This window comes from Microbacterium oleivorans NBRC 103075, from assembly GCF_001552475.1.
Taxonomy (GTDB): domain Bacteria; phylum Actinomycetota; class Actinomycetes; order Actinomycetales; family Microbacteriaceae; genus Microbacterium; species Microbacterium oleivorans.
The window spans coordinates 113730-161690 of sequence record NZ_BCRG01000008.1; the positions used below are offsets into that span (position 1 = coordinate 113730).

Here is a 47961-nt window from a genome sequence, read left to right on the forward strand (position 1 = left end):
TGGGGCGTCGTCCTCTGCTCGAACGCCGCCCCACACCACCCGATGTGGCAGCTGCGCGACTGGCAGCAGCGCGTGAACGCGCTCGTGCGCTCGCGCTGACGGAGCTCCGGCAACGGAGGAGGGGCGGATGCCACCGGCATCCGCCCCTCCTCACGTCACCACTCAGCGCAGCGGGACCTTCGCGAACGACATGTCGGACGCGAGGTAGAAGTCCGTGTACGCGGGCTGGTTGTAGGTCGTCTGCTGACGCGCGATCTCGGCCCGGTACTGCGGGTCGTGCATCAGTGTGTAGAGCTTGTGCTCCGTCGGCTCGGTCGAAACGTAGATGCGCAGCGCCGACGAGTCCGCCGTCCGCACGAGCAGTTCCTCACGCCAGTCACCGAAGACATCCGCCACCAGCGACGGGTTGCCCTTCGTGCCGTTGTTCGTGAGGGTTCCGGATGCCGTGAGCATCGTCCCGCGCGCCCAGTCGTCGATCGTGGGGGTCACGGTCTGCGCCCCGTTCACGATCTGCGTCGTGAGGTCACCGGCCCAGCGGATCGACATGTTCGTGCCGGGGTTCGTGGACTGCAGGACGTCGCCGTCCGCGGAGAGAAGACCCGAGGCATCCGTTCCCGCGGGCATGCTCGACCAGACCTCGACGCCGGGAACGTCCGGGCGGACGTCGCCGACCATGCCGCGGCCGGTGTCCTTGCCGGAGTAGGCGCCGAAGAGCACCTCGCCCGTTGCGGCATCCCGCATCGCCGTGCCGTAGGGGGCGTACGCGCCGCCCTCGTGGACGGTGAAGATCTCCTTGCCGGGGCGGTTCGGATCGAAGTCGCCGACGTGCATCGCGTCGCCGTGTCCGAGACGAACGTTCTCACCGGGCGTCGCGCTGCCCTCGGGCATCGTGTCGAACGACGAGTAGAGCAGGCTGCCGTCGTCGTCGAGGGTCGCGGAGCCGTAGACGATCTCCTGCTTTCCGTCGCCGTCGACGTCCGCCGCACTCAGACTGTGGAAGCCCTGCGTCGTGAGCGTGCCGTACTCGGGGTCGGTACCGTCGCGCCCGTGCGGGCCGTCGTTGAACGGATTCGTCATCGGCACGTGACCGCTGTCGACGAGCCAGCGCTTGGTCAGGTGCTTGCCGTTCCAGTCGTACGTCGCGACCGTCGAGCGCGTGTAGTAGCCGCGAGCGAACACCGCCGACGGATGCGTCCCGTCGAGGTACGCGACTCCGGAAAGGAAGCGGTCGACACGGTTACCCGGCTCGATCCGCGACATCGCGTAGTCGCCCCAGAGCAGGCCGTCGTCACCGCGACCCGGCTCGTAGCGGACCGTCTCGAGCTCCTTGCCGGTCTTGCCCTCGAACACCGTGAGGTACTCGGGACCGTCGACGATGAAGCCCTCGAAGTTTCGCAGGACGTTCCTCCCTGAGCGCGACGGCGCGTAGACGTCGATGAAGTAGTCGACGAGCTCCTCGGCGTCGGCGCGGGAGAGCGGGTAGTCGTGGGTCGGCTCGGTGCCGAGCGCCTCCTCGATGGTGGCGGGCCACTGACCCGAGACGACCTCCTTACGCTCCGACCAGCCCTGGAAGACATCGGCGAGGTGGGCGGCGTAGTCGTCGGCGCTCATCCGGTAGTCGTCGGAGTGGGAGTAGCCGGCCTTACGGTCGGCCTTCGGCATAGTGACGTACTCGGCCTTCTTGGCCTTGCCCTTCTTGAACTCCGTGCTCTTCGTGCCCGGGGCCGTCTTCATCATGATCTCGGCCTTGCCGTTGCCGTCGAAGTCGTAGACGAGGAACTGCGTATAGTGCGCACCCGCGCGGATGTTCACGCCCAGGTCGATACGGTTCAGCAGCGTGCCGTCGAGCTCGTACGTGTCGATGTAGACCGGGCCGGTGTAGCCGACCTGGGAGACGTCCTTCGAATTCGACGGGTCCCACTTGACGACGTACTCGTAGGCGCCGTCGCCGTCCACGTCGCCGACCGACACGTCGTTCGCGGAATAGGTGTACGCCTCGCCGGCCGGCGTGACGCCGTCGGCGGGCTTCGTGAGCGGGATGTCGAGGAACGGCGACCCCTGCACCGTCACCTTCTCGGATGCCTTGCCCTCGCGCTTGCCCTGCAGCGGAGAGACAGTGTACTTTGAGCGGTCGGTGCCGTCCGGGTCGACGTAGGTCGTCGAGTCGGTGACGGTCGCGATGCGCTTATCATCGCGCCTGACGACGAAGTCGGTGCCGGTGAGTCCGGTCGCCGACGCGCCGGTCGCTTCACTCTTGAAGAGGCGCCAGGTGAGGTGGATGCCGTCCTCGCCCGGCAGGGCGACGAGGCCGCGGTCGAGCTTCTCGAGCTGTGGCGAGGCGCCGGGCTTCGGCTTCCCCGGGCCGTGGCCGGGGTGCGCGATCGCGGCCTGAGCCGGAACGAGGAGGGCCGCTGCGGCGAGCGCGGCGACGACGGATGTGCGGACGGGTCTTCTCATGCTGTTCACCCTTGAACTCGTGATGGAATGCGGTTTCCCCAGTCGTTCGCCGAGCCTAGGTCGCGCATTGAATCGTGTCAATGGATGCCGCACGGTCACCGCCCGCTCGCCGAGACGGCATGACTCGCGCGTGCAACCCGGGTCGCGGCATCTGTCGAGGATGTGCCGAGTGCAGGTCATCCGCTCACCGGCCCGCTCGATTCCGGCCGCATGCTGGCGCTGACCCTGCACTGGGCGTGCGGCGTGCGGGTGACGCGGGCGCACCGAGCCCACCCAGCGCGACGCCGCCAATCGAACGCGACACGCGGGCTCGAACTCCGCCACAATGAGCACGAACTCCGGAACCGACAACGGGAAGCGCCATGCCCAGACCGAGCACCCTCTCCGACTACCTGGACGGCCTCAGCGCGGCGAGGCGCGACCTGTTCGCGCGCCTCAGCGAGGAGGTTGCGGCGATCGAAACTCCTGAGGAGATCACCCGCCTCGTGTTCCGCGCCGGACAGACCGACCACCCCGAGTACGACGACGCGGAAGTGGTCTTCTGGAAGGCGGTCGATCAGCTGTACCTGCAGGCAGCCGTCTCCGACGGCGACCTGCCGATCCTGTTCTGGGGCTTCCACACCATCGACCTGCTCGGTCGCCGCCATTCCAAGGGCGTGCTCGTCACTGACCGCACCGTCTATGTCGAGGGAGTCGACGAGCTCGATCCGAGACCGTTCAGCCTCGCCTCGCTGGGGACGTCCGAGGTCCGAATCGACGGCGCCGCGCTCCGCGTCGGCGACGCGGCGGTCGACCTCGCTCCGACCGAGCGGGTTCTGGCGGTCGACGAACGGCCTGCCGTCGCGCGCTACGTGTCCGCCGTCATTGACACCGTCCGCGGGACGGTCGCCGTGGCCGACCAGCGCGTCGAGGCTCCCGCGACGGTGGAGGAGCTCGTCCTGGCGAGCAGGCTGTCGTCCGACTTCCTCCTGCCGTCACGCCCGAAGAACGCGAAGGGGATCGCGAAGCTCGCCGCGAAGTGGAAGCTCCCCGCATCCGAGCGCGTGCTCGTGTCGCTCTCCAGCGCGACCTTCGTCGGCGTCTACGGCATCGCGATCACCGACGCGGCGCTCTACTCGCGAGACCTCATGGAGGACCTCGACCGCACTCCCCTCGACGAGATCGGGGCGATCACGTGGGATGCCGAGGCGAAGGGTTTCCGCGTCACGCCGAACCATCTCGCCCCGACGCTTCCCGGCATCAACGACGACAATCGCGACTACGTGGCGGCGCTCCTGACCTCACTGGTGCGGTCAGCCGCGCACACCGGCTGACACCCGGCATCCATCACCGCCCGGCATCCATCACCATCGGGCATCCACCCCACCCCCGACGCGCGACCAGAGGGTGGGCTCGGCGAGGCGCCGGGTCACCCCCCGGTCGAGGCGCGGACGACCAGCTCGGGGCGGAAGCGGATGCGCTGCGGCGCGGCATCCGGGTCCTCGAGCAGGGAGAACAGCGCATCGACGGCGGCGGCTCCGATCTCCCGCGCGGGCTGCCGAATTGAGCTGAGCGGCACGACCGTCGCCTGCGCGAAGTCGATGTCGTCGTAGCCGATGAGGGCGAGGTCCTCCGGCACGCGCAGCGACCCGAGGATGCCGGCGCCCTGCAGCACACCGACCGCCAGCAGGTCGTTGGCGCAGAAGACGCCGTCGGGTCTGCCGGCAGCATCTCGTTTCGCGAGCTCCTCGCCGACGAGCCGGCCGGCGAGCACGGTGAGCTCTTCCGTCGACGCGACCTCCAGGCTCGCCTCGGGCACCTCGGCGAGCGCGCGTCGAGCGCCCTCGAGTCGGTCCGCGACCTGACGGACGGATGCCGGGCCCCCGGCGAAGAGGATGCGTCGGCGCCCCTGCGCCAACAGGTGCTGCACCGCGAGGTATCCGCCTTCGACGTCGTCGACGGCGACCGAGGGCAGCTCGCCGTCGGCTTCGGCGTCGACGAGGACGATCGGGACGCCGGCGGTCTCGAGCTTCTCGGTCCGGGCGTCGTCGAGGGCGAGCGGCGTCAGCAGCACACCGTTGACGCGCTGCTCGCGGAACAGGTCGAGATAGGCGTTCTCGCGGGCGGCATCCTGTCCGCTGCTGCCGAGGAGGACCGTGACGCCGTGCTCGGCGGCGCGTTCCTCGGCGCCACGGGCGACCTCCGCGAAGAACGGGTTAGCCGAGTCGAGGACGACGAGACCGACCGTCCGACTTCGTCCGGCGCGCAGCTGTCGGGCGGCGTCGTTGCGCACGAAACCGAGCTCGGCGATCGCCGCGTGCACGCGCTCGACGGTCGCCGGCGAGACCTTCTCCGGCCGGTTGAGGACGTTCGACACGGTCCCCACCGACACTCCCGCCGCGCGAGCGACGTCCTTCACACTGACTGCCACATGACCTGCCTTGACGAATGCTTCGCCCCCACGTTACTGTTCTCGAGGTTGAATCGTTTCACGGTGCCTGCCGTGACGAATCGCCCTCGAACACCCGCCGGCCCTCACGAAGGAGTGACATGACCCGCGTCGCCTTCCAGCTGCAGATCGACCCTTCGCTCGTCGACGAGTACGTCGCCCGACACGCGCCCGTCTGGCCCGAGATGCTCGCCGAGATCGCGGCATCCGGTCGTCGCAACTACTCGCTGTTCCTCGGTGACGGTGGCCGTCTCTTCGGCTACTACGAAGTCGACGACGACACCGCCGCGCAGGCGTACCTGGCCGCCTCCCCCGTCGCCGCGCACTGGGAGGCCGAGATGGGCCGCTTCTTCGTCGGCCTCGACGGCCGCCCCGACCAGGCGGCAACCCCCCTGGCCGAAGTCTTCAACCTGCACGACCAGTTGGCGGACTCCGCCGACGTTCCAGAAAGCGATCCCTCATGACGACGCTGTCCGCCGCCATCCTCAGTCAGCTCGAAGGCCAGTCGATCGAACTGCCCAGCTGGGCGTTCGGCAACTCCGGCACACGGTTCCGTGTCTTCGCGACGGCCGGAACCCCTCGCGACGCGTTCGAGAAGATCGCGGATGCCGCCGAGGTCCACCGCTACACGGCCCTCGCCCCGAGCGTCGCCCTGCACATCCCGTGGGACAAGGTGAATGACTACGCCGCGCTCCGTCGCCACGCGGAAGACCATGGGGTGCAGCTCGGCACCGTCAACTCGAACACGTTCCAGGACGAGGACTACAAGTTCGGGGCCCTGACCCACCACGACGAGAGCATTCGCCGGAAGGCGATCGACCACCACCTCGAGTGCATCGACATCATGCACGAGACCGGGTCGCGCGACCTCAAGATCTGGCTCGCCGAGGGATCGAACTACCCCGGTCAGAACGACATGCGCGGACGCCAGGACCGCCTGCAGGACTCGCTGCAGCAGATCTACGCCCGCCTCGGCGACGCACAGCGCCTCGTCCTCGAGTACAAGTTCTTCGAGCCGTCGTTCTACCACACCGACGTTCCCGACTGGGGCACGTCCTACGCCCAGGTCGCCGCCCTCGGCGACAAGGCGATGGTCTGCCTCGACACCGGCCACCACGCCCCCGGCACCAACATCGAGTTCATCGTCATGCAGCTTCTGCGTCTCGGAAAGCTCGGGTCCTTCGACTTCAACTCGCGCTTCTACGCCGACGACGACCTCATCGTGGGCTCCGCCGATCCGTTCCAGCTGTTCCGCATCCTCACCGAGGTCGTCCGCGGCGGCGGACTCAACAACCCCGACGTCGCCTTCATGCTCGACCAGTGCCACAACATCGAGGACAAGATCCCCGGCCAGATCCGCTCCGTGCTCAACGTGCAGGAGATGACGGCGCGCGCGCTCCTCATCGACCGGGACGCCCTGGATGCCGCGCAGCGGGCCAACGACGTGCTCGGAGCCAACGGCATCCTCATGGACGCCTTCTACACCGACGTCCGCCCCGCCCTCGCAGAGTGGCGCGAGTCGCGCGGGCTTCCCGCCGACCCGATGGCCGCGTTCGCGGCATCCGGTCACCTGCAGCGCATCGCCGACGAGCGCGTCGGCGGCACGCAGGCCGGCTGGGGTGCATGATCGTCCGATGAGCGAGAACCCCACCCCCTACGGCGCGGCCGGCGGCGTCGTCCGCGTCTACCCCGCGCGCGTCCTCGACCGCCCCACTCCGGGACTCGTCTGGCTGCACGGCGGCGGGTTCGCGGCCGGCGACATCGACATGCCCGAGGCTGATTACGTCGCCCGGACGTTGGCGGATGCCGGGACCACGGTCCTCTCCGTCGACTACCGCCTGGCGCCCTTACCTGACGGGTGGGAGGCTCCCGTGACCGAGCCCGGCCGCGAGCGCGCCGGGTACCCCGCGGCATCCGACGACACTCTCACCGCGTGGGAGTGGGTGCTCGCCGAGGCCGCGACGCTCGGCGTCGATCCGGCACGGCTCGCGATCGGTGGGGCGAGCGCGGGCGCGAACATCGCGGCCGGTGCGGTGCTCCGCCTGATCGAGACCGATCGGCAGCTGCCGGCGCTCGTCCTGCTCGCCTATCCGACGCTCCTCGCCGAGCAGCCCGAACCCGAGGGCGACCTCCGCGCCGCGCTCGATGCGCGCCCCGAGGCGGACCGCTTCGGACCGGATGCCGTCCGCGGCATGTACGAGAACTACCTCGGCGGGTCCGTCGTGAATGCACCCCTCGGAGCCATCCCCGGACTCGCCTCGACGGCGGATCTGGCCGAGTTCCCGCCGACGCTCATCGTCGCGGGCGACGTCGACGAACTGCGCGTCTCGAGCGAGCACTTCGCCCGCACGCTCGCCGCCGCCGGCCGCGAGGTCGAGCACGTGATCGAGCCGGGTACCGACCACGGTCACCTGAACCGCCCCGACGAAGGGGATGCCGCATCCCTCACCCTGGCCCGCTTCGCCGCGCGGCTGACGGCGCTCACCCCGTGAGCTCCGCGCGGGGCGCCGTCGCTGCCGTCGATCTGGGGGCCACGAGCGGTCGAGTGATCGTCGGGCACGTCGCCGCGGACGTCCTCGAAACGACGACGGTCGCACGCTTCGCGAACGAGCCCGTTCGTGTCGCGGACGGGCTGCACTGGAACCTGCTGGGACTCTACGGGTCGGTCCTCGAGGGTCTCCGCGCAGCCCTCCGGACGGACGCCGACATCGCGAGCATCGGCGTCGATTCGTGGGCCGTCGACTACGGCCTGATCTCACGCTCGCGAATGCTCGGCGAGCCGTTCCACTACCGCGACGAGCGCACGGCGCGGGGCGTCGAGGCCGTGCACGCGTCGCATCCGCACGACGCCCTCTTCGCTCGGAACGGTCTGCAGTTCCTCCCCTTCAACACGCTGTACCAGCTGGCCGCAGAGGACCGTTCGGTACTGCAGCTCGCCGACCACGCCCTCCTCATCCCCGACCTGATCGGGTTCTGGCTGACCGGGCAGGCGCGCACCGAGCGCACCAACGCATCGACGACGGGGCTGCTTCGCGCCGACACCGGCGAGTGGGATGCCGATTTGGCCGCCGCGCTCGGACTGCCGCAGCACCTCCTCACCCCACTCATCTCGCCGGGCGAGAGGCTGGGCACGCTCACCGCCGACGTCGCCACGAGCCTCGGCGCGCCCCGGACCGCGGTGACCGCTGTCGGGTCGCACGACACCGCATCCGCTGTCGTCGCCGTGCCGATGACGTCGGGCGACGCGGCATACATCTCCTGCGGCACGTGGGGTCTCGTGGGGGTCGAGGTCGACCGCCCCGTTCTCACGGACTCCGCTCGGGAGGCGAAGTTCACGAACGAGGGCGGAGTCGACGGACGCGTCCGGCTGCTCCGCAACGTGATGGGACTCTGGATCCTCAGCGAGACGGTCCGCGGCTGGCAGCGCGAGGGTCACGACGTCGAGCTCGGCGAACTACTCGCGGCGGCAGCCGCAGTCACCGCTCCTGCCACCGTCTTCGACGTCGACGACAGTCGCTTCCTTCCCCCCGGCGACATGCCCGCCCGCATCGTGGCGTGGTGCGAGGAGCACGGGGCACCGGCGCCGCAGAGCCGGGCCGAGATCGCCCGCAGCATCATCGAGTCGCTCGCGCAGGCGTTCGCCGATGCCGCACACGAGGCCGGACGGATCGGCGGAATCGACGTGCGCGTCATCCACATCGTCGGCGGCGGTTCGCTCAACGAGCTGCTCTGCCAGCGGACGGCCGACCGGGCGGGCGTCCCCGTGCTCGCGGGTCCGGTCGAGGCGACCGCACTCGGGAACATCCTCGTACAGGCCCGCGCCGCCGGCATCCTGCCCGGCTCGCTCGAGTCGCTGCGCGACCTCGTCGCCCGCACGCACACCCCCCGTCGGCACGAGCCACACGCCGGGTGAGCCCGCGACCGAGCCCGACCGTCCGTCACCCCTAGGCTGAAAATCATGCCTGCGCCGACCCTGAACCGCGAGATCCTGCGCCTCGCCGTGCCTGCGCTCGGCGCGCTGGTCGCCGAGCCGATGTTCCTCATCGTGGATGCCGCCCTGATCGGACACCTCGGCGTCGTGCCTCTCGCGGGCCTCGGCATCGCCAGCGCAGTGCTCCAGACGATCGTCGGACTGATGGTGTTCCTGGCGTACTCGACGACTCCGGCGGTCGCCCGGAAGTTCGGTGCCGGCGACAGCAAGAACGCGGTCAGCGTCGGCATCGACGGACTCTGGCTCGCGCTGGGTCTCGGCGCCCTGCTCGCTCTGTTCGGATCGCTCGCGACGCCGTGGCTCGTCGACCTCTTCGGGCCGAGCCGCGAGGTCGCCGAGCAGGCAGTGACTTATCTTGCGCTGTCGATGTGGGGCCTGCCCGCGATGCTCATCGTGTTCGCCGCCACCGGACTGCTGCGCGGCATGCAGGACACCGTGACACCGCTCTGGATCGCGGGCCTCGGCTTCGGCGCCAACGCGCTGCTCAACTGGCTGTTCATCTACGGGTTCGGGTGGGGCATCGCCGGGTCCGCCGCGGGCACCGTCGCCGCGCAGTGGGGCATGGTCGCGGCCTACGTCGTCGTCATCGGACGCCTCGCGCGGCGCCACTCGGCATCCGTCCTGCCCCAGCGCGACGGCGTGCGCGGGTCGGCGAAGTCGGGCGGCTGGCTGTTCCTGCGGACGGTGTCGCTGCGCATCGCGCTGCTCGCGACGGTGGCCGTCGCGACGGGTCTCGGCACGGATGAGCTCGCCGGGTGGCAGGTCGCATTCACGATCTTCTCGACGGCGGCGTTCGCCCTCGATGCGCTGGCGATCGCCGCGCAGGCGCTCATCGGGCGCGGGCTCGGCGCCGGCGACGAACCGTTCGTGCGCCACGTACTCGGTCGGACAGTCGCGTGGGGCGCGTGGTTCGGCGTCATCGTCGGGGTGGCCATCGCCGCCTTGTCAGGCGTCATCGGCATCGCCTTCACGGGGAGCTCGGAGCTCGCCGGGCTGATCCAGCCGGCCCTCCTCGTGCTCGCCCTCGCGCAGCCGGTCTGCGGCGTCGTGTTCGTCCTCGACGGCGTGCTGATGGGAGCGGGCGACGCGAAGTACCTGGCGATCGCCGGCGGCCTCAACCTCGTGCCGTACCTGCCGGCGCTCGCGATCGTCATCGCCCTGCACCCCGGCGGTGCGGGCGGACTCGCCTGGCTCGCGGCCTGCTTCTTCGGCGTCTACATGCTGGCCCGTCTCGGCACGCTCGGCTGGCGCGTGCGCCGTTCGGAGTGGCTTCGCGTCGCCGTGTGACCGGATCCGCGGCATCCGTGCCGCCCCCGCAGTGTCACCCGGCTCCCCTAGAGTGCGGTCATGGATCCCCGTGACGACGACTTCCTGAACGACCTGCACCGGCTGGTGCAGCGACTGAACCGGATGCCGGAGGCCGAGGAGGCTCCGCTGACGCCGCTCGGCGAGCGCGTCCGGGACCATCTCGGCGCCGACCCGACGGGACTGCCCATGGTGTCCGAAGCGGTCCCGCCGCACCGCCTCGTCGATCTCGACCTCGCCCTCGACGCCCTGGCCGGCGACGACGCCGAGGTCATCGGACTGCGCGGAGGCAGGCATCTGCGGCACGAGGAGTTCTCGGGCCTGCTCGCGTCGCCCTACGCCCGCATCCAGCCCGGTCCGGTCGAGTACGTGTCGGTCCCCACCGGGCCCGAGACGACGCGGCAGACGAAGTCGACCGCCCTACGGATGTTCCGCGTCGACGGGATGCCGGTGGCCGCCCTGCAGCGCGCCGCCGACCCGCAGTCGGGTCGCGAGACGGCGTCTCTCGACGTCGTCGCCGCGTCGCCCGAGGTCGCCTCGGAGCTCCTCGCCGAGACGCGACGCCTGATGAACGATCTCAGTGTCGTGCGTGGCAACGTCGTGAGCTTCGCGCGCGGAGAGTACGGGGCGAGCGGCATCGGACGGATGACGTTCCTCGAGCGGCCGACGGTGACCGCCGACCAGGTGATCCTGCCGGAAGGGCTGCTCGACCGTATCCGCGCACATGTCGTCGAGATCGGCGGTCGCGCCGACGAACTGCGCTCCCGCGGGCAGCACCTCAAGCGCGGCGTCCTCCTGTACGGCCCTCCCGGAACGGGCAAGACGCTGACCATCCGTCACCTCATCCACGAGACACCGGGGACGACGGTCGTGCTCCTGCAGGGGGCCGCACTCGGACTGATCGGTGAGGCCGCCTCGCTCGCCCGTGCGATGAGCCCTGCCCTGGTGGTCCTCGAGGACGTCGACCTGGTGGCCGCGGACCGCGGTGACTTCGGATTGCAGCCGCTGCTGTTCGAGGTGCTCGACGCGCTGGACGGCCTCGACGGGGACGCCGACGTGGCCTTCGTCCTGACGACGAACCGGGCCGAGATCCTCGAGCCCGCTCTGGCCGCGCGGCCCGGCCGCGTCGACCTCGCCCTCGAGATCCCGCTGCCCGATCTGCCGGCCCGGCAGCGCCTGTTCCAGGTGTACGGCGGCGAGCTGCCGTTCTCGGCCGACGCGCTGGGTCAGTCCGCTGAGCGCGCCGAGGGGGTCACGGCATCCTTCGTGAAGGAGGTCGTGCGACGTGCGGTGCTGCGCGCCGTGACCGACGGTCGCGACGTGACCGACGACGACCTCGCGGTCGCTCTCGACGCGATGCTCGACGACACCCGCGGGATCTCGCGCGTGCTGTTCGGCGGGGATGCGGCCGCCGACGCCGCCGCGACGGGCGACGAGGGCGGCCGGAGTTTCGGCGTGTTCGCCTGACTTCGCAGCGGGCTCAGGCCATCAGCGGGATGGACCCGACGAGGACACCCACAGCGAGCATCACGAGCGACACGATGACCGCCCGCCAGAGCACCTTCTTGTGGTGGTCGCCGAGGTTCACACCGGCGAGCGAGACGAGCAGCAGGATCGCGGGGACGAGCGGGCTCTGCAGGTGCACCGGCTGACCGGTGATCGAGGCACGGGCCATCTCGACCGGCTCGATCCCGTACGTCGAGGCGCTCTCGGCGAGGATCGGCAGGATGCCGAAGTAGAACGCGTCGTTCGACATGAAGAACGTGAACGGGATCGACAGGATGCCGGTGATCACGGCCATGAACGGTCCGAGTGACGGCGGAATCACCTGGGTGACCCAGCTCGCCATCGCGTCGACCATGCCGGTGCCGTTGAGCACGCCGACGAGCACACCCGCGGCGAGCACCATCGACACGACGCCGACGATGCTGGGGGCGTGGGCGACGATCTCGTCGGCCTGGTTCTTCAGCCGCGGGAAGTTGACGATGAGCGCGACGGCCGCGCCGACCATGAAGACGTAGGCCAGCGGGTAGATGTCGAGCACGAGCATCACCATGACGGCGAGGGTCAGGACGAGGTTGAACCAGATGAGCTTGGGGCGGAGCGTGGCCCGGTTCGGGTCGAGCAGCGTGTCGGCCATCGCGGTGTCGGCCGTGTCGACCAGCTTGGCGGCGTCGACGGCGGAGCGGGCGCCCCGGACCGTGACGATGTTGCCGGTGCGCAGGTGCGCGCGGGCACCCGGCTTGCTCTCCGCGCCGCGGAACAGTCGCGGCGCGCCGAGACGACCGTCGCCGGCGCCCTCGAGGCGCGAGGTGTCGACCGATCCGGCGAGGCGACGGCGCTCCGAGAGGCCGAGGAACCAGGCGAACAGCAGCGAGATGACGAGGCCCGTGGCGAGCGAGGGCAGCATCGGAACGAAGATGTCGGTCGGCTGCAGCCCGAGCGCCGACGCGGCGCGCACCGTGGGACCGCCCCACGGGACGATGTTGAGCGTGCCGTTCATGAGACCGGCGACACAGGTCAGGACAACGGGGCTCATGCCGAGGCGGAGGTAGATCGGCAGCATCGCAGAGGTGGTGATGATGAAGGTGGTGGACCCGTCCCCATCGAGCGAGACCGCTCCGGCGAGGATCGCGGTGCCGAGCACCACCTTGGCGGGGTCGTCCCCCAGCAGGCGGGTGATGACGCGGATGAGCGGGTCGAAGAGCCCGACATCGATCATGATGCCGAAGTACATGATCGCGAACATCAGCAGCGCTGCCGTGGGCGCGAGATCGCCGATCGCGTCGATGACCATGTCGCCGAGGCCGAGGCCCGCACCGGCGAACAGGCCGAAGATCGTCGGCACCGTGATGAGCGCGACCATCGGGGTCAGTCGCCGGGTCATGATCAGCGCCATGAAGGTCAGCACCATCACGAACCCGAGGATGACGAGGATCGTGTCCGGTGGGGTGAACGCCACGGGGTACTCGACTGCCTCGGTATGCACGATGCTCATCGCGACTCCTTCGTCGTGAAGCGGCGCCGGGGGGAAATGGCACCTGGTCCCGCGAGCGTAGGGACGGGGCGCCCCTTCGCGCGCGCTAACGCTCATTCCCCGACGTTGTGCGCGTAACCTGGCTTTCGCTCATTGTGCGCAAGGAGGTGACGCGATGCGATTCGGTAGCAGGATGCTGGTGCTCCAGCTCGTGACGCAGGTGTGCGTCGTCGCGGCTTGTGCCGCGGTATTCCTCTTCTTGGGCGTGCAGCAGTTGCGCGCCGAGGCCGAGTCTTCGGCGCTGAACATCGCGCGGAGCGTCGCCGCCGCGCCCGATGTCCGCGAGCTCGTCGCAGAGTACTCTGCGGATCCTGGCACGCCCGACGCCCCGTCCCTCCGCACCGGCCCGCTCCAGGCATACGCCGCCGGCGTGACGAGCCGCACCGACGTCCTCTTCGTCGTCATCACCGATGATCACGGCATCCGCCTCGCACACCCCGACCCCGACCGGCTCGGGCAGGTGGTGAGCACGAGTTTCGCCGACGCCCTGGCCGGCCGCGAGGTCGTGACGTGGGAGTCGGGCACGCTCGGTGAATCCGCCCGCGCCAAGGTCCCGGTGTACGGTCCCACGAGCGGTGACCGCCCCGTCGGCGAGGTGAGCGTCGGCTTCGAGCGCGCCAGCGTCTTCGACGATCTGCCGACCCTGATCACCGGGATCGCAGCGGCCATCCTCGTCGCCCTCGCGCTCGGCGTCATCGCCGCGCTCTTGCTGCGTCGCCGACTCGAGCGGGTCACCCTCGGCCTCCAGCCCGAAGAGCTCGCCGCGCTCGTGCAGACCCAGACCGCCGTCCTCGAGAGCTCGGACGACGGCCTTGTCGCCGTCGACGCGGACGGCGTCGTCCGCGTGTGGAGCGACGCGACGACGCGGATGCTGGGAACCGGCGTCGAGCCGGGGACCCGCCTCCGCGACGCACCCGTCCCTGACGCCGTGCGTGACGCGCTCGCCCGCGGGGCCGCGTCGGGACTCCCTGTCGGCGACCGCATCATCTACGTCGACGTGCGCCCGGTGCGCCGAGGCCAGCGAGCACTCGGGACCGCGGCAGTCCTCCGCGACCGCACCGACCTGCTCGCCCTCACCGAACGCCTCGACGGCGTCCGCACCCTGACCGACGCCCTTCGCGCCCAGCGCCACGAGTTCGCCAATCGCCTGCACGCGGCCTCCGGCCTGATCGACGCCGGCCGCGCCGACGAGGCGCGGGACTTCCTCCGCGACGTGTCCGGACGCGGCGCCGTCGACCTCCGCGTCACAGGGCTGGATGCCGTGAGCGACCCAGTCCTGCAATCGTTCCTCGGGGCGATGGCCGAGACCGCCCGCGAGCGCGGGGTCGAGTTGCGCGTCGGCGAGGACACCCTGCTGCGTAGCTCCCTCCTCGACGTGGAGGACGCGCTCGCCGTCCTCGGCAACCTCGTGGGCAACGCGGTGACCGCCGCGCAGGCGGCAGCCGCGGCATCCGTCGGTGATCCGTGGGTCGAGGTGACGCTCCTCGACCAACTCGACGGATCGGGTACCGGTGAGCTGGTCATGACCGTGGCCGATTCCGGCGGCGGAGTGGCGGACCCGAGCGCCGTGTTCGCGGCGAGGACGAGCTCCGACACCGACGCGTCGGTCCACGGGCACGGAATCGGATTGCCGCTGTCCCGCGAGATCGCACGCCGACGTGGCGGCGAGGTGTGGATCATCGACGCCGGCGGCGCCGGCTCGGGTGCCGTGTTCGGGGCACGCCTGCCCGGCGCGATGGGCGGCCCGTCAGGAAACGAGGAGACGGACGATGAGTGACATCCGGGTACTGATCATCGACGACGACTTCCGCGTCGCGGGCGTGCACCGAGACATCGTGGCCGGCATCCGAGGTTTCGTCTCGCTCGATCCGGTTCGCACGGCGGCCGAGGCGCTGAGCGCCACCCGCGCCGACTCCCCCGACCTGGTCCTGGCCGACGTGTACCTCCCCGACGGCGACGGCATCGAGGTGGTTCGCTCGTGCGGCGTCGACGCCTTCGTGCTGAGCGCCGCGACGGATGCCCGCACGGTCCGCCGCGCATTCCGCGCAGGAGCACTCGCCTATCTCGTGAAGCCGTTCGAGGCGCGGACCCTCGCCGACCGGCTCGAGCGCTACGCGCGCTACCGCAACCTTCTCTCCGACTCCGCTCCGCTCACGCAGGATCAGATCGACCGTGCCGCAACGGCCCTCCGCGGCGCACCCGAGCAGGCGTCGCTGTCACGTTCGGCGACGGAGCGGACGATCCTCACTGCGCTCACCGACGGCGAGGCGTCGGCGAGTGAAGTGGCGGAGCGGGGCGGCATCTCCCGGGCCACCGCGCAACGTCACCTGACCGCGCTCGCCTCGCGCGGGCTGGTGGAGATCAGCCTCCGCTACGGCACCACCGGCCGCCCCGAGCACCGCTTCCGCCTGGCGGCGAGCGGCGCAGACTGAACGTCACGCGAACCGGCGGCACCATTCGTACATGACCACGGCGGCGGCAGCCGACGCGTTGATCGACCGCGTCGACCCGTACTGGGTGATCTCGATGACGCCGGATGCCGCGGCCAGGGCCTCGGGCGACAGCCCGGGGCCCTCCTGCCCGAACAACAGGACGCACCGCTCCGGTAGGTCCGCCCGGTCGACGGGCACCGACCCGTCGACGTTGTCGATCGCGAGGACCGGGAGACCCGCGGCATCCGCCCACGCCGTGAAGGCCGCGACATCCTCGTGATGGCGGACGTGCTGGTAGCGATCGGTGACCATCGCGCCCCGCCGGTTCCAGCGGCGCTTGCCGATGATGTGCACTTCGGACGCGCCGAACGCGTTGGCGCTGCGCACGATCGAGCCGATGTTCATGTCGTGCTGCCAGTTCTCGATCGCGACGTGGAACGGATGCCGCTTCTGGTCGAGATCCGCCACGATCGCCGCCATGGTCCAGTAGCGGTACTGATCGACGACGTTCCGTCGATCACCGGTCTCCAGCAGCTCGCGGTCGTAGCGCGGATCGTCCGGCCAGGCATCCGGACCGCCGGGCCACGGACCGACGCCGACGGGGAGCTGCGGCTCGGCGTCGCCGGCGGCGGGATCGATCGGGTCTGGCACCGGTCCAGGTTAGTCGGGTGACCCCGGCAGGAAGACGGTGAAGCGGGAGCCGGCACCCACCTCGCTCGTGACCTCGACCGATCCGCCGAGCGCCTGGCTGAGCCCTTGCACGATCGACAGCCCGAGTCCGGAGCTCTCGCCCGACCGCGTGCGCGCGGGGTCTCCCCGCCACAGCCGGTCGAACACGAACGGCACGTCGTCGGCGGCGATGCCCTCGCCGTCGTCGATCACCTCGAAGCGGACGGTTCCGCCCGTCGCACCCGTGCCGACCCGCACTGACCCGCCCGCGGCGGTGTGGCGGAGAGCATTGCCCACCAGGTTGCTCAGGATCTGCCCGAGACGCGAGGCATCGGTGCGCATCAGCAGAGGGCCATCGACCTCCGCGACGAGCGCGACATCGGCGGCCGCAGCCCGAGCGAGGTGGGCCGCAACGACCCTCCGGACGACCTCGGCGGCATCCACCGGCGCGAAGTCGACGGCGAGGTCACCCGTCTCGGCGAGCGCGAGAAGCTGCAGGTCGCGCGTGATGGTCTCCATGCGTCCCGCTTCGGTGAGCACGAGGCGCCGCAGCTCGGCATCGCTCATGCCGAGACCGTCGTCGGCGGCCTCGACCCATCCGCGGATGTTCGTCAGGGGGCTCCGCAGTTCGTGTGCCACGTCACCGAGGAGGCGACGCCGGGCGGTCTCGTGACCGGCGATCTCCGCCGACATCCGGTCGAACGCCGCGCCGACGTGCGCGAGGTCCTCCTTGGCGCCGACTCCGCTCCGGCCTGCGCGCTCCCCCGCGGCGAACCGATCGGCGGCGGCTTCGAGCTTGCGCGCGCTGCGGAGGGTCGGCGCGAGGATGATGGCGGCTGCGGCGGCGAGGAGCGCGAGGAGAACGACCACGACGATCGCGAGCCGGGCGATCGTCCCTGGGCTGGCGTCGAACGGGCCGCGGAGGTTTCCCCGGAGGTCCGTGAGGACGATCTGGACGGTCGGCGCCGTGAACGCGGAGGCCTGGTCCGCCTGCGCGCGGAGGAGGCATTCGGCGGTGGCATCCGTCGCTGCGGGGTCGGTGCGAAACGCGAGCTCCGTTCTCGCCGACGTGGAGGAGAGGTCGAGGGCGATCCGATCGATCGCGGGTGCGCCGGCATCGAGGAGGCACCGGTTCGTGAGGTCGCGCAGGTCGTCGAGGGCGCTCTGCTCGGACGGCAGCGGGGTGTCGAGCCGGGTCCGCCCGCAGTCGGGCGCATCGTCCGCGGCCCACACGACCGGGCGTCCCGTCGCCCAGACGGTCGAGCCGATGACTGACTCGCCCAGGCAGGCGCGGACGTCGGCGGCGCGGGCGGTCAGCGCTGCCTGCTGCGCGTCACTGAGGCCGAACGGCCCGACGATCCCCCGGTGCAGGCGCAGCTGGAGGGTGCCGGGCTCGGCGTACTCCTCGAGCGGATCGAAGGTGGAGGTGGACTCCTCGGGCCGCGGCAGAGTCGGCGCACTGTCGGCGATCAGCTTTCCGTCACCCCCGACGAGCGCGATCCGCCGGCCGGTGTCGTGCGCGAGTTCGAGGAGCTCCGGTCCGACTCCGTCCCAGGTCGGATGCCGGCCCGCCCAGAGAGTCAGTTCGTCGAGGATCTGCTCGTTCCGGGCGAGGGCGGCATCCGATGACTGCTGGTCGAAGCGGTACTCCGCCGTCTGCGCGAGCCACAGCGTGCTGCCGACCGAGGCGATGACCAGGAGGAGGCCGGCGGCGAGGTACCGCAGCAGCAGACGAGGCGGCCGTCGCCGCGTCGCCTGCTCGTCCGATCGCACGCTCATCCCGTCGGCAATGCTCTCACCCGCCGCCCCCGCATCCGCTGCGCCACTCATCCCGCGGCGAGCGCCGCGGTCGGCGACTGCCGCGCCGCATGGATGGACGGTGCGAGTCCGGCGAGCGCCCCCGTGACGAGGGATGCCGTCACGCCGAGGACGATCGTCGCCACGGGGATGACCACCGGCCACCCCTGCGTGGCACTCCACAGCACCGTGCCGAGCAGCCCGAGCGATACCCCCAGGAGCCCGCCCATCGAGCAGAGGACCACTGCTTCGACGAGGAACTGCGACCGGATCTGCCCCCGATGCGCACCGAGCGCCCGGCGCAGCCCGATCTCACTCCGGCGCTCGAGCACCGAGACGAACATCGTGTTCGCGATACCGATCCCGCCGATGAGGAGGGCGATCCCGGCCAGGGTGAGGAACAGTCCGTCGAAGTTCGCCTGGGCGGCATCCTTCGCGGCGAGCACGGCCGACGGGCGACTGACCTGCACCATGCCGGCGGCCCCCGGCGAGAGCGTCGCGGCGACGACGGGCCGGAGCGCCTCGATCTGCGACTCGGCGCCGGTGAGATAGGCGACGGTGGGGGCACCGTCGAAGCCGAGCCAGTGCCGGGCGGCCGCGTCGCTGACGAGCACGGCCGACTGCAGGTCGGGCGCGAGAGGGGTGTCCTTCAGAATGCCGACGACCTGGAAGGGGATGCCGCCGAGGTCGATCGACACGGCGCGGTCGGGGAGCCGTGAGAGTCCGAGCCGGTCTGCGGCATCCGAACCGAGCACGACGACCGGCATCGGGTCGTCGCCGAGCCACCGCCCCTCTGCCAGCTCGCCGCGGAGCACGCCGAGGAGGTCGCCCGTCACGGCGAGGGTCGTGATACCGCTCTCGACGTAGTCGCGGAGTGCGTTGCTCCGTACTCCCGCATGCGCGTTTCCGACCGTGGCGGCGTCCGAGACCGGACCGATCCGCTGCAGCATGCCGCGCGACTCGGGAGGGAGCGGGATCGGCTCACCGTCGACGCCCACCCTCGGATCGGCGCGCAGCAGGTTCGCGCCGAGCTTCGTGAGTTCCTGATCGAGCGCGGCCTGCGACGACGCGGGCAGAGCGGTGACCGTCACCAGGGTGGCGATCCCGATGGCGACTCCGAGCGAGGCCAGTACGGCGCGCAGCGGGCGGGTGAACAGCCCCACGGTGCCGAGGGCGAGAAGGTCCCGGATGCCGAGGCGAGGCCGGCGGTCAGACATGAGCGACCTCCTCGTCGGCGGGGGCGGCCGTGTCCGCCACGATCCCGCCGTCGCGGAGTTCGATGCGACGCGGCATCCGTTCGGCCAAGCCGGCGTCGTGGGTGATGACCACGACGGTGGTGCCCTCCCGGTTGAGCCGCTCGAGGAGGTCGACGATGCGTTCGCCGTTGGCGCTGTCGAGCGCGCCGGTCGGCTCGTCGGCCAGGACCACGAGCGGCTCGGTGACGATCGCGCGGGCGATGGCGACGCGCTGGCGCTCCCCGCCGGAGAGGTCGCGAGCGCGGTGCGAGAGGCGGTGAGCCAACCCGACCCGCTCGAGCGCCGCTCGGGCGCGATCGCGTCGGAGTCGCCGCGGCACGCCGCTGTAGAGGAGCGCCGTCGCGACGTTGTCTTCGGCGCTCACGCCGTCGGTCAGGTGGAAGCTCTGGAAGACGAAGCCGATCGTCCGTCCCCGCAGGGTGGAGAGCGCTCGATCGTCGAGGTCGTCCGTATCTATCCCACCGACCCGGACGGTTCCGCTCGTGGGCCGGTCGAGGGTACCGAGGACGTTCAGGAGCGTCGACTTGCCGGCGCCGGACCTTCCGACGATCGCGACGATCTCGCCCGCGTCGATCCGGAGCGACACGTCCCGCAGTGCTGCGACGCCGCCCGGATGGACGCGGCCCACGCGATCGAGCTCGAGGGCGGGGGTGGTCATCGTGCGGTCACCACCGTCATGTCGGCGGTGATGCCGTCGCCGGCCACTTCGACGCGGCCGTCTGCGATGAGCCCGATCGTGACGGCGTGCAGCCGCCCGGACTCGTCCTGCAGCGCGTACCCGCCCTCGGCGAGCGCGATGAGTGCAGGCACGGGGGCGATGAGCACGTCGGTGACGGTCTTCGTCACGACGCGGACGACGACGGCCCCGGCATCCACCTCGGCGACAGCCTTCTGGTCGGCGATGTCGACCGTGGCGCGCACCTGGGACTGCGCGCCCTCCCCCGCCGTGCCGACGTCGCGGATCGTGCCCTTCAGCACCCGGCCGTCGGGCAGCTCGACCTCCGCCGCAGCCCCGGCACCCACGAGTCCCGCGTCGCCGGCAGGCACGGCCGCCTCGACGATCCTCGTGGTCGTCGACGCGGTGAACGGCGTCCCGGCCGCGGCGTCGCCGAGCCGGGCCGTCACCTTCGCGACGCGGCTGTCGGCGGCGAGGACGACGACGTCCGTCGGAGCGATGTCTCCCGTCCGCTCGAGGCCGAGCGAGGTCTGCCAGGCACGGACAGCGGTGCGGAACGCACTGTTCGTCCGCGCGTCCTTCGGGTCGGCCCGCTGCAGGTAGCCGAGCTCCATGAGGTTCTCCGCGACCATGCTGACGTCGGCACCGGTCATGCCCCACGAGGTCAGGGGGCGGTAGAGCGCCGTCTTCCCGATGAGCACCGGGATGGGGAGGTCGTCAACGCGGAGCGCCGTCGCCCCTCGACCGAGGTCGGCGCCGGGCGCCGGCAACCAGGTGATCGTGCCCTTGGCCTTGACCGACACGGGCTCGGCGCCGCCGAACCCGATCGATCCGTCCAGGGTCGCGGTCACCGACAGGTCGCCCCGCTCGATCACGGCTGTCGCTCGCTCCGTCTGCGGCGACGGCGCGGCCTTCGGGGACTGCTCGCTCGCGCTCGTCACAGCGGCCACCCCGCCCGCGCCGAGGAGAAGAGTCGCCCCGACAGCGGCTGCCGCGACGGCGAAGGTGCGACGGCGCCGATCGCGGCTCATCGGGCGCCGCCCGAAACGTCGGCGACGCACCCGTCGACCTTCGCCATGCCGAGCGAGATCGACGTCGAGTCGTTCTGCTCACCGCCGAAAGCGAAGGTGATCTGTCCGAACTCGTCGGCGGGGGTGATCTCGACGTAACGGACGCCAGCGGCGTGCAGGCAGTCGACCACCTTCTGCGCGAACCGCAGCGCGTCGGGGTTCTGCGCGTCGAGCTCGTGCGGCGGCAACGGGGCGAATTTCATGCAGAACGCCTCCGCCTCCGCGGCGGCGACGGGGTCGTCGTTCGTCGCGACGCCCACACCACTGTCCTGGCCGCCCGTGATCGTCGCCTTCGGCATCCGATCGGCGAGGCATCGCTCGCGAGGCTGCCACGCCGCCTCGCTCTCCTCATCGGTCATGTCGAGGCGCAGCCGTACCGGCTCGCCGTACTCGGCGATCAGCGGGTCCTCCGTCGCCGTCTTCTCGGGCGCCGCCGTCTCGAGGCTCGCGATCTGATCGTCCGGAACGGGGGCGGCATCCTGGCCCTGCGGCGCAGCGCCGGCTACACAGCCGGTCGCGAACAGCACGGTCAGCGCGATACCGACGAGGGCACCCAGGGGGCGGGTCGAATGGCGGAACATGGTTCTCCGATCTCTGTCGTCGCCTCCACAGTGATCGCCGGTTGTGAGGGGATTGTGAGGATGCGGTGCCGAGACCGTCGGCGTTCCGGTCGCCCGCCTACAGTCGATGACGTGGCCCGCATCGTGATCGTCGAGGACGACGAACTGCAGTCCGAGCTCATCCGCCGCTACCTGGAGCGCGAACGTCACGATGTGCATGTCATCGGCGACGGAGCGGCTGCGCTGGCCGCGATCCGTGCGTCCTCACCCGACCTGCTGATCGTGGATGTGATGTTGCCGGGACTCGATGGACTCACCCTCTGCCGCACGCTCCGCGAGGAGATGTACGACCTACCGATCCTGATCCTCACGGCGCGATCGACCGAGAACGATCTGCTCCTCGGCCTCGAGCTCGGCGCCGACGACTACGTCACGAAGCCCTACAGCCCGCGCGAGCTCGTCGGCCGCGTCCGCGCGCTGCTGCGGCGGGCGCTGCCGACCACGACGACCCGACCCGACGTGGTTGTGGGGGACCTCGTCGTGGACCCCGAACGCCGGACGGTGACCGTCGACGCCCGGCCCGTGGAACTGACGCGTGCCGAATTCGATCTGCTGCTCGTGTTCGCCACCCAGGCGGGGATCGTCCTCAGCCGGTCGCAACTCCTCGACCACCTGCATGGCTCCGACCGGTGGATCGGGCCGCGCACCATCGACACCCACGTGAAGAACCTGCGGCTGAAGATCGAGAACGACCCGCAGCGGCCCGCGAGGATCGTCACCGTGCACGGCGTGGGGTACAAGCTCGAGTCCGCCTCGGCCTGAGCGTCGCCGCGAGCGCAGACGTTGCTTCCCGGCATCCTTCGGTCCTGTTAGATTTTTCGGTATGCCGAAAAATGTGCTCGTGGAGTCGCCCCGGGTGCGCGGTCCCCGCGCGGCCTGGCTGCTCGGACCGGCGCTCGTCGCGGGAGTGGCGTACCTCGATCCGGGCAACGTCGCGAGCAACATGACCGCCGGCGCCCGATACGGCTACCTCCTCGTCTGGGTTGTCGTACTCGGCAACGTCATGGCCTGGCTGATCCAGTACCTGTCGGCGAAGCTCGGCATCGTGACGGGGCGGAGCCTGCCCGAACTCCTCGGCGCCCGCCTCCGCAGTCACACTGCCCGCCGCGCGTACTGGCTGCAGGCCGAACTCGTGGCGATGGCCACCGACGTCGCCGAGATCATCGGCGGTGCGGTCGCCCTGTGGCTGCTGTTCGGGGTGCCGCTCGTCTGGGGCGGGCTCATCACGGGCGCCGTGTCGATCGTCCTGCTGCTCGTCCAGTCCCGCGGCGGTGCGCGTCCGTTCGAGTTCGTCATCATCGGGCTGATGGCGATCATCGTCCTCGGCTTCACCTACGGCGTCTTCGTCGGCCCGCCCGAGGCCGCCGGCGTCGTCGAGGGTCTCCTCCCCCGCTTCGACGGCGCCGACTCGGTGCTGCTGGCGGCCTCCATCCTCGGCGCGACGATCATGCCGCACGCGATCTACGCGCACAGCTCGCTCGCCCGCGACCGGTTCCGGCCCGTCGACGGACGGACGAGGACGGATGCCGCGGCCGCCGACGCCGCCATCGACACCCGCCGCGTGCTCCGCGCCACCCGCTGGGACGTGACGATCGCCCTCGCGATCGCGGGGACCGTGAACCTCTGCATCCTGCTGCTCGCCGCGGCGAACCTCGACGGGGTGCCCGGCACCGACAGCCTCGAGGGCGCGTACGCCGCGCTGCAGTCCGGGATCGGGCCGGTCGTCGCCACCCTCTTCGCGATCGGCCTGTTCGCGAGCGGCCTGGCGAGCAGCGCTGTCGGCGCCTACGCGGGAGCGGAGATCATGCAGGGGCTGTTGCGCGTCCGCATCCCGCTCCTCGTTCGCCGCCTCGTGACGCTCCTGCCGGCGCTCGTGATCCTCGCGGTCGGTGTCGACCCCACGTTCGCGCTGATCCTCAGCCAGGTGGTCTTGAGCTTCGGCATCCCGTTCGCGCTCATTCCCCTCGTCGCGCTGACAGCGAAGGCCGACCTGCTGGGCGGGTACCGCAACCGCGCGTGGACGACGGCCGCCGGCATCCTCGCGTCGGTCTTCCTGGTCGCGCTCAACGGGCTGCTGCTCTGGCTCACCCTGTTCGGCGGATAATCTGGGGTCCGTGCCCGCGTCCACGGTCGACGACTACCTGAAGACGATCTACCACTACACCGAGTGGCAGAGCGATCCCGTCACCCCGTCGGTGCTGGCCGGCGAACTCGGACTCGCGCCCTCGTCGGTGACCGAGATGGTCAAGAAGCTCGCGGCCCAGGGCCTCGTGTCGCACCGTCCGTACGGTCCGATCTCGCTGACGGATGCCGGGACCCGCCGCGCGACCGCGGTCATCCGCCGGCATCGCCTCATCGAGACGTGGCTCGTCCGCGAGTTCGACTACGCATGGGACGAGGTGCACGACGAGGCCGAGGTGCTCGAGCACACGATCAGCGACCGCCTCCTCGCGGGGATCGACGCGCGCCTCGATCACCCCCGGTTCGACCCTCACGGCGACGCGATCCCCGGCCCCGACGGATCCGTCGAGCGGGAGCCGTTCGTCCTCCTCGCCGAGGCGACGATCGGCCACACCGGTCGGGTGTTGCGGGTCTCGGACCGCGACCCCGCGCTCCTCCGCACGCTCGAAGAGCGCGGTCTCGACGTCGGCCACACCGTCACCGCAACGGGCCGCGACGCCGTTCAGGTCGATGGCGGCCCGACGATCGATCTGCCGCCCGCTGCCGCGCAGGCAGTCTGGCTCACCGCCTGAGATTCAGGCCGCGCTCTTGCCGGGTCGGCGAAGCGCCGCCTGCACCCAGAACTGCAGCCGCGAGTGCTCGGGATCGAGGGTGACCCGCAACCAGCTGAGCCCCATCGACCGTTCGCCCATGTGCGAGCGCTCCGCGTCGGGCTCGGCGAGCAGGGCAGCATCCTCGTCGTTCCGCACTCGCACCAGCAGGGATTCGCCCCGGAAGACGGCGACTGCCATCGAGTCGTCGACCATGAGCGCGACGGCTCCGAACATCGAGATCTCCCGGACCGCCCGATCGCCGATGATCGCCCGGGCCTCGTCCAGGATCTCGCGCACCTCAGGCATCACTGCCACCCGATCCGCCATGTCGCCTCCTGCGTCCATCCGTAGTGGGTCAGATGCCCCGGGGCAAGGGCCGCCCCGCCTCACGGCGAACTGTTCGCACGGCCGACCCGCGGCATCCCGCCCCTCCCGCCCCACCGGGACACTCGAGTACCACCGATCGTGCATCCGTCACACGCAGGCAACCACAAGAGCGCGTCAGCGCACGCAGGCGCCCCTCGAGCGTCAGCGCAAGCGCAGGCGGCGTCCTTTGAGGTAGGGCCACTCGGCGCGGGTCGCGTGCTCGGCGTAGTGCCACATGCGGGCGCCGACGTCGGGGTCGATCGTGACGCGCGGCGCCCGGACGAGCACCGGCGACCCTGTGTACGTGTGCGCGGGGCCCCAATACTGCCCGCCCTCGGCCTCGGGGTCGACGAGCGCACGCACCGGCGCCCACGCGCCGCGCTCCTTCGACTGCGAGACCGCGGCCTGCAGGCCGCCGACGAAGCGCTTGCGTCGCGTCGGCGCGCTCACGCCCGCGATGCGCCGGGTGCGGCCACCGAGCGAGTATCCGGGGTGCGCGACGAGGCTCGCCACGGGCACGGATGCCGCCCGCAGCCGCCGGTCGGCTTCGAACCCGATCGCCGACGTCGCGACCTTCGACTGCACGTATGCACGCCACGGCGTGTAGTTCTCGACGAGATCGGGGTCGACCGGGTCCCAGGGGAACAGCTTCGTCGCGACGGAGCCGAGCCACACCATGCGCCCACGCGCCGCGGCGAGAGCGGGCAGGAGCGCCCCGGCGAGCGCGTAATGGCCGAGCGCGTTCGTGGCGATGACGAGCTCATGACCGTCCCGGGTGACCTCGCGCGTCTTCGGCGGGTGCACCATGCCGGCGTTGAACATGACGCCGTGCAGGCCCACTCGTCCCCGGACGGTCGCCGCGGCGGCGCGCACGGAGCCGAGGTTGCTCGTGTCGAGCGCGAGGGTCTCGAGATCGGCATCCGGCACCTGCGCCAGGATCGCGGCCCGCGCGCGGGACAGCTTCGAGGGATTCCGCGCCGTCATGATGACGTGCGCGCCGGCACCGGCGAGCTGCAGGCAGGAAAAGAATCCGAGTCCGGTGTTCGACCCGGTGACGAGGTATCGACGGCCGCTCAGATCGGGCAGATCGTCGGGGTCCCAGTCATCTCGCGCCACACCCTCGACCCTACGCTCGGGCGCCACCTCGCGGCATCCCTTCGTGGGAGAGTTGAGGCATGAACGGACTCGAGCAGAACCTGCTGTTCGCCGTCGTCGGGCTCTCACTGGTCACGTCGCTGGTGCTCGTCGTGGTGCAGATGGTGCGCCGTCGCGGCAACGACGATGACGACCGCAAGCCGTGGGACGACCTCGAGCCGAAGTAGGGATTACTGGGGCTTCAGGCCCAGGTCGTCGAGGTCGATCGCGGCGAGCCACGTGAGGCCCTCGGCCTCGACGGCGGCCTGCGCACCGGTCTTGCGGTCGACGATGACGGCGACGGCCACGGGCTCGGCACCCTCGCGGCGGAGAGCCTCGACAGCTTTCAGCGCGGACTGACCGGTGGTCGAGGTGTCTTCGACCACGATGACGCGCTTGCCGACGACATCCGCTCCCTCGACCTGACGGCCGCGGCCGTGATCCTTGGGCTTTTTGCGCACGACGAACGCGTCGAGCGGTGCATCGGTACGGGCGGATTCGTGCATGACGGCGTTCGCGATCGGGTCGGCGCCGAGCGTCAGACCGCCCACCGCGACGATGCCGTCGACGTCGCGGATGAGGTCGAGCATGATCCGGCCGATGGCGGGAGCAGCGCGGTGGTCGAGCGTGAGCTTGCGCATGTCGACGTAGTACGACGCCTTCTTGCCGCTCGAGAGGGTGAAGTCGCCGTGGAACACGGCCTCCTCCTGAATGAGCGAGATGAGGCTCTGGCGGTCGGCTTCGAGTGCGGGCGTGGAGGCGACGGTCACGGGGACCACTCTACGACCGGCGGCGTCCGACGCCCGATCTAGGCTGGGAGCCATGCGGCTTGCCACCTGGAACGTCAACTCGATCCGCGCGCGCATCGTGCGCACCGTCGAATTCGCCGTGCGCGAGAACATCGACGTGCTCGCGATGCAGGAGATCAAGTGCAAGCCCGAGCAGTTCCCCTACGAGGCGTTCGAAGAGGCCGGCTATCACGTCGAGGCGCACGGCCTCAATCAGTGGAACGGCGTCGCCATCGCGAGCCGCCAGCCGATCACCGACGTCGAGTACGCCTTCCCCGACATGCCGGGGTTCTTGAAAGGCCACGAGGGTCCGGATGCCCCGCAGGAGGCGCGCGCGCTCGGCGCCACGATCGACGGGGTCAAGGTGTGGAGCCTCTACGTCCCCAACGGCCGCGGACTCGACGACCCGCACTTCGCCTACAAGCTTCACTGGCTCGAGGCCCTCCGCGCCTACACGCAGTCGACGCTCGCGACTCACCCCGACCTGCCGCTCGCGCTCGTCGGCGACTTCAACATCGCCCCGACGGATGCCGACAACGGCGACCCGACGATCGTCCAGGGCGTGTCGACGCACGTCTCCCCCGAAGAGCGCGCCTCGTTCCAATCGCTCCTCGACGCCGGCCTCGTCGACACCGTCCGCCCGCTGGTGCCGACCGGCTACACGTACTGGGACTACAAGCAGCTGCGCTTCCCGCGCAATGAGGGCCTCCGCATCGACTTCATCCTCGGCTCCCCGTCCTTCGGCGACGGCGTGGTCGGGGCATCCATCTACCGCGACGAGCGCAAGGGCGAGATCCCGAGCGACCATGTTCCCGTCGTCGTCGACCTGGACCTCGACGGCGACGACGAGGACGACGACGACCGTCCGATGATCTTCTGACGCCGTCGGCAGGGATCTGCTGACGCCGTCGGCAGGGATCTGCTGACGCCGTCGGCAGGGATTTTCTGACGCGCCTCCGTCTCCCCCGCGGGACGGATGCCGGGGGCCGCGACCCCCTCTAGCGTGGAGAGCATGCCCGAATCGATGCTCCGCCGCCCGGCGACTCCGGCCGAACGTCGGCAGGACGCCTGGTTGGCCGCCGGACTGTTCGTCGCCGCCATGCTCAGTACCGCCCTGGGCTCGGTCTCGGGCATCTACAACGGCGACCACCCCGACCTCCCCTGGGGGCTTCTCTACTCCGCCGCCATGACCGTTCCGCTCGCCTTCCGGCGGCGGTACCCGATGACGGCGCTGATCGTCGTGTCCGTCGCGTTCTTCGTGGGCGTCTCATCGCGCATCCCCGAGCTGTACGTCGGCAATGTCGCTCTGTTCGTCGGGATGTACACGGTGGGCGCCTGGGTGTCCGACCGCCGCCGCGCGGCGCTCGTGCGCATCATGCTCATCGTCGCGATGTTCGTGTGGCTGATGATCTCGATCTTCCAGACGGCTGCGTCGTCCGAAGACGGGCTGTCGCAGGAGGGGCCGTTCTCGCCGTTCGCGGCCTTCGCGATGATCCAGTTCCTCGTCAACGTGGCGTTCTTCGGCGGGGCGTACCTGTTCGGCGAGCGCGCGTACACGGGCGCGATGGAGCGCACCGCCCTCGAGGAGCGGACCGCCGAGCTCGAGCGGGAACGCGAGCGTACGGCCGCGCAAGCGGTCGCCCTCGACCGAGTGCGCATCGCTCGCGAACTGCACGACGTCGTCGCGCACCACGTCTCGGCGATGGGTGTGCAGGCCGGTGCCGCGCGGACGGTCCTGGAGCGCGATCCGGATGCGGCACGCACGGCACTGACCGGTGTCGAGTCCTCGGCGCGCCAGGCACTGACGGAACTGCGCCAGCTGCTCGAGACACTCCGGACGCCCGAGACCGACGCACCCGGAGGTTCCACCGTCCGGCTCGACGCGCTGCCGGATCTCGTCGCGCACGCGAACGAGAACGGCCTGCCGACGACGCTCTCGGTCGTGGGCGATCCGGTTCCCACCCCCGAGCTCGTGCAGGTGAACCTGTACCGCATCGCGCAGGAGGCGCTCACGAACGCGCGTCGTCACGGCGGCCCCGGCGCGAGCGCCGACGTGCGGCTGCGGTACGCCGTCGACGCGGTGGAGCTCGAAGTCTCGAACGAGGGCCGCGGACCGATCTCCGGAAGAGCGGGCCTCGGCCTCGTCGGAATGCGCGAACGGGCAACGTCGTCCGGAGGAACGCTCGAGGCGCGGGCACGACCTCGAGGCGGGTTCCTCGTGAGGGTGCGCGTGCCCCTGTCGCAGGCGGTGCCCGCATGATCCGCGTGTTGTTGGTCGACGATCACGCGATCATGCGCGCCGGCTTCCGCATGATCCTCGAGGCGGCGGGAGACATCGAGGTCGTCGGCGAGGCCGGCGACGGGCGGGCGGCAGTCGCCGCTGCTCGCGACCTGCAGCCCGACGTCATCTGCATGGACGTGCAGATGCCCGACATGGATGGCCTCGAGGCGACGCGTCAGATCGTGGCGGATGCCGAGGTCCCGGCATCCGTCGTCATCGTGACGACCTTCGACCGCGACGACTACCTGTTCCAGGCGCTGTCGGCGGGGGCGAGCGGATTCCTGCTCAAGAACGCCGGACCGGAAGAGCTCACCCACGCCGTGCGGGTCGCCGCCTCGGGTGACGCTCTGCTGTCGCCGACGGTCACCCGCCGCGTGATCGCACGGTTCACCGCGACCGAGGCGGAGCCACCGGCATCCCTCGCCCGCACGACGGATGCCGCACCCACTCTCCCCGTGGAGCTCACCGAGCGCGAGGCCGAGGTGCTGCGGCTGCTCGCGCAAGCGATGAGCAACGGCGAGATCGCCCGCGAGCTCTACATCGGTGAAGCGACGGTGAAGACGCACGTGTCGAACGTGCTGCAGAAGCTCGGCGCCCGCGACCGCGTCGCCGCCGTCGTCTGGGCCCACCGCCACGGCCTCACCTGAGCCGAGACGCCGAACGGCCCCGCCCAGGTGGGGGCGGGGCCGTTCGGCGTGGCGCGTCAGGCGCCGGCGGGGACCTTCGCGTAGCGGTCGACGAGGTCGTTGAACGCCTCGAGGTAGCCGGTCAGGAAGCCGGCGGTCGCGTCATTCGTGACCTCGCCGTCCTCAGCGAACAGGCCGGGCGTGGTCTGGATGAACCCCTCGGGCTGGCCGAGCGTCGGCGCGTTGAAGTGGCTGAGGATCGCCTTGAGGTGCTGCTGGGCGACAGCCGTCGCGACGCCGCTGCCCGACGTGCCGATGACGGCCGTGGGCTTGTTGTGGAAGGCGTTCTGGCCGTACGGGCGGGCAGCCCAGTCGAGCGCGTTCTTCAGCACACCGGGGATCGAGCGGCTGTACTCGGGGGTCACGATGATGACGCCATCGACGTCCGCGATCGCCTGCTTGAAGTCGACGGCCACCTGCGGGAAGTTCCCGTCGTGGTCGACCGAGTAGAAGGGCAGGTCCTTGATCGGGATCTCGACCAGCGTGGTGCCCTCGGGGGCGAGACGCTCGAGCGCCTTCGCGAGGGTCCGGTTGATCGACGTCGACGAGATGCTGCCGACGATGTAGCCGATGGTGCGATTCGTCATGGGTCCTCCAAAGAGAGTGGATAGGGATGCCGGTGGGCACCGCAGACCCCAACGAGGCCCCGGGCATCCCTATTCCTATGAATGCACCGACAGTTCGTCTCCCCCTCGCGGCGGGGAGGGGTTTCACCCGCCAGGGGGAGGCCCCCGGCATCCCATCTCCCTAGCGTGGAAGACGTGCCGCCGCCGGTGGCGCACAGACCACAGGAGGAACGGATGCTGCAGCTACGCGGGATCACCAAGAGCTACGGCTCGCGGCGGGTGCTCGACGACGTCGCCTTCGACGTCGCACCCGGCCGCCTGACGGGATTCGTCGGCGGAAACGGGGCTGGCAAGACCACGACGATGCGGATCATGCTGGGGGTTCTCGGCCGCGACGCGGGCGAGGTCACCCTGAACGGCGCCCCCGTCACCGCAGCCGACCGGCGCCTCTTCGGCTACATGCCCGAAGAGCGCGGCCTGTACCCGAAGATGAAGGTGCTTGAGCACATCGTCTACCTCGCGCGTCTGCACGGCTTCTCGAAGACGGATGCCGCGACTCGCGCGACGGCGCTCCTCGAAGAGCTGGGGCTCGGCGAACGTCTAGAGGACAACGTCGAGACCCTCTCGCTCGGCAACCAGCAGCGCGCGCAGATCGCCGCGGCCCTCGTCCACGACCCCGAGGTGCTCATTCTCGACGAGCCGTTCTCGGGCCTCGACCCGATCGCCGTCGACGTCGTCGCGAACGTTCTGCAGACCCGCGCGGCGCAGGGCGTCTCGGTGCTGTTCTCGTCGCACCAGCTCGACGTCGTCGAGCGCCTGTGCGACGACCTCGTCATCATCGCCGGCGGCACGATCCGCGCAGCGGGCACCCGTGAGGGCCTGCGCGCCGAGCACGCGACCCGCCGATTCGAGCTCGTCTCGGGAACGGATGCCGGATGGCTCCGCGACGAGCCGGGCGTGGAGGTCGTCGACTTCGACGGCGGCTACGCCCTGTTCGAGGCCGACTCCGACGAGACCGTGCAGCGCGTCCTGCAGCGCGCGGTCGCCGCGGGCGACGTGACCACGTTCGCGCCGCGCCGCCCCACCCTCGCCCAGATCTTCACGGAGGTCATCCAGTGAACACGTCCGTCTCCCCCTCGTTCGGCCAGAGCGTCTGGCTCGTCACCGAGCGAGAGCTCGGCTCGAAGCTGCGCTCGAAGTCGTTCATCATCTCCACCGCCGTCATGTTCCTGATCGTGCTGGCCGGTGTCCTCTGGGCGGGCTTCTCGGCTCAGAGCGACAGCCGCACGCCGATCGCGGTCACCTCCGAGACGGCGTCGGCCATCACCGACCCGAAGGCGTTCGACGTGACCGATGCGGCCTCCGCCGAGGAGGCCCGCGATCTCGTCCGCGACGGCACGGTCGATGCGGCCGTCATCCCCGGCGGCGACGAGCCGCTCGGCTACACCGTGGTCTTCGACGAGTCGGTGTCGAACAGCCTGCTGCAGCAGTTGAGCATCGCCCCGAAGGTCGAGATCCTCGAGCCGGAGAGCACCGACGGATTCCTCCGCTACATCATCGCGATCGCCTTCGGCGGCGTGTTCTTCGCCGCGGCGCTGACCTTCGGTACGACGATCGCGACGAGCGTCGTCGAGGAGAAGCAGACGCGTGTGGTCGAGCTGCTCATCTCGGCGATCCCGACCCGCGCACTCCTGGCGGGCAAGGTGCTCGGCAACACGATCCTCGCGATGGGGCAGATCGTCGGCATCGCCGCGGTCGCGATCATCGGGCTGACCGTGACGGGCCAGGACTTCCTGATCGCCGGTCTCGGCGGGCCGATCGCCTGGTTCGCGGTCTTCTTCCTCTTCGGGTTCGTGCTGCTCGCGGCGCTGTTCGCCGCGGCGGGTGCGCTGGTGTCGCGCCAGGAGGACATCGGACCGACGATCACACCGCTCACCTACATCGTGATGGCGCCATACTTCCTCGTGATCTTCTTCAACGACAACCCCGTCGTGCTGACGATCATGTCGTACGTCCCGTTCTCGGCTCCGGTCGGAATGCCGGTGCGCATCTTCGTCGGCGAGGCGCAGTGGTGGGAGCCCCTGCTCGCGCTGGCGGTCATGCTCGCCGCCTGCGTCGGGGCGATCCTGGTCGGCGCGAAGATCTACGAGAACTCGCTCCTCCGCATGGGAGCCCGGGTCAAGCTCCGCGAGGCACTGTCGCGCTGAGCCGCGGCATCCCGTCACGAGAGAACCGCCCCGTCCGCTGCTGCGGCGGGGCGGTTCTGTCGTTCGCGGTCGCGAACCGGATCAGGGTTTGTCCGGCTTGCCCTTCGGCCCCTTCTCGGCCTCACGTTCGGCGCGCTTGGCGTCCTCGGCGGCCTTCTTCTCCGCCTCTTTCGCCGCCTTCTCCGCGTCCTTGGCGCCCTGATCGTCTGCCTTGTCGGCAGGGGCGTCGTCGGTGGTGACAGCGCTCGGGGTGGGCGACGGCTCGGCCGATGAAGCGGGGGTCGGATCGGTCACGGTCTCCTGCACCGGCTCCGTCGAACGCGGCTCGGTCTGCGCTGGATCGGACGACGTCGGCTGCGGCGCCCCCGCGAGCGACGCCGTCCAGATGCTCGCCGCAGCGATGAGCGCGACGGCCCCGACAGTGAGCGCGATCACGAGGGGGCGACGCGACCGCTTCTGCGGAGCGAGGTCGGGGGAAGTGAGCGCGACGGTCTCGGCGATCGGGTAGCGGCGGGTGGCGGGCTCCGCTGCTGCCGCAGCCGCGACGGGGATCCCGGCGGCCACCGCCGCGCGAACGGGCGGCAGCGGCGGAGCACCGTTGACAGGCGCGGTCCGCAATCGCTCAGCGGCCTCGACGACCTCGAGAGACGTCGGCCGATCGCTCGGACTCGTAGCCGTCATGCGGGCGAGGAGCGACCCCCATCCCGGTCCGAGCTCGTCGGGGATCGTCGGCGGCGCGCTGAGACGGGCGAGAGCGGCCCCGACGCCGTCGGTGTTCGGATACGCGCGTTCCCCCGTGAGCGCCTCGAGCAGGACGAGACCCAGCGCGTAGACATCGGACGCGGGCGAGGGGTCGCCGCCCTGCACCTGCTCGGGGGCGAGGTAGGCGGCGGTGCCGATGACAGTGCCGGGGGTCGTCACACGCGCGCTGTCGAGCAGGAGCGCGATACCGAAGTCGGCGAGCTTGGCGCGTGATCGACCGCCCGGGAGGTGCGGTGGGGCGAGGAGCACGTTCGAGGGCTTCACGTCGCGGTGGACGACGCCAGACCCGTGCACGACGTGGAGCGCTTCGCCCAACTCGGCGGCGAGCGCGGCGACCTCGGCCGGCGGGAGCGGCCCTTCGCCGATGCGGCCGCTCAGCGTGGGGCCCTCGACGAACTCCATCACGAGGTAGTCGGGCGAGCCGGTGAGGTGCGCATCGAAGAGGGTGACGAGCGACGGGTGGTTGAGCGAGGCGAGGAGGGTGACCTCGCTCCGCGCGCGCTCCGGCGCGCTCACGGCCCCCTCGACGCCGGGACGCAGCACCTTGACCGCGACAGTGCGTCCGAGCGCGGTGTCGTCCGCACGGAAGACGCGCGCCATGCCGCCCTGCCCGACCTGGGCGACGAGGCGGTATCGCTCCGCCAGCACGTCGCCGACGAGCGGTTCGGATGCATCCGTCATGGCGTAGCCCTCCTGTGTCGCCGACGACGTTACCGGTCGGCGTGGGAGCCCGGTGTGGTCTTGACGAACGGGACGGTCACGACGAAGCGCGCGCCGACCGCGGACGGCTCGCACCGTACGTCGCCGCCGTGCGCACGAGCGATCCCGCGGGCGATCGGCAGTCCCAGGCCGGCCCCACCCGCGGAGCGTGATGCGTCGAGCCGCACGAGCCGCTCGAAGATGCGGAGCCGGTCGCCCTCGGGCACACCGGGGCCGTCATCCTGGACGGCGATCACCGCCTCGTCGCCCTCGCTCTGGAGCTCGAGCCGGACCCGACCTCGGCCTTTCGTCGCGCGCGCGGCGTTCTCGACGAGGTTCGACAGCACCTGCGCGAACCGGTCGACGTCCACACGCGCCGTCACGGCGGCATCCGGGGTACTCTCCTCCAGTCGCAGGTCCGGGTGCACGAGCTGGGCACGGGCCGTCTCGGCCGTCACGAGCCGACGGAGAGCCACGACCGTCGGCGACAGGTCGAGCCCCCGGTCCACCCTCGCCATGAGGAGCAGGTCGTCGACGAGGCGGGACGCCCGCGACGCTTCGCGCGCGACGTGCGCTGCGAGCATCTCGCGCTCGGGACCGTCGAGGTCGGAACGGACGAGGGTGTCCGCCGCCGCCCGGATGCCGGCCACCGGCGTCCTCAGCTCATGCGCCGCGTCGGAGAGGAAGGCACGGAGGCGCACTTCGGCATCCCGCGCCGCGTGCTCCGCTCCGACCACGTCGTCGAGCATGTCGTCCAGAGCGGCAGCGACACGTCCGATCTCGGTGTCGGGTCGCGTCGGTCGCAGGCGTCGTCCGCGCTCGCCGGCCCCGATCGAGCGGGCGACCTGCGACACCCGCTCCAGCGGACGCAGGGTCACCCGCACGACGAGCACGATCGCGCCGGCCGACAGCAGCAGCACGCCCGCCGAGGCGACGCTCATGACCCAGCGCACCTGCACCAGCGTGTCCTCGACGCCGACCGCCGACGCCGTCAGCGTGAGTGTCGAGCCGTCGCTGAGCGACGATCGGAGGGTGACGAGGTCGTCATCGCCGGACACATCGGACGCCACCACTCTCACGGCCGACGCACTCGTACTCGTGGACTGCCCACGTTCGGACGGGGGACCCCCGGGGCCGGGGCCACCCGGCGGGCCGTTGCGCAGCTGGTCAGGGCTGGGTCCGGCGACGACCGAGTCGCCCGAGGCGCCGTCGATGCGGACGGCCAGTCCCTGCGCCGAGAGCCGGTCCGCGAGGTCGGCGTCGTCCACTGTTCCGACGAGTGACGCGGTCGCGGCAGCCCGGTCACGGAGGCGGTCCTCGATCTGCGCCCGCAGCCGGGCGCCAAGTGCGACGTCGACGGCGATGGCCAGGACGACCAGGAGGACGGCGATGAGCGCGAGGACCGCGGCGGCTGTCCGCAGACGGACCGAGCCCGATCGCAGTCGCGGGGCCGGGTCGGCGGGGTCCGTGTCCGGCGCGACCACGCTCACGAGGCCGCACTCAATCGATAACCCAGGCCACGGACGGTGTGGATGAGTCGCGGGCCGTGCGCCTCCATCTTGCGGCGCAGGGCGCTGAGGTGCACCTCGACGAGGTTGGGGTCGTAATCGTCGTACCCCCAGACTTGCGTCAGGATCTGCACCTTCGAGAGCGTCCGGCCCCGACTGTCGGCCAGCAGGTGCAGCAGTCGGAACTCCGTCGCGGTCAGCTCGAGTGCCTGACCGTCGCGGCGGGCGATGGCGGCATCCGGATCGACGACGAGGTCGCCGATCGCGATGGTCTGCGGGAGACGTCCGCGCCGGCGAAGCACCGCTCCGATCCGCGCGACCAGTTCGGCCACGGTGAACGGCTTCACCACGTAGTCGTCGGCGCCTTCAGCGAAGCCACGGAGGCGATCGTCGACCTCGTCGCGCGCGGTGAGCATGATGACGGGAGTGTCGCCGCTGGCCCGCACGAGGGGCAGCAGCCGGATGCCGGTAGGCCCCGGCATCATCCAATCCAGCACGACGAGATCCGGGCAGAACACCGTCAGGCGCCCCGTCAGGTCAGTGCCGTCGGGTGCGCCCTCGGCGACGAAGCCCTCGGCCCTCAGCGCGGTGACGACGGCCGAACGGATCGTTTCATCGTCGTCCACGACGAGTACACGGGCAGAGGCGGGCATCGCACGACGGTACGCGTGGGCGCTGGGCGAAGAGTATGCGTCGGGTATGCGGTTGCCGCTGCCCGTGACGCTTCAGGCCAGCTTCAGACACGGCTCGAAGGCTGGTGATCACCGGGCAGAGCAGCACTCAGGCGACTCCAGCCCGGGCACCTCAACGAAAGAGATGAAGGACGAGACCATGACTGACGACCGGACACCCCAGCCCGACGACGACCGCGCCTCGGAAGACGCGCGCACGCTGCCTCTGACACCTCTGCAGACGGAGGCCCCACCGTCGCGCCGCCGCACCTGGACCCGACCCGCGCTGGTCGTGGGCGCGCTCATCGTCGCGGCGGGCCTCGCCGGTGGTGGCGCCGCCATCGCCGCACAGTCCACGTCGGCGACGACCGCGACGGGCATCACCCCGGCTGGCGGATCCGGCGAAGCTGCGCCCACGGACACTCCCACCGGCACCCCGACCCCTCCCGCAGAGGGAACAGCGCCGGCCGACCCGCCGACTCCGGGCACGGACGCCGCGGCTCCGACGGCGCCCGCCCCGGGCGCGAAGGGACCAGGAGACTGCGCTGCAGGCGAACGGCCCGTTCCGCCCGCCGACGGCTCCGCCCCGAAGACACCCGGCGAGCACGGCCATGGCCCCCGGGCCGACGGCAGCTCGCCGACCCCGCCGACTGACCACCCGACGCCTCCGACGGACGGCCCCACGCCGCCGACCGACGCGCCGACGCCCGAGTCCGACGACTCGTCGCAGGGCAGTTGAGCAGGCGACTTCTGTCGTCTCCGACGCCCGTGGCACCGGGGATGCGCCACCCGGCGTTCCCCGGTGCCGCTCAGTCCCGAACGACTCAGGTGCGGTGCGCCGCACGGCCCGCGTGGCCGGCGAGCGCGTCGGCCGCGCCGACGAGGGCGAGGTGACTGAGGGCCTGCGGGGTGTTCCCGATGTGCCGACCCGTCGCCGGGTCGTACTCCTCGGACAGCAGCCCCACGTCGTTCGCGACGGCGCACAGGCGGTCCATGAGTCGCGTCGCGTCGTCGGTCCGTCCGGTCGCCGCGTACTGCTCGACGAGCCAGAACGAGCAGGCGAGGAAGGGATGCTCGTCGCCGGGCAACCCGTCGGTTCCCGCCGCCGTTCGGTACCGCAGGACGAAGCCGTCGCGCAGGAGGTCCCGCTCGATCTTTTCGACGGTCGCCAGCATCCGCGGATCGTCGGGGGCGCAGAAGCCGACGACGGGCAGGAGCAGTAGCGAGGCATCGACCTCGTCGGTCGTGTCGTGCTGCGTGAAGTGGCCACCCGCGGCATCCACCCCCGTCGCATCGATCTCGGCGCGCACCTGATCGCGGAGCCGCTCCCACGTGCCGGCGTCGCCGGGCAGGCCGTGCTCGCGTACCGCGCGGACGCCGCGGTCGAGCGCAGCCCACACCATGGCGCGGGAGTGCGTGAAGTGGTGCAGATCGCCCCGCATCTCCCAGATGCCGTGGTCGGGGCGGTCGACCCACGCGACGACCTGCGCCAGCAGCGCGCGCTGCAGCGACCACGACGAGGCGGTCTCGGTCACCCCCGCGAGGCGGGCGGCCTCGAGGGCGACGAGGACCTCGCCGATGACGTCGCCTTGGTACTGGTCGACGGCGCCGTTGCCGATGCGGACGGGCGCGGATCCCTCGTAGCCCGGCAGGCTCGTCAGCTCGCGTTCGGGAAGGTCCCGTTCACCGCCGAGGCCGTACATGATCTGCACGTCGGCAGGATCGCCGGCGATCGCGCGCAGCAGCCAGTCGCGCCAGCGCTCAGGTGCCCGTGTGTAGCCGTGGGCGAGGTAGGCCTCGAGGGTGAGGGCGGCATCGCGCAACCAGACGAACCGGTAGTCCCAGTTGCGCGAGCCGCCGGGGTCTTCGGGGAGCGAGGTCGTCGCGGCGGCGACGATCCCGCCGGTTTCGGTGTGGGTCAGGGCGCGGAGCACGAGCATCGAGCGCACGACGTGGGCTCCCCAGGGTCCGCCGTCCTCGACGCCCGCCGCGAAGTCGCTCCACCACCTGCGGGTGTGCGCGATCGCGGCGTCGACGTCGACACCGACGGGATGCCGGTGGTACGACCGGTCCCACGTGAGCACCGAGTCGACGGTCGCGCCCGCCGCCACCGTGAACACGGCGCGGTGCATCGTGCCGTCCGGGCGCAGTCGGGGGCCGCGGAGCGCGACGGCGTCGGGACCGGCGATCGCGAGCAGCACCGGCGCGTCCGCGTGCCCGATCTGCCGCACCCAGGGGAGGGCCCGGGCGTAATCGAAACGCAGGCGCAGCTCGCTCGCGAAGGCGACCGTGCCCTCGATGCCGACGACGCGCCGGACCACGGCATCGGTGTCGTCGTGCATGGGCATGAACTCGATGACCTCGGCGCTGCCCGTCGGCGTCTGCCACCGCGTGACCAGCACGAAGGTGTCGCCGTCGTAGCGCCGGGTTGACGTGGCGGCCGGGTCGGCCGGCCGGAGGCTCCACCGGCCGTGCTCGTCGTCGCCGAGCAGGCCGCCGAAGATCGAGGCGTCGTCGTAGCGGGGAAGACACAGCCAGTCGATGCTCCCGGCATCCGACACGAGAGCTCCCGTCCGGCAGTTGCTGAGCAGGGCGTAGGACTCGATCGGGGCAGACATCGTCGTCATTGTGATCCTCGCGAGGCATCGGGGCAAGAGACGACCGCCGACGGGTGTCGTCATCGGGAGCGGGGCTAGTGTGACGCGCATGACGGCCGACACGACCCTGCTCATCCTCGGCGCTTCGGGGGACCTCACCTCGCGGCTGCTGCTCCCCGCACTCGGCCAGCTTCTCGCTCGCGAACCGGAGCGGAAGATCCGCCTGGCGGGGGCCGGGGTCGAGGACTGGAGCGATGAGGCCTGGCGCGAGACCGTGCGGAAGGCCTTCGCCACGACCGACTCGGAGTCCGCCTTCGAGCCCCTGGCGGACACGACGTACACGCAGGCCGACATCACCGACGCCGATCAGTTGCAGAAGCTGTTGGATGCCGCCGAGGGCAGGCCCGCGCTCTACTTCGCCGTGCCGCCCGCGGTGGCCGCGAAGGCGTGCGATGCGCTCCGCTCGGTCACGATTCCCGAGGGCACGATCCTCGCGCTCGAGAAGCCGTTCGGCTCGGATGCCGCGACCGCCGAGCACCTCAACGCGACGCTCGCCGAATTGGTGCCCGAGGGTCAGGTGTTCCGCGTCGACCACTTCCTCGGCCGCTCGACGGTCTTGAACCTGCTCGGCGCGCGCTTCGCGAACCGCCTCATCGAGCCGGCCTGGTCGGCGGACCACATCGCGTCGATCCTCGTGCAGTTCGACGAGCCGCTCGGACTCGAAGGGCGCGCGGGGTACTACGACAAGGCCGGCGCGCTCACCGACATGATCCAGAGCCACCTGCTGCAGGTCATGGCGTTCGCGACGATGGAGCCGCCGGCATCTCTCGATCAGCGCGACCTCCGCGACGCGACGGGCGCCGCTCTTCGAGCCACCGCCGTGTGGAACGACGACCCGATCGCGTCGTCGCGCCGGGCTCGGTACACGGCGGGCACCGTCGAGGGCCGCGACTTCCCCTCGTACGTCGACGAGCCGGGCGTCGACCCGGGCCGCGAGACCGAGACGCTCGCGGAGATGACGGTGGAGGTCCGAAACGCTCGCTGGCAGGGCGTTCCCATCACGCTCCGATCGGGCAAGGCCCTCGGAAACGCCGAGGCGAAGGTCGAGGTGCGGTTCCACCCCGTCCGACACCTGCCCCGCGGATTCACCGGCGACCCCGGCCCGACGGTGCTCCGCTTCTCGCTCGGACCCGACTCGATCGCACTCGATCTGAACGTCAACGGCGAGGCCGACCCGCTCGAACTCGAGAAGGCGACTCTCGAGGCGGAACTCGGAGCAGGAGCACTGAAGGCCTATGCCGAGGTGCTGTCGGGCATCCTCGACGGAGACGCCATGCTGTCGGTGCGCGGTGACGCAGCGGTCGACTGCTGGCACATCGTCCAGCCCGTGATCGACGCGTGGCGCGACGGGCGCGTGCCGCTCGACGAGTACGCCGCCGGAACCTCGGGCCCCGAGAGCTGGCCGACAACCTGAGTGGCCGGTGACGCCACCCTCATCCCACGGTGATGGAATAGACGGATGCCGAATCGCACCGCGTCCACCGACGCCCCCATCCTCGACGTCCTGACCGAGCGCTGGAGCACCCGCATCTTCGACGGCTCCGCGCCGATCGATGAGCAGGCACTGCAGTCCGCCCTCGAGGCCGCGCGTTGGTCTCCCTCGGCGTCGAACACGCAGCCGTGGCGCTTCATCGTCGCGCGGCGGGGCTCGGCATCCCACACCGCGGTCGTCGAGAGCCTCCTGGGCTTCAACCGCGCCTGGGCAGCCGACGCCGCCGCCCTCGTCGTGTTCGTCGCGACGACCGAGCAGGACGGCAAGGAGCTGCGCTGGGCGACCTACGACGTGGGCCAGGCCGCGGCGCACTTCACGGTCCAGGCCCACGCGAACGGACTGAGCACTCATCAGATGGGCGGGTTCCGCGCCGCCGACATCGCGACCGCGTTCAGCCTCGCCGACGACCAGCGGGCGATCACCGTCATGGCCGTGGGCCCGCTCGGGGACGTCGAGTCCGCGTCGGACGATCTGCGCGCACGTGAGGATGCACCCCGCGAACGGCGTCCCGTCGCCGAGTCGATCCTCATCGACGACTGATCCGGTGCGGCGGCGGCCGCCTCACCCGTCATCCGGTGGTGTTTAGTGGACCCGATGGACGACGACGCCGCCGCCGAGCTGGCTCGCCTGCGCGAACGCGCGTACGGGCGCACTGCTGACATCGCCGGGGATGCCCCCGCGATGCGGCGTCTGCGCGAGCTCGAGGCGCGCCTCGTGCCGGCAGCAGCCCCGCCGATCGAAGAGCCGCAGCCGGACCCGGCTCCTGACGCAGACGTCGTCCCAGGGGTACCGGTCGCCCGGGCCCCTCGGTGGCGGCGCTGGGTGATGGGCGCGGCCGTTCTCGTCGGAGCGGCGGCGCTCGTGGCGGGGACCGTGGCGGTCACGCTCTCGATCCCCCGCGACGTGCCGCGCTACCCGGACGCGATGCGGGTGGCGACACTGGACACCCTCGAGCCCTGGCCGCCGCAGAGCGACTCGGCCAGCCGGCGACACGAGGACTTCCGCGGGTTCTCGGTCTTCACCAACACCGTCGGCACGTCCGCCGACCCGAACCCGGTGCGCTGCCTCAGCGTCGTCAGCCCCGCCGAAGCGGCCGATCCGACCGTCGGCGAGACCTTCTCCGCGTGCGGCGCGGGCCCGTTCCCGGTGTCGGTGACCGCCGTCGTCAGCTCGTTGAGTCCGCAGGCGGCTCAGGATGCGTACGCCCCGGGGACGGCGATCAACTTCACGCTCGGCGAGGACGGCGTGGAGGTCTGGGTCATCGATCGCTGACGACGGAGTCAGCGCCGGTGGGGTACGGTTCCGATACCTGGTCATGCGTTCGACGGAAAAACGAGGCGACGGTGCCCCTGTTCGAGATGGAAGCCACGAGGTCCAGCCGGATCCGGGTTTTCGTGCGCGCCCAGCTCCCCTTCCTCCTCGGGGTCCTCTTCATCGTCGGCGTGGCGCTCATCGCGCACCCCGAGGGCGTGGGCACACCCGTCGTGATGGCGGGTGTCGCGATCACCGCGGCGGCCACGGTGGCCTCGGTCGTCATCGCCTGGGAACGCCTGAACCCCGCCTGGATGGCCTTGGTCGCGGTGGCCGACATGCTCGCCGTCGCCCTGTTCCGCGCCGAGCTGATGCCGTTCATCCCGGCCGTGACGATCCTCGCACTCTTCCCGATCCTCTGGCTCGCGTACGGCTTCCCCTGGTACGGGATCGTCGTGGCCGTCATCGGCGCGGTGTTCATCATCGCCTTCCGCTACTTCTACACCCAGGAATGGCCGAAGACCCCCGCGGAGTGGGCGAACGTCTTCGCGTTCCCGGCGCTGATCGTCGGCATCGCCGTCGTCGTGTTCATCGCCGCCCGCCACCTCCGCCGCAACAGTCGACGTCTCGCAGAGGTGTCCCGCGCGCAGGAGGATGCGCTCCGCGAGGCGACGGATGCCGAGGCCATCGCCGTCGGCATCCTGAACACCGTGAACGCCGGCGTCGCGTTCTACGACAAGGAGGGTCGCCTCGACATCGCGAACCCCCTCGCCCACCAGATGGTCGAAATGGTGGGGTTCAGTCTCGACAAGCCGCCGTATGCGGGAAACGACGTCCTCGCCGCCGACCGGGTCAGCAAGATCCCCTACGACCAGCAGATCATCCCCCGCGCGCTCCGCGGCGAGAACATCGACAATCACGTCGAATGGCTCGGGCCACCCGAGGCGCAGGTCGCGATCCTCGCCTCATCGGGTCAGGTGCACAGCGAGGACGGTCGGCTGCTCGGCACCGTCGTCGTCGCGTACGACGTCACCGAGCTGGCCGACGCGGTGGAGGTTCGCGAGCAGTTCCTCCGCACCGTGTCGCACGAGCTCCGCACCCCGATCACGAGCATCACCGGGTTCCTCGACCTCATCGCCGACGCTGCCGACCCCGCCGACGAGAAGCTGCATCGCTATATCGAGATCGTCATCCGCAAGACGAACGACCTCTTCGACCGCGTCGGCGACCTGCTGCACGCGAACGACACCGACAAGACCCTGCACGTGACGCCGGTCGACATCGCCCAGCTCGTGGCGACCGCGGCGGGGAACCTCACGGACGCGGCATCCGCTCAGAGCATGCGCATCGAGCTTGCGGGACCGCCCACGTTGCCTGCGGAGGGGGATGCCGGGCACCTGGTCATCGCCATCACCGAATTGCTGCGCAACGCGGTGAAATTCGGAACCCCCGAGACGACGGTGACGGCCGGCTACGCCCTGCGCGGCGATCGCATCGAGATCGCCGTGAGCAACATCGGCCCGGGCATCACCCATGCCGAGCAGCGACGCGTCTTCGACCGCTTCTACCGTACGGCGTACGCGCGCTCGCGGGAGATCCAGGGGTTCGGGCTCGGCCTCACCAACCTCCGGGCGATCGTGGTGGCGCACGCGGGCCACATCCGCATCGACAGCACCCCCGGTCGGTGGACGACGGTCACGATCAGCCTGCCGGTCCGCCTGGCCACAGACATCCGCCAGGGTCAACCCACGGCGTGATGACGTCCTCCGCCGGTTACGGTGAGGAAATGACCACCCGCATCCTGTCGATCGGCACCGCAGTGCCCAGCGCTCGCCTGCGACAGGACCAGGTGCGCGATCTCTTCGCGGGACAGCCCGGGGCCAACCGCCTGACGCAGCGGCTCATCGGCGCCGCGTTCAACGCCTCCGCCATCGAGACACGTCACACCGTGCTCGAGGACCTGGCAGCCGCCGCTGCGGCGACCGCGCTCCCGGCCGTCGAGGCCGCCGACGACGAGAGGATGCCGACGGTCACCGACACCGGTGACCTGCTGGCGCCGTCGACCGGCGCTCGCAACGACGCATACATCCGTCTCGCGCCACCGCTGTTCGCCGAGGCCGCACGAAAGGCACTCAGCGCGGCATCCGTCGACGCGGCTGACGTCACCCACGTCGTGACCGTGTCGTGCACCGGGATGTTCGCACCCGGCCCGGATTACCGGCTCGTGCGCGACCTCGGTCTGCCGACGACGGTCGCTCGCTCGCACCTCGGATTCATGGGGTGTGCGGCAGCGGTGCCGGCGCTCCGGACGGCGTTCCAGATCTGCGCGGCCCACCCCGACGCGGTCGTGCTCGTCGTCTGCGGGGAGCTCTGCTCGCTGCACGTGCGGACTCCCGCCGACCACGACGAGATCGTCTCGGCCTCCGTCTTCGCCGATGGTGCGGCGGCCGCCGTCGTCAGCGCGGACGCATCCCGCGTGACGGGTCCGTCGTTCGAGCTCGACCGCTTCGCGACGGTGCTGACCGACGAGGGCGAGAAGGACATGGCCTGGACGATCGGCGACTCCGGGTTCGAGATGATCCTCTCCGCCGAGGTGCCCCGCATCATCGGGCGCGAGATCCGCGGCGCGGTGGACTCGTTCCTCGGCGATGAGGGCGTCGACACGTGGGCTGTGCATCCGGGCGGGCGGAGCGTGCTGGACCGCGTCGAGACCGGGCTCGACCTGCCCGCCGATGCGCTGACCGTGTCGCGCGACATCCTCCGCGACTACGGCAACATGTCGAGTGCGACGATCCTGTTCATCCTCGGCGCGTTGCTTGCCGGCGACCTCGACGACGGGGAGCGGGTCGCGACCCTTGCGTTCGGACCGGGGCTCACGCTCGAGGCGGCGCGGCTGACGTTCCGGCGGGAGGCCGCATGAATCTCGCCGAACGCGACACGGCCCTGCGCGAACTGATGGACGACCCGGACTGCGATCCGGACGCGCTGGCCGCGACCCTCGAGCGCTTCGACCTCGTGAACCGCGCGATCGGCGGGTGGGGTCGCGTGTGGCGCCGCGGCATCCGTCCCCGGTTGCAGCGTCTCGGGCGTCCGACGCGCGTGCTCGACGTCGGCAGCGGCGGCGGCGACGTGGTCGCCCGGCTCGCGACGTGGGCGGAGCGCGACGGGCTCGACGTGGAGTGGCTCGGGATCGACCCGGACCCGCGGGCGCTCGAGGTCGCGCGAACGCGGGAGAGTGCGCGGGTGTCGTTCGCTGCGACGGATGCCGCCGGTCTCCGCGCGGCCGGCGAGACGTTCGACCTGGTCCTGTCCAATCATGTGCTGCACCATCTGGAAGCCGCGGAGCTCGCGGAGTTCGCGGCCGACACCCGCGCGCTCGCGACGGGGACCGTGATGCACGCCGACATCGAGCGAGGTCGGCTGGCGTATGCGCTCTACGGCATAGGGATCACGGCACTGGAGCGCGGGACGTTCCTGCGCACCGACGGGCTGAGGTCGATTCGCCGGAGCTACCGCGCGGAGGAGCTCGAGTCGGCCCTGGGTTCGCCGTGGCGAGTCGCTTCTCCCGCTCCGTTCCGACTTCTGGCAGTGGCCGATGGCGATGCCTGAGGTCCTGATCGTCGGGGCGGGCCCGGTGGGCACGCTGCTCGCGGCGGAGCTCACGCGGTTCGGCGTCGGCGTCGAGCTGCTGGAGCGTCGGCCCGCGGCGGGCGGAGGTTCGCGCGCGATCGGGCTGCACGCGCCGACGCTGGCTGCGCTCGAAGCGGGCGGCGCGACCGAGCGGATCCTGAGTCGCGCGGTGCGGGTGCGCCGAGGCGAGGCGCGTAGCGATGGGCGGGCTCTCGGAGTGGTCGATTTTGGGCGGCTGGATGTGCGGCATCCGTACGTCGCGACGCTTCCGCAGGCCGAGACCGAGGTCGCGCTGCGCGGTTCGGGTCCCGAGCCCGAGCGGGGTGCGACCGTGACGCGGATCACGCCGGATGGTCGCCGGGTGCGGGTCGAGACCGATCGCGGAGAGCGGGTCGCACCGATCGTCGTGGTGGCCGGCGGGGTGGGCGTGCGCGAGCTCGTGTACCGACCGGGTGCGTTGCGGAGGACCGCATACCCCGATCGATATTTGATGACGGATGCCGCTCTGCCCCCGCGCGAGGACGCGGAGACGGCGCTCGTGCACCTGGCGCCCGGGGGCGTGCTGGAATCGTTCCCGCTGCCGGACGGTCAGCGCCGGTTCGTGGTGTGGGACGAGGGTGGGTCGTTGGAGCCGCATGAACTCGCCGGGCGCCTGCGTCGCGCGATGCGCGAGCGCGGCGAGCCCGAGGCGGCGGAGGTCGTGACGGAGGCAACCGCGTTCGGGGTGCGTCGCGTGCTGGTGCCCGCGATGCGTCGCGACCGTCTGTTCGTGATCGGTGATGCGGCGCACGAGATCAGCCCGATCGGCGGGCAGGGGCTGAACCTGGGCCTGTTGGATGCCGCGACGCTGGCCCCTCTGCTCGCCGCGTGGGTGCGTCTGGGCGAGGCCCCTGAGCCTGACCTCGTCGAGTGGGAACGGGATCGGTTGCGGTCCGCTCGCACCGCCGGACGGATGGCCGCCGTGAACATGCGCCTCGGGCGGCCGGTGTCGGTCGCCGCGCACGCGGTCCGGTCGAGGGTGCTGGGATCGGTGCTAGCTGCGACGGGTTCGCTCGTGCCCCACGCGTACGCGATGGGACTCGACGCCGCCGCGCGGTGAACGGCGGTGGGGCTAGGCCACCGGCATCCGCGTGGTCGCGCGGATCATGATGCGCCGGAGGCCACCACGAGCTGCAGGGCGAGCACCAGGGCGGCCGTCATGACGAGCCGGAATCCGGTGCGGTCCGGGCCGCGTCGCCGCATCCTCATCAGCACGGCGACGGCGACGACCATGACGACGACCGCGAACGGGATCATCGCGAGCGGCCACGCCCCCTCGGTGAGGCTGCCGATGAGCACGGCGATCGCGGCGAGGACGATGCCCGCCACGGCGAGGAGGACGGATGCCGCCGGCCCGATCCGATGCGGCAGACCGCGAACGCCGGTGCGCCGATCGTCGTCGAGATCCGGGAGGACGTTGGTGAGGTGCACGGCCGCTCCGAGCACGGCGCCCGCGAACGCGGCCCAGAGCGCAGCGGGCTGCGGGCTCGCCGCCGAGAGCGTGGCGAGCGACGGGAAGATGCCGAAGCTGACCAGGAACGGGAGGAGCGATGCCGGGGTCGCCTTGAGGCCCGCGTTGTAGCTCCACGCCGACACCAGGGCGACGATGTGGGCGATGAGCATGGCCCAGCCGAGGACTGCCGAGAGGATGATGGCGGCGCCGAGAGTGACGAACGCGGCGATCCACGCCGTGCGCACTCGCGTGTCGCCGCGCACGAGCGGCTTGTCGGCGCGGCCCACGGTCGCGTCGCGGAAGAGGTCGATGGAGTCGTTCGAAAGACCGACCGAGACCTGCCCGAGGAAGACGGCCGCGACGAGGACGACGATCCGCCACGGCTCCAGCCCGGCCGCGACGCCGAGGGCCAGAGAGAGGACGGTGACGACGAGCGAGGGGCCCGGGTGTGTGGCACCCCAGAGGGCCCGCGCGGTTCGCATATCTGATCCTTTCACGATGTAGGAATGCGTTTGCTGGAGTGGCGCGGCTCGACGGCGAGGGATACGGGACGGGTGAGAGGTTTCTCATCTCTGAAGCGACGCAGAGGGTGCGTTTTCGACGTTCCGAGGCCCTCGAATGTCGGAGGTTGGTGCGAGAGTCTAGGCATGGCAAAAACGAGGGAGACCCCAGACGGTGAGGCTTATCTCGCCACCATGGCGGGCCTCGTTGGGGACGTCGGCGAGGTCGCCCGCGAGATGGCGCGCGTCCAGATTCGGGAGCTGCGGGTCCTGGCCGCGGCCGGCAGGCTCGCCGAAGAACAAGCGGTCTCGAAGAACGCCAAGGTCAAGCTGCACGACATGGCCCTGCGGTCGATCGCTGCCGAGTTCGGCGGGGTCCTCCGGGCGACCGATCGCACGGTGCAACGGCGCATGGGTGAAGCCCGCACGATCATCGAAGGGTGCCCCGCGGCGGTGACCGCATGGGAGTCGGGGCGGATCGTCCGCGGGCACGTAACTGCGATCGTCGACGCGGCTGCGGTGCTGCCAGCGGAGATGTGGGCGAAGTTCGAAGCCGTCGCGATCGAACGATGCGAGAAGGAGACGCCGAACCGGGTGCGGGGTGAGCTGGAGACCCTTGCCCACCGGATGCACCCGCGGGCGTTCGCGGAACGCCACGAGGAGGCCGCAGCTTCGCGGTGCGTGCGACTCGTGCCAGGGCGGGACGGGATGAGCGATCTCATCGCGACCCTGCCGACCGTCATCGCCGAGGGGATCCAT

General features: G+C 70.9%; 46 protein-coding genes (1 of these 46 cut by a window edge). 28 read left to right on the forward strand and 18 right to left on the reverse strand.

The features are described from left to right. Positions 1–99, forward strand: the 3' portion of a protein-coding gene (locus MO1_RS09490) for a cellulase-like family protein (protein ID WP_060915894.1). It extends 1206 nt beyond the left edge of the window; 99 of the gene's 1305 nt are visible here — the last part of the coding sequence; its start codon lies off the left edge, out of view; the stop codon is at positions 97–99. A 63-nt stretch (positions 100–162) separates the two neighbouring features. Here MO1_RS09490 and MO1_RS09495 read toward each other — a convergent pair whose 3' ends face one another. After that, complete coding sequence (locus MO1_RS09495; protein ID WP_370670641.1) at positions 163–2457, reverse strand: rhamnogalacturonan lyase; 2295 nt, start codon at positions 2455–2457, stop codon at positions 163–165. A gap of 362 nt (positions 2458–2819) precedes the next feature. Between MO1_RS09495 and MO1_RS09500 the strand changes: the two genes are divergently transcribed. Beyond that, positions 2820–3770 (forward strand): hypothetical protein, encoded by a 951-nt coding sequence (locus MO1_RS09500; RefSeq protein ID WP_060915896.1) that lies wholly within the window; start codon positions 2820–2822, stop codon positions 3768–3770. A 95-nt stretch (positions 3771–3865) separates the two neighbouring features. Here the strand turns inward: MO1_RS09500 and MO1_RS09505 are convergent, their stop codons facing one another. Beyond that, the gene (locus MO1_RS09505; RefSeq protein ID WP_076708558.1) at positions 3866–4867 is read right to left on the reverse strand and encodes a LacI family DNA-binding transcriptional regulator; all 1002 of its coding nucleotides are present in this window, start codon (positions 4865–4867) and stop codon (positions 3866–3868) included. 119 nt (positions 4868–4986) lie between these two features. Here MO1_RS09505 and MO1_RS09510 point away from each other — a divergent pair, with 119 nt between their 5' ends. The 6 genes from MO1_RS09510 to MO1_RS09535 are packed head-to-tail and all read left to right on the forward strand — an operon-like array spanning position 4987 to position 11648. Beyond that, positions 4987–5349 (forward strand): L-rhamnose mutarotase, encoded by a 363-nt coding sequence (locus MO1_RS09510; RefSeq protein WP_036309577.1) that lies wholly within the window; start codon positions 4987–4989, stop codon positions 5347–5349. Continuing rightward, complete coding sequence (gene rhaI / locus MO1_RS09515; RefSeq protein ID WP_060915897.1) at positions 5346–6512, forward strand: L-rhamnose isomerase; 1167 nt, start codon at positions 5346–5348, stop codon at positions 6510–6512. Before MO1_RS09510 ends, rhaI begins: the two co-directional genes overlap by 4 nt. A gap of 7 nt (positions 6513–6519) precedes the next feature. Continuing rightward, positions 6520–7377, forward strand: coding sequence for an alpha/beta hydrolase (locus MO1_RS09520; protein WP_060915898.1), 858 nt, complete (start codon positions 6520–6522; stop codon positions 7375–7377). Then, a complete protein-coding gene (locus MO1_RS09525; RefSeq protein ID WP_036309572.1) occupies positions 7374–8798 on the forward strand; it encodes a rhamnulokinase in 1425 nt (474 codons plus the stop codon). The genes MO1_RS09520 and MO1_RS09525 overlap by 4 nt, the downstream gene beginning before the upstream one ends. Before the next feature lie 45 nt (positions 8799–8843). Next, the gene (locus MO1_RS09530; RefSeq protein WP_060915899.1) at positions 8844–10163 is read left to right on the forward strand and encodes an MATE family efflux transporter; all 1320 of its coding nucleotides are present in this window, start codon (positions 8844–8846) and stop codon (positions 10161–10163) included. A gap of 60 nt (positions 10164–10223) precedes the next feature. Next, on the forward strand, positions 10224–11648 hold the full coding sequence (locus MO1_RS09535; protein WP_060915900.1) for an AAA family ATPase: 1425 nt from the start codon (positions 10224–10226) through the stop codon (positions 11646–11648). Between the two features lie 13 nt (positions 11649–11661). On the opposite strand, the gene citH is transcribed toward MO1_RS09535, so the two are convergent. After that, positions 11662–13179: a citrate transporter CitH gene (gene citH / locus MO1_RS09540; RefSeq protein WP_036309565.1), complete on the reverse strand. Its 1518-nt coding sequence runs from the start codon at positions 13177–13179 to the stop codon at positions 11662–11664. Positions 13180–13351: 172 nt separating this feature from the next. Here citH and MO1_RS09545 point away from each other — a divergent pair, with 172 nt between their 5' ends. Both MO1_RS09545 and MO1_RS09550 read left to right on the forward strand, forming a co-directional pair. Further along, entirely contained in the window at positions 13352–14995 is a 1644-nt protein-coding gene (locus tag MO1_RS09545) for a sensor histidine kinase (protein ID WP_036309564.1), read from the forward strand. Then, positions 14988–15650, forward strand: coding sequence for a response regulator (locus MO1_RS09550; protein ID WP_036309563.1), 663 nt, complete (start codon positions 14988–14990; stop codon positions 15648–15650). The genes MO1_RS09545 and MO1_RS09550 overlap by 8 nt, the downstream gene beginning before the upstream one ends. Positions 15651–15653: 3 nt before the next feature. Here the strand turns inward: MO1_RS09550 and MO1_RS09555 are convergent, their stop codons facing one another. From MO1_RS09555 to MO1_RS09580, 6 genes are read right to left on the reverse strand one after another with little or no spacing between them, the layout of a single operon-like run. Continuing rightward, the gene (locus MO1_RS09555) at positions 15654–16301 is read right to left on the reverse strand and encodes a TrmH family RNA methyltransferase (protein WP_060915901.1); all 648 of its coding nucleotides are present in this window, start codon (positions 16299–16301) and stop codon (positions 15654–15656) included. Between the two features lie 9 nt (positions 16302–16310). After that, positions 16311–18098 (reverse strand): sensor histidine kinase, encoded by a 1788-nt coding sequence (locus tag MO1_RS09560; protein ID WP_060915902.1) that lies wholly within the window; start codon positions 18096–18098, stop codon positions 16311–16313. Between the two features lie 47 nt (positions 18099–18145). Then, a complete protein-coding gene (locus MO1_RS09565; protein ID WP_060915903.1) occupies positions 18146–19333 on the reverse strand; it encodes an ABC transporter permease in 1188 nt (395 codons plus the stop codon). Further along, positions 19326–20030, reverse strand: coding sequence for an ABC transporter ATP-binding protein (locus MO1_RS09570; protein ID WP_060915904.1), 705 nt, complete (start codon positions 20028–20030; stop codon positions 19326–19328). Before MO1_RS09570 ends, MO1_RS09565 begins: the two co-directional genes overlap by 8 nt. Beyond that, complete coding sequence (locus MO1_RS09575; protein WP_060915905.1) at positions 20027–21079, reverse strand: peptidoglycan-binding protein; 1053 nt, start codon at positions 21077–21079, stop codon at positions 20027–20029. Before MO1_RS09575 ends, MO1_RS09570 begins: the two co-directional genes overlap by 4 nt. Then, positions 21076–21699 (reverse strand): hypothetical protein, encoded by a 624-nt coding sequence (locus MO1_RS09580; protein WP_060915906.1) that lies wholly within the window; start codon positions 21697–21699, stop codon positions 21076–21078. Before MO1_RS09580 ends, MO1_RS09575 begins: the two co-directional genes overlap by 4 nt. A gap of 111 nt (positions 21700–21810) precedes the next feature. Between MO1_RS09580 and MO1_RS09585 the strand changes: the two genes are divergently transcribed. The 3 genes from MO1_RS09585 to MO1_RS09595 all read left to right on the forward strand — a co-directional run bounded on the left by MO1_RS09585 (position 21811) and on the right by MO1_RS09595 (position 24491). Beyond that, positions 21811–22500: a response regulator transcription factor gene (locus MO1_RS09585; RefSeq protein WP_036309554.1), complete on the forward strand. Its 690-nt coding sequence runs from the start codon at positions 21811–21813 to the stop codon at positions 22498–22500. 61 nt (positions 22501–22561) lie between these two features. Then, the gene (locus tag MO1_RS09590) at positions 22562–23842 is read left to right on the forward strand and encodes an Nramp family divalent metal transporter (RefSeq protein ID WP_060915907.1); all 1281 of its coding nucleotides are present in this window, start codon (positions 22562–22564) and stop codon (positions 23840–23842) included. 10 nt (positions 23843–23852) lie between these two features. Further along, positions 23853–24491 (forward strand): metal-dependent transcriptional regulator, encoded by a 639-nt coding sequence (locus MO1_RS09595; RefSeq protein ID WP_060915908.1) that lies wholly within the window; start codon positions 23853–23855, stop codon positions 24489–24491. 3 nt (positions 24492–24494) lie between these two features. Here MO1_RS09595 and MO1_RS09600 read toward each other — a convergent pair whose 3' ends face one another. Together MO1_RS09600 and MO1_RS09605 are read right to left on the reverse strand one after the other, a co-directional pair. Further along, positions 24495–24839: a TfoX/Sxy family protein gene (locus MO1_RS09600; protein ID WP_060915909.1), complete on the reverse strand. Its 345-nt coding sequence runs from the start codon at positions 24837–24839 to the stop codon at positions 24495–24497. A gap of 201 nt (positions 24840–25040) precedes the next feature. After that, positions 25041–25994 carry an SDR family NAD(P)-dependent oxidoreductase gene (locus MO1_RS09605; RefSeq protein WP_036309549.1) on the reverse strand — a complete coding sequence of 318 codons (954 nt, stop codon included), beginning with the start codon at positions 25992–25994 and terminating at the stop codon, positions 25041–25043. 59 nt (positions 25995–26053) lie between these two features. Between MO1_RS09605 and MO1_RS14765 the strand changes: the two genes are divergently transcribed. Further along, positions 26054–26200, forward strand: coding sequence for a hypothetical protein (locus MO1_RS14765; RefSeq protein WP_164499364.1), 147 nt, complete (start codon positions 26054–26056; stop codon positions 26198–26200). A gap of 3 nt (positions 26201–26203) precedes the next feature. Here the strand turns inward: MO1_RS14765 and pyrE are convergent, their stop codons facing one another. Beyond that, positions 26204–26782, reverse strand: a complete 579-nt coding sequence (gene pyrE / locus MO1_RS09610) for an orotate phosphoribosyltransferase (RefSeq protein WP_060915925.1) — start codon at positions 26780–26782, stop codon at positions 26204–26206. Between the two features lie 52 nt (positions 26783–26834). Between pyrE and MO1_RS09615 the strand changes: the two genes are divergently transcribed. The 3 genes from MO1_RS09615 (at position 26835) to MO1_RS09625 (ending at position 29728) form a co-directional block, all read left to right on the forward strand. Continuing rightward, entirely contained in the window at positions 26835–27680 is an 846-nt protein-coding gene (locus MO1_RS09615; protein ID WP_060915910.1) for an exodeoxyribonuclease III, read from the forward strand. A 132-nt stretch (positions 27681–27812) separates the two neighbouring features. Beyond that, positions 27813–29060 (forward strand): sensor histidine kinase, encoded by a 1248-nt coding sequence (locus tag MO1_RS09620; protein WP_036309547.1) that lies wholly within the window; start codon positions 27813–27815, stop codon positions 29058–29060. Further along, positions 29057–29728 (forward strand): response regulator, encoded by a 672-nt coding sequence (locus tag MO1_RS09625; RefSeq protein ID WP_060915911.1) that lies wholly within the window; start codon positions 29057–29059, stop codon positions 29726–29728. The genes MO1_RS09620 and MO1_RS09625 overlap by 4 nt, the downstream gene beginning before the upstream one ends. Before the next feature lie 56 nt (positions 29729–29784). On the opposite strand, the gene MO1_RS09630 is transcribed toward MO1_RS09625, so the two are convergent. After that, positions 29785–30354 carry an NADPH-dependent FMN reductase gene (locus MO1_RS09630; protein ID WP_036309545.1) on the reverse strand — a complete coding sequence of 190 codons (570 nt, stop codon included), beginning with the start codon at positions 30352–30354 and terminating at the stop codon, positions 29785–29787. A 213-nt stretch (positions 30355–30567) separates the two neighbouring features. Between MO1_RS09630 and MO1_RS09635 the strand changes: the two genes are divergently transcribed. After that, positions 30568–31452, forward strand: coding sequence for an ABC transporter ATP-binding protein (locus MO1_RS09635; protein ID WP_060915912.1), 885 nt, complete (start codon positions 30568–30570; stop codon positions 31450–31452). Beyond that, positions 31449–32540 (forward strand): ABC transporter permease, encoded by a 1092-nt coding sequence (locus tag MO1_RS09640; protein WP_060915913.1) that lies wholly within the window; start codon positions 31449–31451, stop codon positions 32538–32540. Before MO1_RS09635 ends, MO1_RS09640 begins: the two co-directional genes overlap by 4 nt. 81 nt (positions 32541–32621) lie before the next feature. On the opposite strand, the gene MO1_RS09645 is transcribed toward MO1_RS09640, so the two are convergent. The 3 genes from MO1_RS09645 to MO1_RS09655 are packed head-to-tail and all read right to left on the reverse strand — an operon-like array spanning position 32622 to position 36162. Continuing rightward, on the reverse strand, positions 32622–33983 hold the full coding sequence (locus MO1_RS09645) for a serine/threonine-protein kinase (protein WP_060915914.1): 1362 nt from the start codon (positions 33981–33983) through the stop codon (positions 32622–32624). Positions 33984–34012: 29 nt separating this feature from the next. Beyond that, positions 34013–35491, reverse strand: a complete 1479-nt coding sequence (locus MO1_RS09650; protein WP_255209250.1) for a sensor histidine kinase — start codon at positions 35489–35491, stop codon at positions 34013–34015. Beyond that, on the reverse strand, positions 35488–36162 hold the full coding sequence (locus MO1_RS09655) for a response regulator transcription factor (RefSeq protein WP_036309539.1): 675 nt from the start codon (positions 36160–36162) through the stop codon (positions 35488–35490). Before MO1_RS09655 ends, MO1_RS09650 begins: the two co-directional genes overlap by 4 nt. A 178-nt stretch (positions 36163–36340) precedes the next feature. Between MO1_RS09655 and MO1_RS09660 the strand changes: the two genes are divergently transcribed. Next, positions 36341–36919, forward strand: a complete 579-nt coding sequence (locus MO1_RS09660) for a hypothetical protein (protein WP_152540118.1) — start codon at positions 36341–36343, stop codon at positions 36917–36919. 85 nt (positions 36920–37004) lie between these two features. Here the strand turns inward: MO1_RS09660 and MO1_RS09665 are convergent, their stop codons facing one another. Continuing rightward, positions 37005–38807, reverse strand: coding sequence for a glycoside hydrolase family 15 protein (locus MO1_RS09665; protein WP_060915916.1), 1803 nt, complete (start codon positions 38805–38807; stop codon positions 37005–37007). 79 nt (positions 38808–38886) lie between these two features. On the opposite strand from MO1_RS09665, the gene MO1_RS09670 reads away from it, so the two are divergent. From MO1_RS09670 to MO1_RS09700, 7 genes are all read left to right on the forward strand, one after another. Then, complete coding sequence (locus tag MO1_RS09670; RefSeq protein WP_060915917.1) at positions 38887–40251, forward strand: glucose-6-phosphate dehydrogenase; 1365 nt, start codon at positions 38887–38889, stop codon at positions 40249–40251. A gap of 45 nt (positions 40252–40296) precedes the next feature. Further along, entirely contained in the window at positions 40297–40869 is a 573-nt protein-coding gene (locus tag MO1_RS09675) for a nitroreductase family protein (RefSeq protein ID WP_036309534.1), read from the forward strand. A gap of 54 nt (positions 40870–40923) precedes the next feature. Continuing rightward, complete coding sequence (locus MO1_RS09680) at positions 40924–41601, forward strand: hypothetical protein (protein WP_060915918.1); 678 nt, start codon at positions 40924–40926, stop codon at positions 41599–41601. A gap of 71 nt (positions 41602–41672) precedes the next feature. Further along, positions 41673–43337: a sensor histidine kinase gene (locus MO1_RS09685; RefSeq protein ID WP_060915919.1), complete on the forward strand. Its 1665-nt coding sequence runs from the start codon at positions 41673–41675 to the stop codon at positions 43335–43337. Between the two features lie 29 nt (positions 43338–43366). After that, positions 43367–44500 (forward strand): type III polyketide synthase, encoded by a 1134-nt coding sequence (locus MO1_RS09690; protein ID WP_036309531.1) that lies wholly within the window; start codon positions 43367–43369, stop codon positions 44498–44500. After that, complete coding sequence (locus MO1_RS09695) at positions 44497–45189, forward strand: methyltransferase domain-containing protein (protein WP_060915920.1); 693 nt, start codon at positions 44497–44499, stop codon at positions 45187–45189. Before MO1_RS09690 ends, MO1_RS09695 begins: the two co-directional genes overlap by 4 nt. Beyond that, entirely contained in the window at positions 45176–46309 is a 1134-nt protein-coding gene (locus MO1_RS09700) for an FAD-dependent oxidoreductase (protein ID WP_303621047.1), read from the forward strand. The genes MO1_RS09695 and MO1_RS09700 overlap by 14 nt, the downstream gene beginning before the upstream one ends. 44 nt (positions 46310–46353) lie before the next feature. Here the strand turns inward: MO1_RS09700 and MO1_RS09705 are convergent, their stop codons facing one another. Continuing rightward, positions 46354–47184 (reverse strand): UbiA family prenyltransferase, encoded by an 831-nt coding sequence (locus tag MO1_RS09705; protein WP_036309526.1) that lies wholly within the window; start codon positions 47182–47184, stop codon positions 46354–46356. A 165-nt stretch (positions 47185–47349) separates the two neighbouring features. Here MO1_RS09705 and MO1_RS09710 point away from each other — a divergent pair. Then, on the forward strand, positions 47350–47961 hold a 612-nt coding region (locus tag MO1_RS09710; RefSeq protein WP_157526404.1), incomplete at its 3' end, for a DUF222 domain-containing protein.

Bases quoted from the DNA above. Each gene is read 5' to 3' on its own strand.
- MO1_RS09520 (WP_060915898.1), top strand. From the start codon at position 6,520: ATGAGCGAGAACCCCACCCCCTACGGCGCGGCCGGCGGCGTCGTCCGC.
- MO1_RS09535 (WP_060915900.1), top strand. From the start codon at position 10,224: ATGGATCCCCGTGACGACGACTTCCTGAACGACCTGCACCGGCTGGTG.
- MO1_RS09690 (WP_036309531.1), top strand. From the start codon at position 43,367: ATGACCACCCGCATCCTGTCGATCGGCACCGCAGTGCCCAGCGCTCGC.
- MO1_RS09695 (WP_060915920.1), top strand. From the start codon at position 44,497: ATGAATCTCGCCGAACGCGACACGGCCCTGCGCGAACTGATGGACGAC.
- MO1_RS09495 (WP_370670641.1), bottom strand. From the start codon at position 2,457: ATGAGAAGACCCGTCCGCACATCCGTCGTCGCCGCGCTCGCCGCAGCG.
- MO1_RS09615 (WP_060915910.1), top strand. From the start codon at position 26,835: ATGCGGCTTGCCACCTGGAACGTCAACTCGATCCGCGCGCGCATCGTG.
- MO1_RS09700 (WP_303621047.1), top strand. From the start codon at position 45,176: ATGGCGATGCCTGAGGTCCTGATCGTCGGGGCGGGCCCGGTGGGCACG.
- MO1_RS09565 (WP_060915903.1), bottom strand. From the start codon at position 19,333: ATGTCTGACCGCCGGCCTCGCCTCGGCATCCGGGACCTTCTCGCCCTC.
- MO1_RS09545 (WP_036309564.1), top strand. From the start codon at position 13,352: ATGCTGGTGCTCCAGCTCGTGACGCAGGTGTGCGTCGTCGCGGCTTGT.
- MO1_RS14765 (WP_164499364.1), top strand. From the start codon at position 26,054: ATGAACGGACTCGAGCAGAACCTGCTGTTCGCCGTCGTCGGGCTCTCA.
- MO1_RS09635 (WP_060915912.1), top strand. From the start codon at position 30,568: ATGCTGCAGCTACGCGGGATCACCAAGAGCTACGGCTCGCGGCGGGTG.
- MO1_RS09590 (WP_060915907.1), top strand. From the start codon at position 22,562: ATGCCGAAAAATGTGCTCGTGGAGTCGCCCCGGGTGCGCGGTCCCCGC.
- MO1_RS09680 (WP_060915918.1), top strand. From the start codon at position 40,924: ATGGACGACGACGCCGCCGCCGAGCTGGCTCGCCTGCGCGAACGCGCG.
- MO1_RS09705 (WP_036309526.1), bottom strand. From the start codon at position 47,184: ATGCGAACCGCGCGGGCCCTCTGGGGTGCCACACACCCGGGCCCCTCG.
- MO1_RS09570 (WP_060915904.1), bottom strand. From the start codon at position 20,030: ATGACCACCCCCGCCCTCGAGCTCGATCGCGTGGGCCGCGTCCATCCG.
- MO1_RS09675 (WP_036309534.1), top strand. From the start codon at position 40,297: ATGCCGAATCGCACCGCGTCCACCGACGCCCCCATCCTCGACGTCCTG.
- MO1_RS09575 (WP_060915905.1), bottom strand. From the start codon at position 21,079: ATGAGCCGCGATCGGCGCCGTCGCACCTTCGCCGTCGCGGCAGCCGCT.
- MO1_RS09645 (WP_060915914.1), bottom strand. From the start codon at position 33,983: ATGACGGATGCATCCGAACCGCTCGTCGGCGACGTGCTGGCGGAGCGA.
- MO1_RS09580 (WP_060915906.1), bottom strand. From the start codon at position 21,699: ATGTTCCGCCATTCGACCCGCCCCCTGGGTGCCCTCGTCGGTATCGCG.
- MO1_RS09620 (WP_036309547.1), top strand. From the start codon at position 27,813: ATGCCCGAATCGATGCTCCGCCGCCCGGCGACTCCGGCCGAACGTCGG.
- MO1_RS09670 (WP_060915917.1), top strand. From the start codon at position 38,887: ATGACGGCCGACACGACCCTGCTCATCCTCGGCGCTTCGGGGGACCTC.
- MO1_RS09500 (WP_060915896.1), top strand. From the start codon at position 2,820: ATGCCCAGACCGAGCACCCTCTCCGACTACCTGGACGGCCTCAGCGCG.
- MO1_RS09600 (WP_060915909.1), bottom strand. From the start codon at position 24,839: ATGGCGGATCGGGTGGCAGTGATGCCTGAGGTGCGCGAGATCCTGGAC.
- MO1_RS09550 (WP_036309563.1), top strand. From the start codon at position 14,988: ATGAGTGACATCCGGGTACTGATCATCGACGACGACTTCCGCGTCGCG.
- MO1_RS09665 (WP_060915916.1), bottom strand. From the start codon at position 38,807: ATGACGACGATGTCTGCCCCGATCGAGTCCTACGCCCTGCTCAGCAAC.
- MO1_RS09560 (WP_060915902.1), bottom strand. From the start codon at position 18,098: ATGAGCGTGCGATCGGACGAGCAGGCGACGCGGCGACGGCCGCCTCGT.
- rhaI (WP_060915897.1), top strand. From the start codon at position 5,346: ATGACGACGCTGTCCGCCGCCATCCTCAGTCAGCTCGAAGGCCAGTCG.
- MO1_RS09625 (WP_060915911.1), top strand. From the start codon at position 29,057: ATGATCCGCGTGTTGTTGGTCGACGATCACGCGATCATGCGCGCCGGC.
- citH (WP_036309565.1), bottom strand. From the start codon at position 13,179: ATGAGCATCGTGCATACCGAGGCAGTCGAGTACCCCGTGGCGTTCACC.
- MO1_RS09660 (WP_152540118.1), top strand. From the start codon at position 36,341: ATGACTGACGACCGGACACCCCAGCCCGACGACGACCGCGCCTCGGAA.
- MO1_RS09655 (WP_036309539.1), bottom strand. From the start codon at position 36,162: ATGCCCGCCTCTGCCCGTGTACTCGTCGTGGACGACGATGAAACGATC.
- MO1_RS09630 (WP_036309545.1), bottom strand. From the start codon at position 30,354: ATGACGAATCGCACCATCGGCTACATCGTCGGCAGCATCTCGTCGACG.
- MO1_RS09510 (WP_036309577.1), top strand. From the start codon at position 4,987: ATGACCCGCGTCGCCTTCCAGCTGCAGATCGACCCTTCGCTCGTCGAC.
- MO1_RS09530 (WP_060915899.1), top strand. From the start codon at position 8,844: ATGCCTGCGCCGACCCTGAACCGCGAGATCCTGCGCCTCGCCGTGCCT.